At 70.0% G+C, this 55,758-nt stretch carries 53 protein-coding genes and 1 pseudogene (2 of these 54 cut by a window edge); 28 read left to right on the forward strand and 26 right to left on the reverse strand.

The genetic code is table 11. The annotated features are described in order from the left end of the window. Positions 1-244: the beginning of a lysine--tRNA ligase gene (locus HJG44_RS04675; RefSeq protein WP_171217124.1), read on the reverse strand. It extends 1,451 nt beyond the left edge of the window; the window shows 244 of its 1,695 coding nt (coding positions 1-244); its start codon is at positions 242-244; its stop codon lies beyond the left edge, outside the window. Positions 245-402: 158 nt separating this feature from the next. On the opposite strand from HJG44_RS04675, the gene HJG44_RS04680 reads away from it, so the two are divergent. Further along, positions 403-2,271: a glycosyltransferase gene (locus tag HJG44_RS04680; RefSeq protein ID WP_346767084.1), complete on the forward strand. Its 1,869-nt coding sequence runs from the start codon at positions 403-405 to the stop codon at positions 2,269-2,271. 15 nt (positions 2,272-2,286) lie between these two features. On the opposite strand, the gene wrbA is transcribed toward HJG44_RS04680, so the two are convergent. Next, a complete protein-coding gene (wrbA, locus tag HJG44_RS04685) occupies positions 2,287-2,886 on the reverse strand; it encodes an NAD(P)H:quinone oxidoreductase (RefSeq protein WP_171217125.1) in 600 nt (199 codons plus the stop codon). Between the two features lie 87 nt (positions 2,887-2,973). Further along, a complete protein-coding gene (locus HJG44_RS04690) occupies positions 2,974-3,930 on the reverse strand; it encodes a LysR family transcriptional regulator (protein ID WP_171217126.1) in 957 nt (318 codons plus the stop codon). A gap of 136 nt (positions 3,931-4,066) precedes the next feature. On the opposite strand from HJG44_RS04690, the gene HJG44_RS04695 reads away from it, so the two are divergent. The 4 genes from HJG44_RS04695 to HJG44_RS04710 all read left to right on the forward strand — a co-directional run bounded on the left by HJG44_RS04695 (position 4,067) and on the right by HJG44_RS04710 (position 8,532). Further along, positions 4,067-5,044, forward strand: a complete 978-nt coding sequence (locus tag HJG44_RS04695; RefSeq protein WP_171217127.1) for a Bug family tripartite tricarboxylate transporter substrate binding protein — start codon at positions 4,067-4,069, stop codon at positions 5,042-5,044. Between the two features lie 97 nt (positions 5,045-5,141). Beyond that, positions 5,142-5,816 carry a tripartite tricarboxylate transporter TctB family protein gene (locus tag HJG44_RS04700; RefSeq protein WP_171217128.1) on the forward strand — a complete coding sequence of 225 codons (675 nt, stop codon included), beginning with the start codon at positions 5,142-5,144 and terminating at the stop codon, positions 5,814-5,816. 39 nt (positions 5,817-5,855) lie between these two features. Next, positions 5,856-7,403: a tripartite tricarboxylate transporter permease gene (locus HJG44_RS04705; protein WP_171217129.1), complete on the forward strand. Its 1,548-nt coding sequence runs from the start codon at positions 5,856-5,858 to the stop codon at positions 7,401-7,403. A gap of 154 nt (positions 7,404-7,557) precedes the next feature. Continuing rightward, positions 7,558-8,532, forward strand: a complete 975-nt coding sequence (locus HJG44_RS04710) for a tripartite tricarboxylate transporter substrate-binding protein (RefSeq protein ID WP_246736015.1) — start codon at positions 7,558-7,560, stop codon at positions 8,530-8,532. 79 nt (positions 8,533-8,611) lie between these two features. On the opposite strand, the gene HJG44_RS04715 is transcribed toward HJG44_RS04710, so the two are convergent. From HJG44_RS04715 to HJG44_RS04735, 5 genes are all read right to left on the reverse strand, one after another. Beyond that, complete coding sequence (locus tag HJG44_RS04715; protein WP_171217130.1) at positions 8,612-9,304, reverse strand: helix-turn-helix domain-containing protein; 693 nt, start codon at positions 9,302-9,304, stop codon at positions 8,612-8,614. Between the two features lie 196 nt (positions 9,305-9,500). Next, positions 9,501-9,956: a response regulator transcription factor gene (locus HJG44_RS04720; protein WP_346767085.1), complete on the reverse strand. Its 456-nt coding sequence runs from the start codon at positions 9,954-9,956 to the stop codon at positions 9,501-9,503. Between the two features lie 53 nt (positions 9,957-10,009). Beyond that, positions 10,010-10,624, reverse strand: a complete 615-nt coding sequence (fixJ, locus tag HJG44_RS04725; protein ID WP_171217131.1) for a response regulator FixJ — start codon at positions 10,622-10,624, stop codon at positions 10,010-10,012. Then, positions 10,614-12,125, reverse strand: a complete 1,512-nt coding sequence (locus HJG44_RS04730) for a sensor histidine kinase (protein WP_171217132.1) — start codon at positions 12,123-12,125, stop codon at positions 10,614-10,616. The genes fixJ and HJG44_RS04730 overlap by 11 nt, the downstream gene beginning before the upstream one ends. Positions 12,126-12,251: 126 nt before the next feature. Continuing rightward, entirely contained in the window at positions 12,252-13,847 is a 1,596-nt protein-coding gene (locus HJG44_RS04735; protein WP_171217133.1) for a peptide chain release factor 3, read from the reverse strand. 427 nt (positions 13,848-14,274) lie between these two features. On the opposite strand from HJG44_RS04735, the gene yghU reads away from it, so the two are divergent. The 6 genes from yghU to HJG44_RS04765 all read left to right on the forward strand — a co-directional run bounded on the left by yghU (position 14,275) and on the right by HJG44_RS04765 (position 21,203). Then, positions 14,275-15,162: a glutathione-dependent disulfide-bond oxidoreductase gene (gene yghU, locus HJG44_RS04740; RefSeq protein WP_171217134.1), complete on the forward strand. Its 888-nt coding sequence runs from the start codon at positions 14,275-14,277 to the stop codon at positions 15,160-15,162. A 195-nt stretch (positions 15,163-15,357) separates the two neighbouring features. Further along, positions 15,358-16,437: a M20/M25/M40 family metallo-hydrolase gene (locus HJG44_RS04745; protein WP_171217135.1), complete on the forward strand. Its 1,080-nt coding sequence runs from the start codon at positions 15,358-15,360 to the stop codon at positions 16,435-16,437. Positions 16,438-16,525: 88 nt separating this feature from the next. Further along, the gene (locus HJG44_RS04750; RefSeq protein WP_171217136.1) at positions 16,526-16,810 is read left to right on the forward strand and encodes a hypothetical protein; all 285 of its coding nucleotides are present in this window, start codon (positions 16,526-16,528) and stop codon (positions 16,808-16,810) included. An 81-nt stretch (positions 16,811-16,891) separates the two neighbouring features. After that, positions 16,892-18,739, forward strand: coding sequence for a gamma-glutamyltransferase family protein (locus HJG44_RS04755; RefSeq protein ID WP_171217137.1), 1,848 nt, complete (start codon positions 16,892-16,894; stop codon positions 18,737-18,739). A gap of 182 nt (positions 18,740-18,921) precedes the next feature. Next, entirely contained in the window at positions 18,922-19,659 is a 738-nt protein-coding gene (locus HJG44_RS04760) for a DUF1028 domain-containing protein (protein WP_171217138.1), read from the forward strand. Between the two features lie 23 nt (positions 19,660-19,682). Continuing rightward, entirely contained in the window at positions 19,683-21,203 is a 1,521-nt protein-coding gene (locus HJG44_RS04765) for an ABC transporter substrate-binding protein (protein WP_171217139.1), read from the forward strand. A 74-nt stretch (positions 21,204-21,277) separates the two neighbouring features. Here the strand turns inward: HJG44_RS04765 and pncA are convergent, their stop codons facing one another. Then, positions 21,278-21,988, reverse strand: a complete 711-nt coding sequence (gene pncA, locus HJG44_RS04770) for a bifunctional nicotinamidase/pyrazinamidase (RefSeq protein ID WP_171217140.1) — start codon at positions 21,986-21,988, stop codon at positions 21,278-21,280. A 123-nt stretch (positions 21,989-22,111) separates the two neighbouring features. On the opposite strand from pncA, the gene HJG44_RS04775 reads away from it, so the two are divergent. From HJG44_RS04775 to pcaDC, 4 genes are read left to right on the forward strand one after another with little or no spacing between them, the layout of a single operon-like run. Continuing rightward, the gene (locus HJG44_RS04775; RefSeq protein ID WP_171217141.1) at positions 22,112-23,053 is read left to right on the forward strand and encodes an ABC transporter permease; all 942 of its coding nucleotides are present in this window, start codon (positions 22,112-22,114) and stop codon (positions 23,051-23,053) included. Beyond that, positions 23,050-23,937, forward strand: coding sequence for an ABC transporter permease (locus HJG44_RS04780; RefSeq protein WP_346767086.1), 888 nt, complete (start codon positions 23,050-23,052; stop codon positions 23,935-23,937). The genes HJG44_RS04775 and HJG44_RS04780 overlap by 4 nt, the downstream gene beginning before the upstream one ends. A 51-nt stretch (positions 23,938-23,988) precedes the next feature. Continuing rightward, entirely contained in the window at positions 23,989-25,359 is a 1,371-nt protein-coding gene (locus tag HJG44_RS04785; protein ID WP_171217142.1) for a class-II fumarase/aspartase family protein, read from the forward strand. A 14-nt stretch (positions 25,360-25,373) separates the two neighbouring features. Continuing rightward, positions 25,374-26,567, forward strand: coding sequence for a bifunctional 3-oxoadipate enol-lactonase/4-carboxymuconolactone decarboxylase PcaDC (pcaDC, locus tag HJG44_RS04790; RefSeq protein ID WP_171217143.1), 1,194 nt, complete (start codon positions 25,374-25,376; stop codon positions 26,565-26,567). Here the strand turns inward: pcaDC and HJG44_RS04795 are convergent. From HJG44_RS04795 to HJG44_RS04820, 6 genes are read right to left on the reverse strand one after another with little or no spacing between them, the layout of a single operon-like run. After that, positions 26,564-27,649: a hypothetical protein gene (locus HJG44_RS04795; RefSeq protein WP_171217144.1), complete on the reverse strand. Its 1,086-nt coding sequence runs from the start codon at positions 27,647-27,649 to the stop codon at positions 26,564-26,566. The two genes, pcaDC and HJG44_RS04795, sit on opposite strands and share 4 nt — an antisense overlap. After that, positions 27,646-28,098: a c-type cytochrome gene (locus tag HJG44_RS04800; RefSeq protein WP_174873163.1), complete on the reverse strand. Its 453-nt coding sequence runs from the start codon at positions 28,096-28,098 to the stop codon at positions 27,646-27,648. The genes HJG44_RS04795 and HJG44_RS04800 overlap by 4 nt, the downstream gene beginning before the upstream one ends. Next, complete coding sequence (locus HJG44_RS04805; protein ID WP_171217145.1) at positions 28,095-28,628, reverse strand: DUF3341 domain-containing protein; 534 nt, start codon at positions 28,626-28,628, stop codon at positions 28,095-28,097. The genes HJG44_RS04800 and HJG44_RS04805 overlap by 4 nt, the downstream gene beginning before the upstream one ends. Further along, a complete protein-coding gene (gene nrfD, locus HJG44_RS04810) occupies positions 28,628-29,944 on the reverse strand; it encodes an NrfD/PsrC family molybdoenzyme membrane anchor subunit (protein ID WP_171217146.1) in 1,317 nt (438 codons plus the stop codon). The genes HJG44_RS04805 and nrfD overlap by 1 nt, the downstream gene beginning before the upstream one ends. Continuing rightward, entirely contained in the window at positions 29,941-32,802 is a 2,862-nt protein-coding gene (locus HJG44_RS04815) for a Fe-S-cluster-containing hydrogenase (RefSeq protein WP_171217147.1), read from the reverse strand. The genes nrfD and HJG44_RS04815 overlap by 4 nt, the downstream gene beginning before the upstream one ends. Further along, complete coding sequence (locus tag HJG44_RS04820) at positions 32,790-33,440, reverse strand: cytochrome c3 family protein (RefSeq protein WP_171217148.1); 651 nt, start codon at positions 33,438-33,440, stop codon at positions 32,790-32,792. The genes HJG44_RS04815 and HJG44_RS04820 overlap by 13 nt, the downstream gene beginning before the upstream one ends. 152 nt (positions 33,441-33,592) lie before the next feature. Here HJG44_RS04820 and HJG44_RS23295 point away from each other — a divergent pair, with 152 nt between their 5' ends. From HJG44_RS23295 to HJG44_RS04840, 4 genes are all read left to right on the forward strand, one after another. Then, entirely contained in the window at positions 33,593-34,096 is a 504-nt protein-coding gene (locus HJG44_RS23295; protein ID WP_174873165.1) for a hypothetical protein, read from the forward strand. After that, positions 34,048-34,806: a 2-(1,2-epoxy-1,2-dihydrophenyl)acetyl-CoA isomerase PaaG gene (gene paaG / locus HJG44_RS04830; protein ID WP_171217325.1), complete on the forward strand. Its 759-nt coding sequence runs from the start codon at positions 34,048-34,050 to the stop codon at positions 34,804-34,806. Before HJG44_RS23295 ends, paaG begins: the two co-directional genes overlap by 49 nt. Further along, on the forward strand, positions 34,803-35,267 hold the full coding sequence (gene paaI / locus HJG44_RS04835) for a hydroxyphenylacetyl-CoA thioesterase PaaI (RefSeq protein ID WP_171217149.1): 465 nt from the start codon (positions 34,803-34,805) through the stop codon (positions 35,265-35,267). The genes paaG and paaI overlap by 4 nt, the downstream gene beginning before the upstream one ends. 85 nt (positions 35,268-35,352) lie before the next feature. Further along, the gene (locus HJG44_RS04840) at positions 35,353-35,721 is read left to right on the forward strand and encodes a hypothetical protein (RefSeq protein ID WP_171217150.1); all 369 of its coding nucleotides are present in this window, start codon (positions 35,353-35,355) and stop codon (positions 35,719-35,721) included. A 34-nt stretch (positions 35,722-35,755) separates the two neighbouring features. On the opposite strand, the gene paaK is transcribed toward HJG44_RS04840, so the two are convergent. The 9 genes from paaK to HJG44_RS04885 all read right to left on the reverse strand — a co-directional run bounded on the left by paaK (position 35,756) and on the right by HJG44_RS04885 (position 43,105). Beyond that, positions 35,756-37,081 (reverse strand): phenylacetate--CoA ligase PaaK, encoded by a 1,326-nt coding sequence (paaK, locus tag HJG44_RS04845; protein WP_171217151.1) that lies wholly within the window; start codon positions 37,079-37,081, stop codon positions 35,756-35,758. Positions 37,082-37,239: 158 nt separating this feature from the next. Next, complete coding sequence (paaE, locus tag HJG44_RS04850) at positions 37,240-38,316, reverse strand: 1,2-phenylacetyl-CoA epoxidase subunit PaaE (protein ID WP_171217152.1); 1,077 nt, start codon at positions 38,314-38,316, stop codon at positions 37,240-37,242. Positions 38,317-38,458: 142 nt separating this feature from the next. Next, the gene (paaD, locus tag HJG44_RS04855) at positions 38,459-38,932 is read right to left on the reverse strand and encodes a 1,2-phenylacetyl-CoA epoxidase subunit PaaD (protein WP_171217326.1); all 474 of its coding nucleotides are present in this window, start codon (positions 38,930-38,932) and stop codon (positions 38,459-38,461) included. Between the two features lie 188 nt (positions 38,933-39,120). Then, positions 39,121-39,885, reverse strand: a complete 765-nt coding sequence (paaC, locus tag HJG44_RS04860) for a 1,2-phenylacetyl-CoA epoxidase subunit PaaC (protein ID WP_346767087.1) — start codon at positions 39,883-39,885, stop codon at positions 39,121-39,123. 125 nt (positions 39,886-40,010) lie between these two features. Continuing rightward, entirely contained in the window at positions 40,011-40,298 is a 288-nt protein-coding gene (gene paaB, locus HJG44_RS04865) for a 1,2-phenylacetyl-CoA epoxidase subunit PaaB (protein WP_171217153.1), read from the reverse strand. A gap of 57 nt (positions 40,299-40,355) precedes the next feature. Further along, positions 40,356-40,679, reverse strand: a complete 324-nt coding sequence (locus HJG44_RS04870) for a hypothetical protein (protein ID WP_210260902.1) — start codon at positions 40,677-40,679, stop codon at positions 40,356-40,358. A gap of 54 nt (positions 40,680-40,733) precedes the next feature. After that, on the reverse strand, positions 40,734-41,735 hold the full coding sequence (gene paaA, locus HJG44_RS04875) for a 1,2-phenylacetyl-CoA epoxidase subunit PaaA (RefSeq protein WP_171217155.1): 1,002 nt from the start codon (positions 41,733-41,735) through the stop codon (positions 40,734-40,736). A gap of 53 nt (positions 41,736-41,788) precedes the next feature. Beyond that, complete coding sequence (paaX, locus tag HJG44_RS04880; RefSeq protein WP_171217156.1) at positions 41,789-42,688, reverse strand: phenylacetic acid degradation operon negative regulatory protein PaaX; 900 nt, start codon at positions 42,686-42,688, stop codon at positions 41,789-41,791. A 96-nt stretch (positions 42,689-42,784) separates the two neighbouring features. Beyond that, positions 42,785-43,105, reverse strand: coding sequence for a hypothetical protein (locus HJG44_RS04885; protein WP_171217157.1), 321 nt, complete (start codon positions 43,103-43,105; stop codon positions 42,785-42,787). 262 nt (positions 43,106-43,367) lie between these two features. Here HJG44_RS04885 and HJG44_RS04890 point away from each other — a divergent pair, with 262 nt between their 5' ends. The 4 genes and pseudogenes from HJG44_RS04890 (at position 43,368) to HJG44_RS04905 (ending at position 47,515) form a co-directional block, all read left to right on the forward strand. Next, positions 43,368-44,405, forward strand: a complete 1,038-nt coding sequence (locus tag HJG44_RS04890) for a branched-chain amino acid ABC transporter permease (protein ID WP_171217158.1) — start codon at positions 43,368-43,370, stop codon at positions 44,403-44,405. Continuing rightward, on the forward strand, positions 44,402-46,180 hold the full coding sequence (locus HJG44_RS04895) for a branched-chain amino acid ABC transporter ATP-binding protein/permease (RefSeq protein ID WP_171217159.1): 1,779 nt from the start codon (positions 44,402-44,404) through the stop codon (positions 46,178-46,180). Before HJG44_RS04890 ends, HJG44_RS04895 begins: the two co-directional genes overlap by 4 nt. Then, a pseudogene (locus HJG44_RS04900) lies at positions 46,177-46,671 on the forward strand (ABC transporter ATP-binding protein); the annotation flags it as partial. The gene HJG44_RS04895 and the pseudogene HJG44_RS04900, both read left to right, overlap by 4 nt. Positions 46,672-47,011: 340 nt before the next feature. Further along, positions 47,012-47,515 carry a GNAT family N-acetyltransferase gene (locus tag HJG44_RS04905; RefSeq protein WP_171217161.1) on the forward strand — a complete coding sequence of 168 codons (504 nt, stop codon included), beginning with the start codon at positions 47,012-47,014 and terminating at the stop codon, positions 47,513-47,515. 10 nt (positions 47,516-47,525) lie between these two features. Here the strand turns inward: HJG44_RS04905 and HJG44_RS23950 are convergent, their stop codons facing one another. After that, complete coding sequence (locus HJG44_RS23950) at positions 47,526-47,657, reverse strand: hypothetical protein (RefSeq protein WP_281411466.1); 132 nt, start codon at positions 47,655-47,657, stop codon at positions 47,526-47,528. Between the two features lie 127 nt (positions 47,658-47,784). Between HJG44_RS23950 and HJG44_RS04910 the strand changes: the two genes are divergently transcribed. Continuing rightward, entirely contained in the window at positions 47,785-48,006 is a 222-nt protein-coding gene (locus tag HJG44_RS04910) for a hypothetical protein (protein ID WP_171217162.1), read from the forward strand. 20 nt (positions 48,007-48,026) lie between these two features. On the opposite strand, the gene HJG44_RS04915 is transcribed toward HJG44_RS04910, so the two are convergent. Continuing rightward, positions 48,027-48,476: an NUDIX hydrolase gene (locus HJG44_RS04915; protein WP_171217163.1), complete on the reverse strand. Its 450-nt coding sequence runs from the start codon at positions 48,474-48,476 to the stop codon at positions 48,027-48,029. 222 nt (positions 48,477-48,698) lie between these two features. Between HJG44_RS04915 and HJG44_RS04920 the strand changes: the two genes are divergently transcribed. The 4 genes from HJG44_RS04920 to HJG44_RS04935 all read left to right on the forward strand — a co-directional run. Then, positions 48,699-49,064 (forward strand): hypothetical protein, encoded by a 366-nt coding sequence (locus tag HJG44_RS04920; protein WP_171217164.1) that lies wholly within the window; start codon positions 48,699-48,701, stop codon positions 49,062-49,064. Between the two features lie 2 nt (positions 49,065-49,066). Next, entirely contained in the window at positions 49,067-49,339 is a 273-nt protein-coding gene (locus HJG44_RS04925; protein WP_171217165.1) for a DUF5985 family protein, read from the forward strand. Between the two features lies 1 nt (position 49,340). Continuing rightward, positions 49,341-49,598 (forward strand): DUF5985 family protein, encoded by a 258-nt coding sequence (locus HJG44_RS04930; RefSeq protein ID WP_171217166.1) that lies wholly within the window; start codon positions 49,341-49,343, stop codon positions 49,596-49,598. A gap of 272 nt (positions 49,599-49,870) precedes the next feature. Continuing rightward, positions 49,871-55,758 carry the 5' portion of a hybrid sensor histidine kinase/response regulator gene (locus HJG44_RS04935; protein ID WP_430395033.1) on the forward strand. Its footprint extends 361 nt past the window's final position, so only the first 5,888 of its 6,249 coding nucleotides appear in the window; its start codon is at positions 49,871-49,873; its stop codon lies off the right edge, out of view.

Here is a 55,758-nt window from a genome sequence, read left to right on the forward strand (position 1 = left end):
AGGCCACGAGCCGGGTCGGAACCCTGTCCGCCGTGAGCACCCGGAAGGCGTTCCGCACCATCGTGGTCCGGGCGACCTCGCCGAAGGTGCCGATATGCGGCAGGCCGGAGGGGCCGTAGCCCGTCTCGAACAGCACCTCCTTCTTCCCGCTCGCCTCCAGGCGGGCGAGGAGCTTTCTCGCCTCCTCGAAGGGCCAGGCGGCCGCGCCCTGCGCGGCGGAGAGGATGTCGGGGTCCGGGGTCATGCTGTGTCGGTCTGAGGCTACGGGCGTCAGATGTCCGCAAACGGCCTGGAGTGCAACCTTGCCGCAACAGGTCAAGATTCGTCGAAGTCGACGCGAGAACACCTCTTCCCATCCACCGGACGCTCTACTCTATTCGGCAGACATACCCCGGAGGTTGCGTGTTCATCCAGGGTGGGGCCGCGGATCGATTGCAGCCGGAGACTGTCGATCGACAGCTCCCCGCCGAGATCGCGTTCCTGGCGCGCCACGGCGTTCCGGCCGGGCGCCTGGCCGAGGCCGCCGCCCTCGGGGCGGCCTGGGACGTGCCGGCGGATGCCGCGCTGATCCGTTCCGGCCTTCTCGCCGAATGCGAATTCTACCGCGCCCTGGCCGCCGAGACGGGACTGCCCTTCGCGGGCGGTCCGCTCCCGGTCCATCCCCGGGCGCGCCTGCCGGAAGCCGTTCTCGCCGGCCTCGTGCCGCTCGCGACGGGGGACGATGCCCGCCCGGGCTATGCCTATGCGCCGCACGGCCGCGACGTCGCCGAGATCCTCGCCCGCCGCGCGGGCCTCCCCGCCGGCTTCTCGATCACGACCCCGGGCGCCATCCGCGACAGCGTGATCGCGGCGCGCGGGAGCCATGTCGCGGCGCTGGCGGCGGACGGGCTCGCCGCCCGGCATCCCGAGTTCAGCTACCGCGGCGGCGCCAGCCGGCTGCAGCTCGGGCTGGCCTATCTGGCCGGGCTCGGCTCCGGGCTGCTCTCCGCCTGGGCGCCGGCCGAGAGCTGGGCCTGCGCGTCGATCGTCCTCGGCGGCGCCTTCCTGGGCAGCACCGCTCTGCGGCTCGCGGCGGCGCTCGAGCGCGTGCCGGTCGAGCCCGCGAGGCCGCCGCCGCGCATCCCCGATCGCGATCTCCCGGTCTACACCGTCCTGATCGCGCTCCATCGGGAGGCCCGGGTGGTGCCGCGCCTGCTGCGGGCCGTCGCGGCCATCGACTATCCGGCGGCCAAGCTCGACGTGAAGATCGTGATCGAGGCGGGGGATGCCGAGACCGCCCAGGCGCTCTCGTCGGCGCCGCTGCCCGGCTTCGCCGAGGTGATCGTGGCTCCCGAAGGGGAGCCGAGAACGAAGCCGCGCGCCCTGAACGTCGCCCTGCCGCTCGCCCGGGGCGAGTTCGTGACCGTCTACGATGCCGAGGACGTGCCGGAGCCCGGCCAGCTTCGCCTTGCGGTGTCCTTCTTCCGGCGCTCGCCGCCGGAGGTCGCCTGCCTGCAAGCGCGGCTCGTGATCGACAACGCGCATGACGGCTGGCTGACGCGCATGTTCGCCATCGAATATGCGGCGCTCTTCGACGTGACCAATCCCGCGCTGGCGCGGTTCGACCTGCCCGTGCCGCTCGGCGGGACGTCGAACCATTTCCGGCGCTCGGTCCTCCAGGCGCTCGGCGGATGGGATGCCTGGAACGTCACGGAGGATGCGGATCTCGGGTTCCGGCTCGCGGCCGCCGGCTACCGGGTGGCCGATCTTCCGTCGGCCACGCTGGAGGAGGCGCCGCACCATCTCGGCGCCTGGCTGCGCCAGCGCACGCGCTGGATGAAGGGTTTCCTCCAGGTCTCGGTCACGCATAGCCGGCGGCCGTGGGAGACCCTGCGCAGGCTCGGGCCGCTCCGCGCCTTCGGCGCCTGGGCGATGTCCTTCGGCACCGTGGCGTCGGCGCTCGGCTTTCCCGCCTTCATGGTCCTGGCCGCGGACGCCCTCGTGACCGGCCGCCTCCTCGCCGCCGACACGCCGCTTGCGATCGCGAGCGCCTCGGTGGGCGCCACCCTGTTCGCCGCGGGCCTGCTCGCGATCACCATTCCGCCGCTGGAAGGCGTCCGGCGGCGCGGCTGGTCGAGCCTTCTTCCGCTCGTCGCGCTGATGCCCGTGTACTACTGCCTCGTCAGCCTGGCGGCCTGGCGCGGGCTGCTCGAGTTCGTCCTCGAGCCGCAGCGCTGGAACAAGACGGAGCACGGCCTCGCCAGGACGTCCAGGGCGGGACTGCTCCCCTGACGGGGGCGCCGCGCTTCAGGCCCTCAGCTTCGCGGCCGTCTGCGCGACGAGCTTGCCCTGGAAGCGGGCGGCGTCCTTCTCGATGGCGCTCGGCTGGCGCTGCCCCTGGCCGCCCGCGATGGTGGTCGCGCCGTAGGGCGCCCCGCCGACGATCTCGTCCAGCGTCATCTGGCCCTGGAAGGAATAGGGCAGGCCGACGATGATCATCCCGAAATGCAGGAGGTTCGTGATGCCGGCGAAGAGCGTGGTCTCCTGGCCGCCATGCTGCGTGGCGGTGGAAGCCATGACGCTGCCGACCTTGCCGGTGAGCTGGCCGCTCGCCCAGACGCTGCCCGCCTGGTCCCAGAAATTCGACATCTGCGAGGCCATGCGGCCGTAGCGTGTCGGGACGCCGAGGATGATGGCGTCGTAATCGGGAAGCTCCGCCACCGTCGCGACCGGGGCTGGCTGGTCGAGCTTGAAATGGGCGCCCCGGGCGACCTCCTCGGGCACCAGCTCGGGCACCCGCTTGACGACCGCCTCGGCGCCGGCCTCCCGCACGCCCTCCGCGGCCGCATAGGCCATCTGCTCCATGTGGCCGTAGCTGGAATAGTAGAGAATCAGGACCTTCGTCATGGCGATCTCCTCTGGTCGGAGCAGAGGTAGCTTGGCCGCGGCGGCGCAGCGAGAGGCACGCGCTTGCGTCGGCGCAAGGCTTCGCTTTCAGGGCTGCGAAGTCGCCTCGGCAGCCCGGGGGAGCGTGCCGGGGGCCGGCGCGCCTTCGATCTCGTGGCGCCGGGCGGCGATCTCGCCGGCGACGAAATCCAGAAAGACGCGCACGCGCGGCGAATGGCGCAGGTCGGGGTGGGTCAGGAGCCAGAGATCGGCCGAGAAATCCGGCACCGGATCGCTCAGGCGCACCAGCTCGGGCCGGCCGTCGCCGATGAAGCAGGGGAGGTGGCCCAGGCCGAGCCCCGCCGCGACCGCTTCCGCGAGCCCCAGCACCGTGTTCACCCGGTAGGCGATGCGCTCGGGCGCAACCTGCCGCCGGACGAACTGGACGGCCTTCAGATGAGCGAGGTTCTCGCCGAGCGACACCCAGTCGTGCCCGGCCGCGAGCGTCTCCAGGTCCGGCGCCCCGCCCTCGAACACGTCCCGGCGGCCGTAGAGGGCCCAGGCGATGGCCGCCGCGCGCCGCCCGACCAGCGTATCCGGCGGGCTGTCCGTCGCCCGGATGGCGACGTCGGCGTCGCGCCTGGAGAGGTTCAGCGCCTGGTTCGCGAGGATGATGTCGAGCCGCACGCTCGGCCAGCGCCGCCGGAAGCGGGCGAGGATGGGCGTGAGGAGGTGCACCAGGAGCGAGTCGTTCGTGGTCACCCGGAGGTCGCCCGCGGCCGCGATCTCGTTGCCGGCCAGCCGCCGCGTGAAGCCCGTGATGTCCGCCTCGAGCCGTGAGGCGAGCGACACCATCTCCTCGCCGACCGGCGTCGGGGTATAGCCCGAGCGGTGGCGCTCGAAGAGCTTCGCCCCGAGCGCCGCCTCGATCTGCCCGAGCCGCCGGAACACGGTGGAATGGTTGACGCCCGTGGCAGCCGCCGCCCCGGCGAGGCCGCGCGCCTCGGCGATCGCCTTCACGAGCCGGAAGTCGTCCCAGGCCAGGTTCTTGAACGGTTCGCCCAATGTCGCACCTCGCCCGTTGCAGCCGCAGGAGTGGAGCGGCAGGCGGATGGACGCAAGCGGGTGGCTTGCACGGCCGCGGCTCTGCTAAAGGGGCGGCAACGGCCGGCGGACGCGCCGGGCAGGGAGGATCTTGGGAATGAAACGTCTCGTCTCGGCCGCCATCGGCGTCGCGGCTCTTCTCGGGCTCTCCGCCGCCGCCTCGGCCCAGGGAGCCTATCCGAACCGGCCCGTCCGGGTGGTCGTGCCCTTTGCGGCGGGCGGCACGACGGACATCTTCGCGCGCCTGATCGCGGACAAGCTGAGCCAGTCGCTCGGACAGCAATTCATCATCGACAATCGCGGCGGCGCGGGCGGCAATATCGGGGCGGACGCGGTCGCGAAGTCGCCGCCCGACGGCTACACGCTGGTCATGGGTACGGTGGGCACGCATGCCATCAATGCGAGCCTCTATTCGAAGATGCCCTACGACCCGCTGAACGACTTCGAAGGGGTCGCCTTCGCGGCGGGCGTGCCGAACCTGATGGTGGTCAATCCCAAGAACGTGAAGGCCACCAACGTGAAGGACTTCATCGCCGAGGCGAAGTCCTCGACCAAGAAGTTCAACATGGCCTCGTCCGGCAACGGCACCTCGATCCACCTGTCGGGCGAGCTGTTCAAGCAGATGACCGGGATCGAGATGCCGCATGTGCCCTATCGCGGGTCCGGGCCGGCCATCAACGACCTGGTCGGCGGGCAGGTCGACGTCATGTTCGACAACCTTCCCTCATCCATCGAGCAGGCCAAGGCGGGCAATCTCCGGGCGCTCGCCGTGACCTCCTCCCGGCGCTCCCCCGCCCTGCCCGACGTGCCGACGCTGGACGAGAGCGGCCTGCCCGGCTTCGAGGCTTCGAGCTGGTTCGCGCTCTTCGCCCCGAAGGGGACGCCGCCGGACATCCTGAACAAGCTGAACGCCGAGGTGCGCAAGGCGCTCGAAGGCGAGGACCTGAAGAGGCGCTTCGCCGAGCTCGGCGGCGAGATCCGGCCGATGAGCCCGGCCGAGCTGATGGCCTACGTGCGGGCGGAGCACGCCAAATGGGCGCAGGTGGTGAAAGCCTCCGGAGCCAAGCTGGATTGAGAGGGATTGGGGGCCGGCCGCTCTTGATCGGCCGCCGCCCTCTGTGCATCAAGCCTTGAGGCCGCACCTCGCGAAATCCGGCCCGGGAGGAAAGTGCATGCATGCTGGAACTGACCGCGTCCCCTCGAGGCGGGGGCCGGTCCGCGGCCCCCAGAGCCTCGTCTCGGGGCTCGTCCTCGTCGCGCTCGCCCTTTTCGCCATCTGGCTGACGAGCGACCTGCCGCAGGGCACGCTCCGGGCGATGGGCCCGGCCATGCTGCCGCGCTGGCTGGCCGTCGGCATAGGTCTTTGCGGCATCGCGCTCGTCGTGGTCGGGCTCACCAGGGACGGTCACCCGCTCGAGGGCTTCTCGCTGCGCGGCCCGGTCGTGGTCGGCATCGCCATCCTGTGCTTCGGGTTGACGATCCGGGGCTTCGCCTTCGGCGCGCTTCAGGTGCCGCAGCTCGGGCTGCTCGGAGCCGGCCCGCTCGCCATTTTCATCTCCGGCTTCGCCACGCACGAGGCCAGGTTCCGCGAGCTGGCCATCCTGGCTCTGGCGCTCACCTCCTTCTGCATGGTGCTGTTCGGCGACCTCCTGAACCTGCCCATTCCGATGTATCCGCAGGTCTTCGCCGACCTTTACCCGTCGGGCTGGTCGAGCGACGCGCGCCTGCGCGCAACGGCCGGGATCCTGGTCGCGCTCGCGGTGATCATCTTCGCCGCCACGCATCGACGCAGACGCGCCGCCGAGCCGATCGACGTCGTCCCCGACGAGCATGCCGGGACGATCTGATGCCCGCTTCCAGCTTCCTCTCGTGACCGGACCCGTCTGATGGGCGACCTCATCGCAAATCTCGGCCTCGGCTTCGGCACCGTTTTCGGGCTGATCCCTGTCGACATCCCCGGCCTCGGCGTCGTGCCGATCCCGCTCAACATCTTGCTCTGCTTCGTCGGATGTCTCGTGGGAACGCTCGTCGGCGTGCTGCCGGGCGTCGGGCCGGTGGCGTCGATCGCGATGCTGCTGCCGATCACCTTCAAGTTCGACCCGACCGGCGCCCTCATCATGCTGGCCGGCATCTATTACGGCGCGCAATATGGCGGCTCCACCACGGCCATCCTGGTGAACATCCCCGGCGAGGCGACCTCCGTGGTCACCACGCTCGACGGCCACCAGATGGCCCGGAGGGGCAGGGCGGGCGTCGCGCTCGGCATCGCGGCCATCGGGTCCTTCTTCGCCGGCTGCGTGGCGACGGTCTTCATCGCGGCCGTGGGTGCGCCGCTGACCAGGCTCGCGCTCATATTCGGGCCGGCCGAGTACTTCTCCCTGATGGTCATGGGTCTCGTCTTCGCGGTCGTGCTGGCGCGAGGCTCGATCCTGCGGGCCATCGCCATGATCCTCGTCGGGATCCTGTTCTCGACGGTCGGCACCGACCTCGAGACTGGCCAGGAGCGCATGACCTTCGGGATGCAGTTCCTGTCGGACGGCATCGACTTCGCCGTGCTGGCGATGGGACTGTTCGGCGTCGCCGAGATCCTGCGCAATCTCGACCACACCGAGGTCCGCGATGTCGTCAAGCAGGCGATCGGACGCCTGCTGCCGAGCATGCAGGACATGAAGGATTCCGCGAAGCCGATCCTACGCGGCACCTTCATCGGCGGCATCCTCGGCATCCTGCCCGGCAACGGCGCCGTGCTCGGACCCTTCGCCTCCTATACGATCGAGAAGAAGCTCGCGAAGGATCCGCGCCGCTTCGGCCAGGGCGCCATCGAGGGCGTCGCGGGACCGGAGAGCGCCAACAATGCGGGCGCGCAGACCTCCTTCATCCCGCTTCTGACCCTCGGCATCCCGCCGAATGCCGTGATGGCCCTCATGGTCGGCGCCATGACCATCCACGGCATCGTGCCGGGCCCGCAGGTCATGACCAAGAACCCGAGCCTGTTCTGGGGCATGATCGCCTCGATGTGGGTCGGCAACCTGATGCTGCTGATCATCAACCTGCCGATGATCGGGCTCTGGGTCCGCCTCCTGAAGGTGCCCTACCGGCTGATGTTCCCGGCCATCCTGATGTTCTGCTCGATCGGCATCTACTCGATCAACTCGCTGCCGACGGACGTCTTCTTCATCGGCCTCTTCGGACTGATCGGCTACGCTCTGATCAAGTTCGGCTTCGAGCCGGCCCCGCTCCTGCTCGGCTTCGTGCTCGGCAAGCTGATGGAGGAGAACCTGCGGCGGGCGCTCATCATCTCGCGCGGCGACATGATGACCTTCATCGAGCGCCCGGTCTCGGCCGTGCTGCTGGTGATCGCCATCGTCATGCTGGCGCTCGCGCTCCTGCCCTCCATCCGGAAGAGCCGCGAGGAGGTGTTCGTCGACGACTGAGGCCGGCCCGCCGGCGGCGTAGCCGGGCAAAGTCCCGGCCGCGTTCACCACGCCCCCTTGACCATCCGCCGAAAGACGGAGGTCAGGACGGCTTTCCTGGGCTTGCGGGCGCGGCGTCTCCGGACGACATGGCGGGCGTGCAAGGGAGGATCCTTTGAAGAAGCTCATCAGCATCGCGGCCGCGGCGCTCGGCCTTGTGGCCGGCGCGGCCTCCGCGCAAACCTATCCGCAGCGGCCCATCACCATGATCGTGCCGTTCGCGGCCGGCGGACCGACGGACGTCATCGCCCGCATCGTCGGCGACCACATGTCCCGAACGCTCGGCCAGCAGGTCGTGATCGAGAACGTCGCCGGAGCCGGCGGCACGACGGGCATCACCCGCGCGGCCGGCGCCGCGCCCGACGGCTACACGATCATGATGGGCCATATGGGCACGCACGGCGCGGCGCCCGCGCTCTATCCCAACCTGAAATACGACCCGGCCAACAGCTTCGACACGATCGGGATGGCGGCGGGCACGCCGATCGTGATCGTCGCGAAGAAGGACTATCCGGCCGGCGACCTGAAGGCTTTCCTGGCCCATCTCAAGGCGAACGACACCAAGACCAACATGGCCCATGCGGGCGTGGGCTCGGTCTCCCACTCGACCGGCGTGCTCTTCACCTCCGTCGTGGGCATCAAGCCGACCATGGTCGCCTATCGCGGCACCGGCCCGGCGCTCAACGACCTGATGTCGGGCCAGGTCGACTTCATGACCGACCAGATCGTCAACGTCGCGCCGCAGATCACGGGCGGCACGATCAGGGCATATGCCATCGCGACGCCGCAGCGCTCGCCGGCCCTGCCCGACGTTCCGACCACCAAGGAGGCGGGGCTCGAGGGCTACGAGGTGTCGGCCTGGAACGCGGTGTTCGGCCCCAAGGGCCTGCCCGCCGACGTGCGCGCGAAGCTGGTGGATGCGCTGAACAAGGCGCTCTCGGACGAGAACACCCGCAAACGCCTGCTCGATCTCGGCGGCGTCATCCCGGAGGGCGCGGAGCGCGGGCCCGAGGCGCTGCAGAAGCTCGTCGAGAGCGAGGTCGCGCGCTGGACGCCGGTCCTCAAGGCGGCGGGCGCGGTCGCGAACTGACGGCGATCGCCGGCTGGATCCAAGAGGCGGCGGCGGGGACGTCCCGCCGCCGTCGTCGTTTCAGGGTGAGGCGAAAGCCTCAATCCTCGACGATGCGGCTCATGGCGGGCCTGTTCAGCACGACCCGGCGGGCGCCCGAAAGCGCGAGCGCGCGGTCCTGCTGGAGCTGCGACACCGAGCGGGAGACGGTCTCGAGCGTGAGGCCGAGATAGTCCGCGATGTCGCGGCGCGACATCGGCAGCTCGATCGACCCGGTGCCGCCGAGGCGCGCGTCCATCTCGATGATGAAGGCCGCCACGCGCTCCAGCGCCGTGCGCCGGCCGAGGAGCAGCATGTGCTCCTCCGCATGCTGCAGGTTCCTCGCCGTCATGGTCCAGAGCTGGCAGGCGACCTCCACGTTGCGGGTCGCGATGCGCTCGAGCTGGCGGCGCTTGAACATGAGCACCCTGGTGTCGGCGATCGCCTCCGCGGTCAGGCGATGCGTCTGGCCGGGCTCGAAGCCGAACAGGTCGCCCGGAAGGTGGAATCCGTGGATCTGTCGGCGGCCGTCGGCCAGGATCCTGCAGGTGCGCACCGCGCCCGACACGATCTTGTAGACGTATTCCGTCTCCTCACCCTCGCCATAGACCTCCTCCTCGCGGGCATAGGAGAAGGGCGAGCCGATCAGCTCCGGGCAGCCGGCGAACAGCGCGATCTCGGGCAGTCCGGACGGGGGCAGCGCCGCCCCTCCGGCGGGCCGTGCGGTGTTCAGGGTGTTGGTGTCGAGCCTCATCGGCGGGTCCTCGTCTCAGGCATCGAGAGAGGTACCGGTGGGCCACCGCACGCGATATTCGGGGCGAGCGCTTAAGGGCGGCCCCTTACGGGCAACCCCTTAGCCGCATGTTCCGGCGCCGGATGCTTAGACCCGCAGCGCGGCAGGCCCCTTGATCCATCGCAAGCCCGCATCGCCGGTCGCCACGTCCTCCGCGTCAGGCGGAGAGTTCCGGACGGCGGAAGCGGCCGGCCCGTGCGGCCTCGACCGCGCTCAGGAGGACGTCCTGGGACAGCGGCTTCTCGATGAGGTCCAGCCCGGCCTTGTCCGCCCGCCTGCGGATGGCGGGGTCGGGATGGCCGGTGACGAGGATCACGGGCGCCAGGACGTTGCGCTCGCGCAGGCGCCGGAACAGGTCCATCCCGTCCATGGCGGGCAGCTTGAAGTCGATGATCAGGCAGGTCGGTTCCGGCCGCGGCAGCGACGACAGCAGTTCCTCGCCGTCCCGGAAGGTGAAGACGTCGTAGCCTTCGCTCTCCAGCAGAAAGCGAAGCGAATTGAGAGCGCCCGGGTCGTCGTCGACGACGAAGACGGGCTTGCGGTCTTGGCTGGCCATGGCCTCGGGCCGGCGCGAGCCGGCGAAATCGAGCAGGATGGCATGCAGGCTAGCCACCTGCAGCGCGGCTCGCCTTGATGTCGATCAAGCCTTCGCCGGCCTCGCGCTCGTCAGGCCGCGCCCGCCCGCACGGCCAGCCGGACCAGCTCCGAGATGCTGGCGGCCTGCATCTTGCTCATGACGTTCGCCCGGTAGATCTCCACGGTGCGCGGACTGATCTCGAGATGGCGGGCGATGACCTTGTTCGGCTCGCCCGCGACCAGACGGTCGAAGACCTGGCGCTCGCGCTGGGTCAGGCGCGCAAGCCGTTCCGTGAAGTCCTGGATCGCCGGGTCGGCCGCCTCCGTCCGGCTCTGCTCGACGGCGGAGCGGATGGCGCCGAGCAGCACCTCGTCGTCGAAGGGCTTCTCGATGAAGTCGGCGGCCCCGAGCTTCATCGCCTCCACGGCCAGCGGCACGTCCCCGTGGGCCGTCATGACGATCACCGGCAGCGTGCGCCCGGTAGCGCGGATGCGCTTCAGGAGTTCGATCCCGTCCATGCCCGGCATGCGGATATCGGTGAGGACGCAGCCGTCGGCGATCTTGGGAAGCGCGTCCAGAAGCGGCTGCGCGCCGTGATAGAGCCGCACCGAATAGCCGGACGAATCGAGCAGGAACTCCAGCGACTCGCGCATGGCGTCGTCGTCGTCCACCACATGGACGAGCGGGTTCGTCTCACTCTGCATCGATCGGCTCTCCGACAGCCGTGGCCGGCAAGATCAGGCGGAAGGTCGCCCCGCCCTGCGGGTTGCGCTCGACCCAGAGCCGCCCGCCATGGGCCTCCACGATCGTCCGGCTGATCGACAGCCCGACGCCCATGCCCGTCGCCTTGGTGGTCACGAAGGGCTGGAACAGCCGGTCCGCGACCTCCTCCGAGATGCCGGGACCGGTATCGGCCACGCTGATCTCCACCATTCCGTCCGGCTTGAGCCGGCTCGCGATGCCGAGCTCGCGCCGCTCCGTGCTCTGCATGGCATCCGCCGCATTGCGCAACAGGTTCACCAGCACCTGCTGGATCTGGACGCGGTCGGCCAGCACGGTCGCAGCCCGCGGGTCGAGGTCGAGCCGGGTGACGATGCCCTGCTGACCCGCCCCCACGAGGGCCAGGGCGCTCGCCTCGTCGATGAGGCGGGAGACGGTCTCCACCCGCTTCTCGGTCTCGCCGCGCGACACGAAATCCCGCAGCCGCCTGATGATCTGCCCGGCCCGCACCGCCTGTTCGGAGGCCTTGTCCAGGGCCTCCTTCACCTTGGGGAGAGCGGCGGCCTCGCCCTGGTCGAGCAGCCGCCGGCATCCCTTCATGTAGTTGCTGACCGCGGCGAGCGGCTGGTTGAGCTCATGCGCGAGCGTGGAGGCCATCTCGCCCATGGCGGTGAGGCGCGAGACGTGGACCAGCTCCGCCTGGAGCTCCTGGAGACGCGCCTGCGTCTGCTGCCGCTCCGTCAGGTCCGTGATGAAGCCCGTGAAGAAGACGCGCTCGCCGCTGCGCATCTCGCCGACCGCGAGCTCCATCGGGAAGGTCGATCCGTCGCGCCGCATGCCCGTGACCACGCGGCCCACGCCGATGATGCGGCGCTCCCCGGTGTCGCGGTAGCGGCGGAGATAGGCGTCGTGCCGGCTCTGGTCCGGCTCCGGCATCAGCATCGACACGTTGCGCCCGAGCACCTCCTGGGCGCTGTAGCCGAAGAGCCGCTCCGCGGCGGTGCTGAAGGATTGCATCAGCCCGTCCGCGTCGATCACGATCATGGCGTCGGGCACGGTGTCCAGGATCGAGCGCAGATGCGCCTCGCGTTCGAGCAGCGCCTGCGTAATCTCGGAGGTCCGGCGCTGCATCGAGCGGAGCCGCTCGCCGCCGAGCGCGATGGAGATGCCCAGCAGCGCGAAAAGCAGCGCGTCGACCTGGTTGGCCAGGATCACCTGCTCCCGCATGTGGATCGCTGAGCCGACGGCGACCCCGAGCAGCGTCGCGATGAGGCACGGAACGATGCCGCCTCCTGCGGCGCCGACGAGGAGCGCCGGCACGAAGAACAGGAATACCGCCCGGTCGCCGAGCAGCGGATCGAGCATCAGCCGCGCCGCCGCGCCGAGCCCGATGAGGATCGCCGCGTAGAGATAGGGCCTCGCATCGAAGCCGCCATCGGCCCGCTCGGCCGGAGCGGGGCCTGGGGGTCTGATCCAGTCGCTCATCGGTTCGACGCGTGGTCCGGGCGCAGGCTCGCCGCCTCTCTCCGTAGTGCCCGACGCTCTATAGCAGGGCGAGCGCCGCCCGACAGGCTGCTCACGTCGCGGCGCGCGGGGAGATCTGCGGCCGGCCTACGCCGCCCTGTCGCGCGCCTGGTAGGTCTTCACGTCCGTGAAGGTCACGTCCGGCCATTTCTCCTGCTCGTAGGAGAGCTGGTAGGCGGAGGGGGCGAGGAAGACGGGGGCGCCGTCGAGGTCCTTCGCCATGGACGAGAGGTGCGCGTCCGAGAAGCGCTCCACCTCGCCCTTCTTGTCCGACATGATCCAGCGCGCGAGGGTGAAGCGGCTCTGCTCGTAGTCGATCGGAATGCCGTATTCGGCCTTCAGGCGCTCCTTCAGCACGTCGAGCTGCAGCGCGCCGACGACGCCGACGATGGCGGGCGAGCCGTCCTGCGGCAGGAAGAGCTGCACGACGCCTTCCTCGGCCATCTGCTGCAAAGCCTCGCGCAGCTTCTTCGCCTTCATCGGGTCGGACAGCTTGATGCGCCGCATGATCTCGGGCGCGAAGGACGGGACGCCGTTGAAGGCGAGGTCCTCCCCCTCCGTCAGCGTGTCGCCGATGCGCAAGGTGCCGTGGTTCGGGATACCGACGACGTCCCCCGCCCAGGCCTCGTCCGCAATGGCGCGGTCCTGGGCGAAGAAAAATTGCGGCGCGGAGAGCGAGATCGGCTTGCCGGTGCGGACGAGCTTCGCCTTCATGCCGCGCTCCAGCCGGCCCGAGCAGACCCGCATGAAGGCGATGCGGTCGCGGTGGTTCGGGTCCATGTTCGCCTGGATCTTGAACACGAAGCCGGTCATGCCGCGCTCGTCGGGGGTGACGAGGCGCTTGTCCGCCTCCTGGCCGCGGGGGGACGGCGCGATCTCGGCGAGGGAGTCGATGAGGTCGCGGACGCCGAAATTCTTCAGCGCCGAGCCGAAGAAGACGGGCGTGAGGTGCCCCTCGCGGAAGGGGCCGAGTTCGAAGCGCTTCAGCCCTTCCTGGGCGAGCATCACCTCCTCGAGCCAGGCTTCGCGCTCGTGCTCCGGCAGAAGGCCGACGCATTTCGGGTCGTCCGGGCCGGAGACGGGAATCGCGTCCTCGTCGGCATCCAGACGCCGAACCAGGTTGCGGGCGAGGTCGAACGTACCTGCGAAGCTCTGGCCGCGGCCGATGGGCCAGGTGACGGGCGCGGTGTCGAGCGCCAGCGTCTTCTCGATCTCGTCGAGGAGGTCGAAGGGGTCGCGGCTCTCGCGGTCCATCTTGTTGATGAAGGTGACGATGGGGATGTCGCGCAGCCGGCACACCTCGAACAGCTTGCGCGTGCGCGCCTCGATGCCGCGGGCGGCGTCGATCACCATCACGGCCGAGTCCACGGCCGTGAGCGTGCGGTAGGTGTCCTCGGAGAAGTCCTCGTGGCCGGGCGTGTCGAGCAGGTTGAAGACGCGGTCGGCATATTCGAAGGTCATGACCGAGGTCACGACCGAGATGCCGCGCTCCTTCTCGATGCCCATCCAGTCGGAGCGGGTCGAGACCCGGTTGCGCTTCGCCTTCACCTCGCCGGCGAGCTGGATGGCGCCTCCGAACAGGAGGAGCTTCTCGGTGAGCGTCGTCTTGCCGGCGTCCGGGTGCGAGATGATCGCGAAGGTGCGGCGGCGCTCGGCCGGGAGCGCCGGGGAAGTCTGGGTCATGGTTGGGCGTAGCGGAATCGGTTCGGCGGGACAGCGGCGATCTGTCCACAGGCGATGGTGCCGGGACTCTTTGTGCAGTGCAGCTCTGCACCCATATTGGGGTCCCTGCAACGTACTGAAAGGAGGTGATCGAGTGTCTCATTGTCATATGGTGCGGTCACCGATCGCCGTGACCCTGACCTCCGCCTCCTTCGAGGCGCGGGGCTGAAGGGTTCACCGGCCGCGCTGAGAAGCGCCGCCGCCACGTGTTGATCTGACCGTGCAAGACAATGGAAGGGCCGCCCGCAGGGGCGGCCCTTCGCTTTGGGGAGGCCGGCATGTCCGCGCATCATGGCTCGCCGCCGCGCCGGCGTCGCGCATTGCGTCGCCGCTTCCGCTAGGCTTGAGCGTAGCGCGCGCCCTGCGCGGAAGCTGGAGCCATGCGAGAATGAGCAGCTCGTCCGAATACACGCCGCCGAAGGTCTGGGCCTGGAACAAGGCCAGTGGCGGCCGCTTCGCCAACATCAACCGGCCGGTCGCCGGCCCCACGCACGAGAAGGAGCTCCCGGTCGGCAAGCATCCGCTCCAGCTCTACTCGCTCGGCACCCCGAACGGCGTGAAGGTCACGATCATGCTGGAGGAGCTGCTGGCCCTCGGCCATAAGGAGGCGGAATACGACGCCTGGCTCATCCGGATCAGCGAAGGCGAGCAGTTCTCGACCGGCTTCGTCGCCGTGAACCCGAACTCCAAGATTCCGGCTCTCGTCGACCGGAGCGGCGCGACGCCGATCCGGGTCTTCGAATCCGGCTCGATCCTCCTGTACCTGGCCGAGAAATTCGGTGCCTTCCTGCCCACCGAGCAGCCGGCGCGGGCCGAAACCCTGTCCTGGCTCTTCTGGCAGATGGGCAGCGCACCGTTCCTCGGCGGCGGCTTCGGCCATTTCTACGCCTATGCGCCGGTGAAGATCGAATACGCGATCGACCGCTACGCCATGGAGGTGAAGCGTCAGATGGACGTGCTCGACCGCCGGCTGGCCGAGACGAAGTTCGTCGCCGGCGACGACTACACCATCGCCGATATGGCGATCTGGCCCTGGTACGGCGGCTTGGCCAAGGGCTGGCAATATGGGGCGGCGGAGTTCCTCCAGGTGCAGGATTACAGGAACGTCCAGCGCTGGGCCGACGAGATCCACGCCCGGCCCGCCGTGAAGCGCGGCCGCATGGTGAACCGCATCACGGGCGATCCGTCCGAGCAGCTGCACGAGCGCCACGACGCCGCGGATTTCGACACCAAGACGCAGGAAAAGATCGCCGGCTCCGCCGCGGCGGCAGGCTGAGCGGGGCGCTCGCCGCCGCGGCGTTCCGAAGGCATTTGCGGATGTCCGAACGCGGCGGGCCTGCGAAGGCAGGCGCCGCCGGGGGCGAGCCTGTGGCTCATGCCGGTCCGGTGATCCGTCCGCATCTGAACCGGAGCTTGGACGGGGAGCCGGCGTTTCCTTCCGCTGCCATTCGGAGCGGAGAGCCAGGCCGGAATGCGACCCGAATCCCTCGGGTTTCTGAAGGCGCTCGTCCGGGCGCCATCTCCCAGCGGCTACGAGCAGCCTGTCGCGCAGGTCTATCGCGACTACACGAAGAGGTTCGTCGACGATGTCCGTACGGACATCCATGGCAACACGGTCGCCATCATCAATCCGGATGCCGGCATCCGAGTCATGCTGTCGGCCCATATGGACGAGATCGGCTTCGTCATCCATCACATCGGGGAAGACGGCCTGCTCCATTTCAGCCCGATCGGCGGCCATGACGACGTGGTCGCGGTCGGACAGCGCGTATGGGTGCATGGGCGCGAGCGGATCGGCGGGGTTGTCGGCAGCCGCCCGTTCCAGCTCCTGCACCCCGGCGAGCGGGCAAATCGTCCCCAGATGAACCGGTTCTGGATCGACATCGGCGCGTCCTCGCGCCAGGAGGCCGAGGGCGTGGTCCGGCTCGGCGACCCGGTCACTTTCGAGCAGGAGTTCCGTCCCCTGATGGGCGACCGCGCGGCTGCCCGTGCCTTCGACAACAAGGCGGGGTTGTTCGTGGTCGCCGAGGCGCTCCGGTCGCTGGCCGAGAGCGGCGGCCTTCATCCCGAGGTCGGCGTGTACGGGCTCGGCACGGTGCAGGAGGAGATCGGCTCCCGCGGGGCCAGGACCGCCACCTACGAGATCGGGCCGCTTACGGGTTTGGCCATCGACATGGACCACGCGACCGACATCCCGAACCTCGATCCGCGCGAGCACGGACAGATCGCGCTCGGCAGCGGGCCCATCATCTCGCGCGGCCCGAATATCAACCACGCGCTCTTCGACCTCCTCGTGCGGGCGGCCGAGGAGGAGGGCATCTCCTACCAGGTCCGTGTCTTCTCGCAGGCCACGCCGACCGATGCCGGAGCCATGCAGGTGACCCGCGGCGGCATGGTGACCGGCCTGCTCGGCATACCGCTGCGCTACATGCATACGCCCTCGGAGACGCTCTCGCTCACGGACCTGCAGGAGGGCGCCCGTCTCGCGGCCGCCTATTGCCGCCGCGTCACGCCGGATACGGATTTCACGCCTTCGCTCGGTAAAGGGTAGCCTGGGCGGGCGGAGGCGACCGGGACCTCGGGGGAACGGTAGCGCTTCCGCCGCTTTCTAGCCCCGGACGGATCGACGAGGACAGGACGTGAAACACGCTTTCGGGGCCGTAGCCCTTCTCGCCGCGCTCGCCGGCGCCTCCAGCGCCGGGGCCCAGCCCTACGGCTACGATCCGGGCTACGGCCCGCGGGTGATCGAGCAGCCCGGCTGGCGCAGCCGGGCGCCGTGGCAGCCGCCCTGGCAGTACGACACCGGCGGCGACAACGACAATCGGCCCGAATTGCGGCCCTGGCAGCAGAGCGGCGGCCAGCAGACCGGCGGCCCGGCCCGCAACCTGCTGCCGAAGGACAACCTGCACATCGCGCCGCGCTGAGGCGGTCCGGCCGGATCGATTAGCGCTGCCGGGGCGCATGCGGTAAGTCCCCGGCTCTCTCCCGGCGGACGTTCCGACAGCATGAGCCTCGTCAACCAGAGCCCCTTCACCACCCGCCCGGAGATCGACGGCACCTTCGGGGTCGTCGCGTCGACCCACTGGATCGCGACGGCGGTCGGGATGGGCATCCTGGAGAAGGGGGGGAATGCCTTCGACGCCGCCGTTGCAACCGCGTTCACGCTCCAGGTCGTCGAGCCGCACCTGAACGGCCCGGGCGGGGATGCGCCGATCATCGTCCATGACGTGCGGAAGGGCCGGCCGGAGGTGATCTGCGGCCAGGGGCCCGCGCCCGCCGGCGCCACGATCGCGCATTACCGCTCGCTCGGCCTCGACCTCGTGCCCGGCACGGGGCTGCTCGCGGCCTGCATCCCCGGTCCGTTCGACGCCTTCATGCTGATGCTGCGCGACTACGGCACGATGCGCCTGCGCGAGGTGCTCGAAGCCGCGATCTCCTATGCCCGCCACGGCTATCCGCTGGTCGAGCGGATCCCGGCCACGATCGCGACCGTCGAGGAGCTCTTCCGCGAGCACTGGCCGACCTCGGCCGAGCTCTACCTGCCCGGGGGGCAGGTGCCCGCGGCGGGCTCGCTCTTCGCCAATCCCAGGCTCGCCTCGACCTATGAGCGCATCCTGCAGGAGGCGGAAAGCGGGGGAGGGAGCCGGGAGGCGGAGATCGAGCGGGCGAGACGGAGCTGGTCGCAGGGCTTCGTCGCGGAGGCGATCGACCGGTTCTGCCGCATGCAGGAGGTGATGGACACCTCGGGCCGCCGCCATCGCGGCGTGCTGACGGGGGCGGACATGGCCGCCTGGGAGGCGAGCGTCGAGGCGCCGATCTCCTATGATTACGGCCGCTACACCGTGCTGAAATGCGGGCCCTGGACCCAGGGTCTGGCCACGCTGCAGCAGCTCGCGCTCCTCTCCGGCTTCGCGCTCGACGGGCTCGATCCGACCGGGCCGGACTTCATCCATCTCCAGGTCGAGGCGGCGAAGCTCGCCTTCGCCGACCGCGACACCTTCTACGGCGATCCGGCCTTCGTCGACGTGCCGGTCGAGCAGCTCCTGGGCGAGACCTATAACGGCGAGCGCCGCCGCCTGATCGGGGACCGGGCCTCCCTCGAGCTTCGGCCGGGGACCATCCCCGGCTACGGCAAGGCGATCGGCGCACGCGAGGGAGGCGAGCGGGTCGCGGTCGGCGCGACGGGCGCGGGCGAGCCGACGGTCGGCCGCATCCAGCGCGCCGCGGCGCCCGCGGAAGATGCGCGCCGGCTGGAGAAGGCTGGCGCCGTGCGCGGCGACACCGTCCATTTCGACATCGTCGACCGGTGGGGAAACATGGTCTCCGGCACGCCTTCCGGCGGCTGGCTGCAATCCTCGCCCGTGATCCCCGAGCTCGGCTTCCCGCTCGGCACCCGCGCCCAGATGTTCTGGCTGGACGAGGAGCATCCTGCGGCGCTCATGCCCGGCAAGCGCCCCCGCTCGACCCTCTCGCCCACGATGGCCCTGCGCGACGGCGAGCCGTATCTCGCCTGGGGCTCGCCGGGCGGCGACCAGCAGGATCAGTGGATCCCGCAATTCTTCCTTCGGCATGTGCATGCCGGCATGAACCTGCAGGAGGCGATCGATGCGCCCGCCTGGCACACGGAGCATTTTCCGTCGTCCTTCTGGCCCAGGACGTCCCGGCCCGGCGTGGTCGTCGTGGAGGGGCGCGTGCCGAAGGCCACGATCGAGGAATTGCAGCGGCGCGGGCATATCGTCGAGATCGGCGAGGATTGGTCCGAGGGCCGGCTCACGGCGGCCTCGCGGGACGGCGTCCGGCGGAAGGCCGCCGCCAACCCGCGCGGCATGCAGGGCTACGCGGCGGGGCGGTGATGGCGTCGTGGCGCTCGACAAAGGCGTGGGTGCGTGCTTCGAGACGGCCAGCTTCGCCGGCCTCCTCGGCATGACGCAGGTCGGAGCAGGGCCAGCACTCACCGTCGTCGTCCTGAGGAGCCGCCGTGGCCGCGTCTCGAAGGACGCACAGCGCGTCCGTCAACTTCGGAAGCGCTCTACCCATGACCTGGTCCATCGTCGCACGCGACCCTGAACGGGGGCAGATCGGGATCGCGGTCGCGACCTGCGCCTTCGCGGTCGGGTCGCGGGTGCCCTTCGTCGAGACGGGCGTGGGCGCGGTCGCGACCCAGGCCATGGCGAACCCGCTCTACGGCCCGCGCGGTCTCGCTCTGCTCAAGGCTGGCGCCGCGCCCGAGGAGGCCATCCGCGAGCTCACGACTGCCGACGAGGGCAGGGCGGACCGCCAGCTCCACCTGATGGCCGCGGACGGCCGCAACGCCGCCTATACGGGCGCCGCCTGCGTGCCGTGGTGTGGACACGAGGTTCGCGAGGGCTTCTCCGTCGCCGGCAACATGCTCGCCGGCCCGGAGGTCGTGGCCGAGACGATCTCCGCCTTCGAGCGATCGGCCGGCCGTCCGCTCTTCGAGCGCCTTCTCCTCGCCCTCCTGGCCGGCGAGGCTGCCGGGGGCGACAGGCGGGGCAGGCAATCGGCCGCCATGCTGATCCACGACGCCGAGGAATACGCGCTCGTCGACATCCGGGTCGACGACCATCCGGACCCGCTCGCCGAGCTCGCCCGGCTCCTCGAGGTCTGGAAGGGGCGCCCGCGCGTCTACCGCGAGGCGCTGCCCTCGCGGGCACGGCCGTCCGGCATCGTCGGGCGGGACGCGATCGAACAATTCATCGCCGAGCGGCTCGCGGCGGAAGATCGCGCTGGACCCGGCCCGGCCGTTGCATAAGCTCGCGCCGTCCGGGGGTTCAGATGTCGCTCAGGTTCGCTGCCATTCGCTCGGCTCTTCTGTGCGCCGCGCTCGCGCTGCCGACGCTCGCCGCAGCCCAGACGCATCTGCGCATCGGCCTCGCCGAAGACCCGGACGTTCTCGATCCGAGCTTCGGGCGCACCTATGTGGGCCGCATCGTCTTTGCTTCGATCTGCGACAAGCTCTTCGACACCGACGACAAGCTCAACATCGTGCCCCAGCTCGCGCTCTCGCACGAGACCTCGGCGGACGGGAAGATGGTCACGATCAAGCTGCGGCCCGGCGTGAAATTCCACGACGGCGAGCCGATGGACGCCGAGGCGGTGAAGTTCTCGCTCGAGCGGCATCTGACCATGCAGGGCTCCTTCCGGCGCCCCGAGATCTCGGCCATCGACAAGGTCGAGGCCGTCGATCCGACGACCGTCAGGCTGCTCCTCAAGAACGCCTATTCGCCGCTGCTCGCGCAGCTCACCGACCGGGCGGGCATGATGGTGTCGCCGAAAGCCGCCAAGGAGGCGGGCGACAGATTCGGCCAGAAGCCGGTCTGCGCAGGACCGTACCGGTTCGTGGAGCGCGTCCAGCAGGACCGGATCGTGGTCGAGCGCTTCGCCGATTACTGGGACAAGGACCGGGTCAGGATCGATCGCATCACCTACCTACCCATTCCGGATTCCACCGTCAGGCTCGCGAACCTGAAATCCGGCCAGCTCGACCTGATCGAGCGGGCGCTCGCGACGGACATCAAGGAGATCCAGTCGGATCGGCGGCTGAAGCTCGCGACGGGCATCGACCTCGGCTACATGGGGATGACGATCAACGTCGCGAACGGCGAGGCGGCGAAGAACCCGCTCGGCCAGGATCCGCGCATCCGTCAGGCGCTGAGCCTCGCGATCGACCGCGAGGCGATCAACCAGGTCGTGTTCAACGGGGCGGCCCGGCCGGGCAATCAGTGGGTCAATCCCGAGAACCCCTGGTACCAGAAGAAATTTCCCGTCCCGACGCGCGACATCGCGACAGCCAAGAAGCTCATCGCGGAGGCGGGCGTGAAGACGCCGGTCGCGGTGGACTACATGGTGCCGAACAATCCCGAGACGCGGCAGGTCGCCGAAGTGATCCAGGCCATGGCGGCCGAGGCCGGGTTCGACATGAAGATCCGCGTCACCGAATTCGCGACCTCGCTGAACGAGGCCGAAGCGGGACGCTACCAGGCCTATATGCTGAACTGGTCGGGGCGGCCGGATCCGGACGGCAACCTCTACGTCTTCCACAAGACCGGCGCGCCGCAGAACTACGGCAAGTATTCCAGCCCCGAGGTCGATGCCTGGCTCGACGAGGCGCGGGCGAGAAGCGGAAAGGACGAGCGCATGGCGATCTACGAGAAGGTCGCGGGCAAGCTCCTGACCGAGGGCTCGATCCTCTACCTCTATCACCGGGCGGTCATCATCGCGCACAGCGCCAGGCTCGAGGGCTTCAAGGCGCATCCCGACGGGCTCGTGCGCGTCGTCGGGCTGACGATGAAGTGAAGGTGGGCCCGACTTCGCTGCCGATGGCCGCCGCTCCGGGGCTTGCCGGTGGGGAGCCCCGGAAGGAAAGCCGTCTACACGATCTCGTCGCTGACCGTCCGTTCCACCCCGGCCGCCGCCATCTCCTTCCAGGCCGCGGCAAGGGAGCCGTCGAGGTCGATGCCGCGGCAGGCATCCTCGATGACGAAGACGTCGAACCCCGCCTTCCGGGCGTCCATGGCCGACCAGGCCACGCAGAAATCGGTCGCGAGACCGGCCACGAAGATGCGCTCGATCCCGCGCTCCTTGAGGTAGCCGGCGAGCCCGGTCCTGGTCTTCCCGTCCGCTTCGACGAAGGCCGAGTAGCTGTCGATGCCGGGATCGTGGCCCTTGCGGATCACGAGCTGGGCATGCGGGATCCTCAGGGCGGGCGAAAGCTCGGCGCCGGGCGTGCCCTGCACGCAATGGTCCGGCCAGAGGACCTGCTGCCCGTACGGCATCTGCACCGTCTCGAAGGGCTTTTTGCCCGGGTGCGCGGACGCGAAGGAGGCGTGGTCCGGCGTGTGCCAGTCCTGCGTGACGACGACGTTCCGGAATTTCGGTGCGAGCGCGTTGATCACCGGGATCACGGCGTCGCCATCCTTCACGGCGAGGGAGCCGCCGGGCAGGAAGCAGTTCTGCACGTCCACCACCAGGAGGACGTCGCGCCGACCGGGTTTCACATGAGCCATGGCCTGCCTCGGACTGGCGAGCGGGAGCGCGGCGGCCCCGAGCATGGCGAGAACCCCGCGGCGACGATGCTCCATGACCGCATCCCCCGTTCGGCGAGACCCTGCTCCCGCCCGCACCGCGAGGCAAGCAGAGAGCGTGCCGGGCTTGCCCTCCCCACGAGGGGGAGGGGAAACGCCCCCCATCCGGCGGCCTGACCCATGCTCGCGCTTCTCGGCCAAAGGCTCGTCCAGCTCGTCCCGACGCTGTTCTTCGTCTCCGTGATCATCTTCGGGCTGCAGCAGCTCCTGCCCGGCGATCCGGCGCTCGCCATGGCGGGCGAGGACAAGGACCCGGAGGTGATCGCGCAGATCCGGGCGCGCTATCACCTGGACCAGCCGATCCCGGTCCAGTACCTCTTCTGGATCAAGGGCGTGCTCTCGGGCGATCTCGGCCAGTCGATCCGGCTGAACGTCCCGGTGCTCGACCTCATCGCGCAGAAGCTCCCCGTGACGCTCCAGCTCGCCACCATGGCGATGCTGATCGCGCTCGCGATCGGCGTCACGGCCGGCGTCGTCTCGGCGGTCGCCAAGGGGACCTGGGTCGATTACCTCGTCAGCGTGGTGTCGCTCGTCGGCATCTCGACGCCGAACTTCTGGCTCGGGATCATGCTGATCTTCGTCTTCGCGGTCTCGCTCGGATGGCTGCCCGCCTCCGGCTACGTGAGCCCGTTCGAGGATCCATGGCAGAGCCTCGCCACCACGATCATGCCGGCCTTCGTGCTCGGCAACGCGATCGCCGGGATCCTGATGCGCCATACGCGCGGGGCGATGCTGCAGGCGCTCTCGAGCGACTATGTCCGCACCGCCCGGGCGAAGGGCCTGCCGGGACGCGTGGTCGTGCTGCGCCATGCCATGCGGAACGCGCTCACGCCGATCATCACGCTCGGGGCGCTCGAATTCGGCACGCTGCTGTCCGGCGCGGTGCTCACGGAGCAGATCTTCACCATCCCGGGCTTCGGGAAGCTGATCGTGGACGCCGTGTTCAACCGCGACTACGCCGTGGTGCAGGGCGTCGTGCTGGTCACGGCGACGAGCTACATCGCCCTGAACCTTCTCGCCGATATCGGCTACGTGCTCGCCAATCCGAGGCTCCGCACGTGAGCGGGGCGGGCGGAGACCTCCTCGCGACGGGGACACGAAGCGCTCCCCGCACCCCGGGCGGGCAGGCCTGGGCGCGGCTGAGGACCCGGCACTCGGCCATGGCTGGGCTCGCCGTGATCCTCCTCGTGGCGGCGGCCGCCGTGCTCGCCCCCTATGTCGCGCCCTACGACCCCACGGCGCAGAGCTGGTCCGCGGTGCGCAAGCCGCCCACGGGCGCGCATCCGTTCGGCACGGACGAGGTCGGCCGCGACATCCTCGCCCGCATCATCTACGGCGCCCGCGCCTCCATGGCGGCGGGGCTCGTCTCGGTCGCGATCGCGATCGGCATCGGCGTGCCGCTCGGCCTTCTCGCCGGCTATCTCGGCGGCTTCGTGGACGGCCTGATCAGCCGCCTGACCGACGCCATGCTGGCCTGCCCCTTCCTGATCCTCGCCATCGCGCTCGCGGCCTTCCTCGGCCCGAGCCTCACGAACGCGATGATCGCGATCGGCATCACGGCGACGCCGATCTTCATCCGCCTCACCCGAGGTCAGGTGCTCACCGTGAAGGCGGAGCTCTACATCGAGGCGGCGCGCGCGGTCGGCATCCGCAACTGGCGCATCGCGGTCGAGCACGTCCTGCCCAACGTCCTGCCGCAGCTTCTCGTCCAGGCGAGCCTGACGGTCGCGACCGCCATCATCGCGGAGGCGAGCCTCTCGTTTCTCGGCCTCGGCCAGCAGCCGCCCGCGCCGTCGTGGGGCGCGATGCTGAACACGGCCCAGCGCTTCCTCACCAACGCGCCCTGGATGGCGATCTTCCCCGGCCTCGCGATCTTCGTGACGGTGCTCTCCTTCAATCTGCTCGGCGACGGGCTGCGGGACGCGCTGGATCCGCGCGCGAAGTAGAGCCAAGGTTTTGTCGACCGGCCTGTGGCGGGCTGCTAAGGGCGGCTCTCGATGACCTTCTCGGCGCTCGATTCCGAACTGGTCGGCCCGCTCTTCGCGACGGCCGGGATGCGGGAGGTCTTCTCCGACCGGGCGAGGCTGGCCGCCATGCTGCGCGTCGAGGCGGCGCTGGCGCGGGCCGAGGCCCGGCTGGGCCTCGTGCCCGAGGCGCTGGCGCCCGCGATCGAGGCGATCGGCCCCGAGAGCTTCGACCTCGCCGAGCTCGGGGAGGCGACGGCGCTGGCAGGCGTTCCGACGATCCCCTTCGTCGGCGCGGTCAGGCGGCGCCTGCCGAAGGAGCTGGAGCCCGCCTTCCACAAGGGCGCGACCACGCAGGACATTCTGGACACCGCGCTCGTGCTCCAGCTCGCCCGGGCCTTCGATCTCGTCGCGGCCGAACTCGACGCCGTCCTGGCGGCCCTCGCCCGGCTTGCCGCGGAGCACAGGGAGACGCCCTGTGTGGGGCGCAGCTACCGCCAGCAGGCGCAGCCGACGAGCTTCGGCTTCAAGGTCGCGGTCTGGGCGGCCGGGATCGCGGAGGTTGCAGCCGAACTTCCCGATGTGCGGCGTCGCGTGCTGCGCGTCTCGCTTTCGGGCCCGGTCGGGACCCTGTCGGCCCTGAAGGAGAACGGGCCGGACGTGTCCGATGCGGTTGCGGCCGAGCTCGGTCTCGCCTCCGCGCCGATCGCCTGGCACACGCGGCGGGCCGGGATCGCCGGCACGGCCGCCTGGCTCGCCATCCTGATCGGCGCGCTCGCCAAGATGGCGACGGACATCGTCGACCTCGCCTCGACGGAGGTCGGCGAGGCTGCCGAGCCGCACCTTCCCGGCCGCGGCGGTTCCTCCGCCATGCCGCACAAGCGCAACCCGGTCTCGGCGACCGTGATCCTGTCCGCGCATGGTGCCGCGCCCGGCTTCGCGGCCATGCTCTTCGCCGCCATGGCGTCCGAGCACGAGCGTCCGGCGGGAGCCTGGCATGCCGAATGGCACCTTCTGCCGAGCCTCTTCGGCATGGCGTCGGGCGCGCTCGCCGAAGCCCGGCGTCTTGCGGACGGCATCGTGCCCGATCCCGGGCGCATGTTGAGCAATCTCGATGCGACGCGGGGGCTCCTCTTCGCGGATGCCGTCGCGGCGAAGCTCTCGGCCAAGCTCGGCGGCGGGGCGGCGCACGATAAGCTCGAACGAGCCGCCGCGCAGGTGCGCGAAACGGGCCGGAGCCTGCGCGAGATCCTCGCGGAGGATGCGGAGGCGATGGCCGTGCTCGGCCCGGAGAGGCTGGACGCCGCCTTCGATCCGATGCCTTCGGTCAGGGCGGCTGCGCCATGGGTCGATCGGGCGCTTGCCGAGATATCGAAGACGAGAGAAGCGCTGCAGCGCGCCTAGGGAGTCCTACATTCATGCCGAAGATCCGTGCGAACGGCGTCGAGCTCTTCTACGAGCTGTCGGGCCCGGACGGTGCGCCCGTCATCGCCTTCTCCAACTCGCTCGGGACGAGGCTGGAGATGTGGGATGCGCAGGAAAGGGCGCTCTCGGGCGAGTTCCGCTGCCTGCGCTACGACACCCGCGGCCACGGCCGCTCGGAGACGACCCCTCCCGGCTTCTCGGTCGACGACCTTGCGGAAGACCTGAACGGCCTCCTCGACGGGCTCGGCATCGCACGCGCCCACGTCGTCGGGCTGTCGCTCGGCGGCATGACGGGCCAGGCGCTCGCCGTGCTCCATCCCGAGAAGGTCGACCGTCTGGTGCTGGTCGCGACAGCCGCCTATCTGCCGCCCGAGACGCTGTGGCAGGAGCGCGCGGAGATCGTGCGCGCCAAGGGCATGGCGGCCCTCGCCGACAACGTGATCCAGCGCTGGTTCACGCCGCCCGAGCAGGCGAGCCAGGGCGCGCTCGCGACCCGGCGCATTCTCCTGGAGAGCATCGACCCGCAGGGTTATGCGAATTGCTGCCTCGCCATCGGCCGGATGGACCTCAGGCCGCGCATCGGCTCGATCCGGGCCCCGACTCTCGTCGTCTCCGGCGCGCAGGACCCGGCGACCCCCGTCGCCATGGGGGAGGAGATCGCCTCTCTCGTTCCGGGCGCGGAATTCGCCGTCGTCCCGGACGCCGCGCATCTGATCGCGGTGGAGCGCGCCGAGGCGCTGACGGCCCATATCGCGCGCTTTCTGCGCGGCGGCATGGCCGGGGAGCGGGAGCCGATGCCCGTGCCCGGCGACCGGCAGGGCGATTTCGAGGCGGGGCTCGAGAACCGCAAGACCGTGCTCGGCGCCGAGCATGTCGAGCGCTCGCTGAGGAATGCCGGCGCCTTCGCGGGCCCGTGGCAGGATTTCATCACCCGCTACGCCTGGGGCGAGATCTGGGGCGACGACACGCTGCCCTGGAAGACGCGCTCGATGATCGTGCTCTCGCTCACCCTCGCGCTCGGCAAGGAGGAGGAGTTCAAGCTCCACCTCCGCCCCGCCCTCCGGAACGGGGTCACGGTCGAGGAGCTGCGCGCCCTGCTCAAGCAATGCGCGGTCTATGCCGGCGTCCCGGCCGCGAACGGCGCCTTCCGCTGGGCGCGCGAGGTGCTCGGGGAGGAACTGGGCTAGCCGGAGGCGGGCGCCTCCTCTCCGTGGCGTTCGCTGTGGAAGGTCGGACGCCGGCGGTGGGCGGCCGCGAACCAGAGCCCCCAGAGGATCGCGAGGCCGGGCGGGACGAGAAGGTCCCAGAGGGTGAGCGCCGGTTCCAGGGCGGCGGGGCGCAGGAGCCACAGCATCTTGAGCCCGTAGGCCACGAGGCTGAGGGCGCTCCCGGCCAGCATTCTCCAGCGCCCGACGCCGGCCGGGATCAGGAGCACGAGGGCGAGGCCGAGGGCCGCGGCCGCCGCCCCGAGCGGCAGGAGCCAGGAGCCCGCGCGGCGGAGATACCATGCGGCTTCGCCCGGGAGGTTGGCCAGCCAGACCACCAGGAACTGCGCGAACCACGTCCAGATCGCCAGCAGCATGAGCGTGACCAGCGCGCGCTCCAGGCTGACCATCCGGTGGCTCGCGGGGCTTTCGCCGCGCAGGAGAGACAGGAAGATGCCGCCGGCCAGCGCCGCGAGGAGCTGCGTCAGCACGAACGCGAAGGGGAAGAGCCCGGATTGCCAGCGCGGCTCGCGCGCCATGATCCAGTCCCCCGCCGCGGCCATGGCTGTCAGCGCCAGAAGCGCAAGACCGATGGCGCTCGCGCGCCAGGGGTGGCGCGTGCCCGTGATCCAATAGGCGAGCGCGGACCAGACCGTGAGATAGAGAGCCGCGCGGAGGACGATCATGTCGGGCAGCAGCACGGCCCGGCGGAGCTCGCCCAGTCCCGCGGTATCCGGGTCGGCGAGCCAGGGATAGAGCTCCGGAAGCCGGGCCGAGAGCGGCAGGGCGAAGAGCGCGAGGAGCGGGACGGTCCTCGCGGCAGCCTCCGCTTCCGAACGGACCGGGTCGAGCCAGTGCTCGCCGAGGATGTGGCCGAGCATCAGCACGCCGAGGCTGCCGACCGCGAGGCCGCTGCCGGTCACGAAGGCGAGGAACCAGGCCTCCAGGGCCAGCCCGGACGGGAGCAGGAAGCCCAAGGCCGAGGCCGCCGCCCCGCAGGCGACGATGATCGCGACCCGCGCCCAGGAGACCGGGCCCGCCCGCCCCTGATCGGTCCCGCTCACGGTTCTGTCCCCATGCGCGAGACATGCTCGGCGATCGACCAGGAATCCGCATTCCCGACCTGCTCGGCCATCGGCCGCATCCGGCCGTGTCCATGGCGGATGACGTCCACGATCCGGGCCGGCGCGCGCGCCGCCTCATCGAGGCTCGCGAAGGGCGGCGGAGCCGGGAAGCCGCGCTGCACGACCGACCCGTCGCCGCCTCCGCTCGCGCCATGGCAGGGTGCGCAGAATGCGCCATAGGCGACGCGCCCGCGCGCCAGCAGGGCGGGCGACGCCGCCGGCCTGTCCGTCGACGCGCCGGGGAAGGGACGCGGCACGGAGCCTTCCGGCAGGGTGCCGGACGGCCGCATCGCGGCGCGGGTCGCGGCCGTGCCCGGCCGCTCCTCCGTGCCGCTGTCGCAAGCGGCGGCAAGCAGGGCGAGGAGACCGGACGCGAGCACCGCCCTCACGCGGAAACCTCCTGCACGCGCCGCGGCGCGAGAGCGGCCAGGAAGCGCGCCGTCGCGGCGGCGTCGAAGAGCGGATCGTCGGCCCGGACGACGAGGAAGAACCGGTCCTGCGAGGCGCGCTCGAAGCCTTCGGCGGCGAAGACCGGGTGGTGGAGCCGCGGCAGGCGCAGGATCAGGAGGGTGCCGATCAGCGTCGCGCCGCCCGCCCAGAGGATGGCCACGATGATGGTCGCCGGGAGGAAGGCCGGCCAGGCATGGAGCGGCCGCCCGCCGACATTCAGCGGGTAGTCGACCGCGTTCATCCAGTACTGCGAACCGTATTGCAGCGCGGCCCCGAACGCTCCCGCTAGAAGCGCGATCCAGGGCAGGATGCGCGGGTGGAAGCCGAGGGAGCGGGCGAGGTCGCGCATCGGGAACGGGGCGTAGACGTCGAGCCGGCCATAGCCGGCAGCCCGCGTCGCCTCGACGGCGCGGCTCAGCGCCTCGTGGTCGGCGAACTCGGCCATGAGGCCGTGGAGCGGCGCCGCCATCAGGCCTGCTCCATATGCTCGTCGTGGCGCGCCTCGAACATGGAGACGACCGGCAGGAAGCGCGCGAAGAGGAGGAGCAGCGCGGCGAAGAGCCCGATCGTGCCGGCCAGGAGGCCGGTCTCCACGAGGGTGGGCGTGTAGCTCCGCCACATCGAGGGCAGGTAATCCTTCTGCAGGCCACCGATCAGCAGCGAGAAGCGGTCGCACCACACCCCGGCATTCACGCCGATCCCGGCGAGGACGGGAACGAGCAGGCCGGTCCGGAGCGACCGCTTCCAGAGGAGCTGGGGCACCAGCACGGCGAGGAGGGCCGCGGCGGCGGCGTAGCCCGCATAGGGGCCGGTCCAGCGGTTGAGCATGGCCTCGCGCCGGACCGGCTCCGCCAGGAAGGCGGCCAGGATCTCGTCGAGGAACAGGTAGCCGGCCACGAGGCCGCTCGCGAGGACGAGCTTGCCGAGAAGGTCCATGTCCTCCTCGTCGATGACGAAGCCGAGCTCGAGCGAGCGGCGGAGGATTGCGGCGACGAGGAGAACCGTGGCGAGCCCCTGCGTGAGGCCGGAGGCCACGAACTGCAGCGGCAGCCGCGTGTCGTGCCAGCCCGGCACGAGCGTCGAGGCGAACTCGAAGGCGACGGTGGACTGCATCACCAGGATCAGCGGTAGGACCAGGATCGCGGCCGTGCGGTAGGCCACCTGATGATAGGCCCATTGCCGGAGCGAGAAGCGCCAGCCGAGCGCCAGGATGCCGTAGACGCGCGCGGCACGGAGCGAGCGCGCACGGTCGCGGAGCGTCGCGAGGTCGGGGATCAGGCCCACATACCAGAGCAGCGACGTGATGACCGCGTGGGTGGAGATCGCCCAGAAATCCCAGGTGAGCGTCGAGCGGAATTGCGGCCAGACCTGGAAGGTCGCGGGGTAGGGGAAGGTCCAGTAGAACAGCCACGGCCGCCCGAGATGGATGATGGGGAACATCGCCGCGCAGAGGACCGCCATCAGGGCCGCCCCCTCCGCGAAGCGGTTCACGGCCGTGCGCAGGTCGTGCCGGCGCAAGACGAGGATCGCGGCGAAGAGCGAGGCGCCGTTCGCGACGCCGATCCACCAGGCATAGTTGATGAGGTCGAAGCCCCAGACGAAGGGGATGTTGACGCCCCAGACGCCCACCCCGCGCAGCCAGGAGGCACCGAGCGTCACGGCGAGCGTCAGGATCAGCAGCCCGGAGAGCCCGAGCGACAGGCGCCAGAGCGGCCCGAAGCGCGGCGAGAGCGGCGCATCCGCGATCCGCCTGGCGGCAGGGGCGGTCCCGGCTTCCCCGCTCACGGCCCGTCACCGCCCGGAACGACGCGAGCCAGATAGGTGGTGCGCGGCCGCGTGTTGAGTTCGCCGAGGAGCGCGTAGTTGCGGCCGCTCCCCCGCGCCCGGGACACCGCGCTCTCCGCGTCGGCGAGGTCGCCGAACACGATCGCGCGGGTGGGGCACACGCTGGCGCAGGCGGTCGTGATCTCGCCGTCGCGGATCGGTCGGTCCTCCATGCGGGCCGCGATCCGGGCCGCCGCGATGCGCTGGACGCAGAAGGTGCACTTCTCCATCACGCCGCGGCTGCGCACGGTGACCTGCGGGTTGTGGGCCTCCTCGGGCGTCGCATAGGGCCCGCTTCGGGGATTGCTGAAGTTGAACCGGCGCACCTTGTAGGGGCAGTTGTTCGAGCAGGTCCGGGTGCCGATGCAGCGATTGTAGACCATGTCGTTCAACCCCTCCGACGAATGGACGGTGGCGTTGACCGGGCACACGACCTCGCACGGCGCGTTCTCGCAATGCATGCACGGGACCGGCTGGAACGCGGTCGCGGGGGCGGACGGGTCCCCTACCTCGTACCCGTCGACGCGCAGCCAGTGCATCTCCCGGCCCCGGGCGGCCTCCTCGGGTCCGACCACGGGGATGTTGTTCTCCGATTGGCAGGCGATCACGCAGGCGTTGCAGCCGATGCAGGCGTCGAGGTCGATCGCCATGCCCCAGGCATGCCGGCCGGGGGGCCAGGCCGGATAGAGGGAAGCCTCCGGCGGCCGGTCCTGCAGATCGGCGTCGCGGTCGTCGACCGTGCGCACGATCTGCCGTCCCTCCATCGAGGCGTGATGCTGGGTCGTGGTGAGTTCGTCCCGCCCCGCTGCCTTCGACAGGGTCCCGGCCGAGATCCAGGGATCCTGTGATCCGCGGATCCGGAAGGCATCGAAGCCGATGCCGGTGCCGACGCGCCCGGCCGCCCGCCGGCCATAGCCGAGCGGCAGGGTCAGGGCGCCTTCGGCATGGCCGCGCAGCGGCCAGACCGGGCATCGCAGCACCCGCCCGGCAAGGCCGACCTCGATATGGTCGCCTCTCTCCAGGCCCAGCTTCTTCGCCGTGTCGGGCCCGATCAGGGCGGCGTTGCCCCAGACCTGCTTGGTGAGCGGCTTCGGCAGTTCCTGCAGCCAGCCGCTATTGGCGTAGCGCCCGTCATGCAGGCACGGATCGGGCGCGAAGACGATATCGACCTCGCCCGGGGCCGGCGCCTTGTCCTGCCGGTCCCAATCCGGCGAGAGCGTCACCTTCACCGGCTCCGCCGCGCTTCCCTCGACCACCCCCGCCGCGAGGGCGGCCTCGAAGCGCTGCGGGGAATCGTCGCCCCAGGCGCTCCGCCATGTTGCGGCCAGCCGCTCGCGCTCGCCGAACCCGTCGCCGAGAAACGCGCCGAGCACCTCCTCGGCCGACAGGCGGAAGCCGTCCCGCCGCACGGCCGGTTGCCGGAAGGAGATCGTGCCGTCGAAGGCGCGGGAATCTCCAAAGCTCTCGAGCGGATGCGCGGCAGGAAGATGCCATCGGCACAGGGCCGCCGTCTCGTCCCGGGCGAGGCCGAGGTGGAGCGTCTCGGGCACGCGCCGAAGGAGCGCGACGAATTCGAGGTCGGCCGGGGCGTCGTAGGCCGGGTTGCCGCCCAGGATGGCGAGCCGGGAGACCCGCCCGGCCGCGATCGCCTCCGCGAGCGCGGCGATCGAGCCGAGGTCGCGGGAGAGAACCGGCGCGATCGCCCGGACGGTGCGTCCGAAGGCCCCGAGCCGCAGATTGATCGCATGCGCGAGCGCATGGATTTCGGGGGGCTGCTCCGGCCCGACCGTCACCAGCCCTGCCGGGCCGGCCTGCCGCAGCGCCTCGGCCATCGCGACGGCGGCCGGGTGGGCGTCCGGCGAACCCTGCCCGTCCAGTCCGGAGAAGACCGCCCCGAGGAAAGGCGCGATCCCGCTCGGGCGGAGCGCGATCCGCCGGTCCGCGCGCGCGCCTGCGAGGCTCGGGGCGGTCTCGACGCAGAACAGGCGGGGCAGGGGACGCTCGGCCGCGCGCCGGCGCGCCGACCAGTCCATGGCATGGCGCAGGTGGCCCGGCCCCGTTCCGAAGAGGTCGCCGCCGACCGCCAGCACGACATCGGCATGGGCGAGGTCGCAGACGATGTCGGCCGCCCGCCCGAAAGCCCGTTCGGCGCCCCGTGCCGCCTGATCTCCGACCAGCGGCGCATGAGCGTAGAGAGCGATCTCCGGAGAGGCGAGCCTGAGGCTGGCGAGCAATCGGCGGAGCGTCGGCGAGGCGCTCGGCTCCACCAGGAGGGCCGTGCCGCGGCCGGACGCGGCGAGGAGCGCCTCGCGCCAGCGCGCCAGTTCGGCCTGCGCCTGTGCCGGATTGCGCGGCTCGCCCTTCTCGACCGGTCCGTGGGAGCGGTCCGGATCGTAGAGCGCCAGGATCTCCGCCTGTGCGAAGACATCCGCGGCGCCGAGGCTCGCGGGGTGGAGCGGATTGCCGTCGATCCTGATCGCCCGCCCGTCGACGGCGGTTGCCAGCACCCCGCGCCCGTATCCGTCGAGCTCGAGGGTCGTCGCGAACACGACGGGCTCGCCGGGAGCCAGACCGGGCGTGCGGCGCGGCTGCGAGAGCAGCGGCGCATGCCCGGATCCGTCCCGGCTGTCGTCGCAGCCCGCCATCCCGAGCGCGGCCAGAGAGGCGGCGACGAGCTGCAGCAGCGTGCGCCGGTCCACCGGTCCCGCTTGGGCTATGTCGGGGAAAACCTGCGCAACGAGGCGACGCCCCTCGGCCGCGTCGGCCAGTTCCTCGAGGTCGCGTTGCCCGCGGGGAGGGCCGTCGATCAGCGGTGGCATGTCGAGCAATCCGTCAGCCGGCTGCGCGCCTCGCGGTAGAAGGCCTTGACCTCCTCCGGCGCCGAGCTGTCGTGCGGGGTCCAGCCCATCGAGAAGACGGCGTCCTGGGGGCGGATCCGCCCCGCCGGGTCGCGGTGGCAATCGAGGCACCATCCCATGGAGAGCGTCTGCGTCTTCACGGTCTCGCGCATGGTGTCGACACGCCCGTGGCAGCTCTCGCAGGCGACGCCGGCCGAGACGTGGATGCCGTGGTGGAAATATGCGTAGGCGGGGAGCCGGTGCACGGAGAGCCAGGGTATCGGGATATCGAGCGCGGCGCTGGTCCGGACGGGCTCGAGAAGGCTCGCGCCCTGCCAGATCTCGGAATGGCAGGTGAGGCAGGCGGCGGCGCTCGGCATCCCGGCCGCGGCGGCGCGCTCGACGGTCGAGTGGCAGTAGCGACAGTCGATGCCGAGCGTTCCGGCATGGAGGCTGTGCTGAAACGGGATCGGCTGCTTCGCGGGCTTGCCCAGGTTCCAGGCCGGGTCCGACCTCGCCCAGAAGAACAGGAGCGCCCCGATCGCCAGGCCGCCGGCCAGGACGAGGATGATCGCGGCCCTGAAGCGCACGGTGGCCCGAGGGGTGAAGAGTTGAGCCATGCGCTCCTGTAGGCGGGATCGGCCGGGAGCCTAGCCGCCGCGCCATCCTATGGGCAACGCCCCGAGCCGACCGAGACGGACGGAGCGGAGGCGCGGCCGGGCGGGCTTCCGGCAGGGGCGAAACCCGGAACGGGGGTCCGGGTTGCACAGCCATGACCCGGGACGGACAGCGAGACCTGGACCGGGCCTTCGACGTGCTCCAGCGGCATGTTCCCGGCTGGCTCGGACGCGTCGTCGGCCGCGTGCGCCACCCGAGCTCCCGCTGGTGGCGCATCCCGCTCGGGCTCGCCTTCATCGTATCGAGCCTGTTCTGGTTCCTGCCCGTCGTCGGGATCGAGTTCCTGCCGCTCGGACTGCTGCTGATCGCGCAGGATGTCCCGTTCCTGCGCGGGCCGGTCGGACGCTCCGCGCTCTGGCTGGAGCTCAAGGCGGCCCGGCTCCTTCGCTGGTGGCGGGGGCGCACGCGCTCGAGCGCCTGCCAGAACGGGCTTTCGAGCCGTGCCGCTCCGGGACCGGACTTGTTGCGCCCCGTGATCGCAGATAGGCGGACGGCAGAAGATCGAGGCGCAAGCGGGAGGGTCGGGTGGACGGGCCTGTTCTGGTCGACATGCGGGAGGGCTGGCGCAAGATCACGCTCAACCGGCCCGAGAAACTGAATTCCTTCACGGTCGAGCTCCACCGCCAGCTCGCGGCGGCCCTGGACGAGGCGGCGGCCGACGAGACCTGCCGCGCCGTGCTGCTGACGGGGGCCGGCCGCGGCTTCTGCGCCGGGCAGGATCTCGAAGAGATCGGCAGCGAGCCTTCTGCCGTGGGCGATCTCCTCCGGGAGCATTACAACCCGCTCATCCGCCGCATCCGTGCCCTGCCGAAGCCGGTCGTCTGCGCCGTCAACGGCGTCGCGGCGGGGGCAGGCGCGAATCTCGCCTTCGCCTGCGACATCGTCCTGGCCGCGCGGCGGGCGAAGTTCATCCAGGCCTTCGCGAAGATCGCGCTCGTCCCCGATTCCGGCGGGACCTGGTTCCTGCCGCGGCTCGTCGGCGAGGCCCGGGCGCGGGCGCTCGCCCTGACGGGTGAGGCGGTCTCGGCCGAGCAGGCGGAGAGCTGGGGCATGATCTGGCGCGCGGTCGACGACGAGGAACTGGCGAGCGAGGCGGAAAAGCTTCTTGCCCATCTCGCGACGCAGCCGACCGCGGCGCTCGGGCTGATCAAGCGGGCGCTCCTCGCCTCGGCGAGCAACACGCTCGACGCCCAGCTCGACCTCGAGGCGGAACTGCAGGAGGCCGCCGCCGGAATGCCGGACTATGCCGAGGGCATCGCCGCCTTCGCGGAGAAGCGGCCGGCGCGGTTCACGGGGCAGGGCGCATGACGGAGGAGCTCGACGAGGGGCCGGAGCTCGAGGCGGAAGGCCCGGATCCCGACGCCATCGCGCGCGCATCCGCCGACGCGATGTGGGCGAACGACCCCGCCAGCGCCGGGCTGGGCATGCAGCTCCTCGATATCGGCCCGGGCTACGCGCTGATGGCCATGGAGGTCACGGCCGCGATGACGAACGGCCATGACACGGCGCATGGCGGCTTCATCTTCACGCTGGCGGATTCGGCCTTCGCCTTCGCCTGCAACAGTCACGGCGACCGTGCCGTCGCGCAGCATTGCGCCATCACGTTCATCCGCCCGGGGCGGCGCGGCGACCGGCTCGTCGCCTCCGCGCACGAGGTGTCGCGCACCGGACGCTCGGGCATCTACGACGTCCAGGTCTCGGTCGGAGGCGAGGTGATCGCGGAGTTCCGCGGCCATTCGCGGACGATCGGCGGGCGCTGGGTGGAGTAGCGGCCGGCCGTTCGCCGCACCCTTCGTGAAGGAACCATCTCCGCCCGGAGCGTTGTCGGGGCGTAACCTTCCACGGAGGCGTGACATGAGAGGACTTGTTTTCGCGACGGCCGCGCTCTCGCTCGCGGCGCTCGCGCCCGCTTCGGCCCAGACGATGGGCGACCCGATGATGCCGCCGGCCGGCGCGCAATCCTGCGTGATGAACGGCCAGTTCGTTCCCTGTCCTCCCGGCGGCGGGGTGCGCCCTGACGCGATGGCGCCAAATCCCTTCATGGTCCCGGGCATGGCGGCCGGAGCGGCCGTGGGCGCGGTCGGCGGCGCGGTCGCCGGCGTGGGTGCCGGGATGGCGGCCGGTGCCGAGGCCATGGAAGAACCGCACATGAACCGCCGGATGACCGCGCGGGAGCGCCGCGAGCATCAGCGGATGATGCGCCGTCAACAGCAGAACATGTGAGCGTCTGCCGGGAGGCCCAGCCTCCCGGCCTTCTTCAGCGCGGGCGCCTGTCGATCACGCGCTTCGCCTTGCCCATCGAGCGCTCGAGCGTGCCCGGTGGCCGGATGGACACGCGCGCCGTGATGCCGATCGTCCCCTTGATCTGGGAGGCGAGCTTCTCGGCATGGTAATCGAGCGACGCCGAGTCCCAGGAATTGTGCCGGGCCTCCGCGACGATGGTCATCTCGTCCATGCGGCCTTCGCGCGTCAGCTCGATCTGGAAATGACCGGCGCACCAGTCGCAGGCGAGCAGGGCCTCCTCGATCTGGGTGGGGAAGACGTTCACGCCGCGCAGGATGATCATGTCGTCCGAACGGCCGGTCACCTTCTCCATGCGCCGCATGGACGGGCGGGCCGTGCCGGGGAGGAGCCGCGTCAGATCGCGCGTCCGGTAGCGCACGATCGGGAAGGCCTCCTTGGTGAGGGAGGTGAAGACGAGCTCGCCGAACTCCCCGTCCGGGAGGACCGCCCCCGTCTGCGGATCGATGATCTCGGGATAGAAATGGTCCTCCCAGATGTGCAGACCGTCCTTCGTCTCGACGCTCTCCTGGCTGACCCCGGGCCCGATCACCTCCGACAGGCCGTAGATGTCGACCGCATCCATCCGGAAGGCGTCCTCGATCTCGGCCCGCATGGCGTTCGTCCAGGGCTCGGCGCCGAAGATGCCGACCTTCAGCGAGCTGTCCCGCGGATCGACGTTCTGGCGCCGGAATTCGTCCAGGATCGCCAGCATGTAGCTCGGCGTGACCGTGATGATGTCCGGCCGGAAGTCGCAGATGAGCTGGACCTGCCGCTCCGTCATCCCGCCCGAGATCGGCACGACCGTGAGCCCGAGCTTCTCCGCGCCCTGGTGGATGCCGAGCCCGCCGGTGAAGAGGCCGTAGCCATAGGCGTTGTGGATCAGCTCGCCGGGCCTGGCACCTGCGAGGCGGAGCGAGCGCGCCATCACCTCGGCCCAGACGTCGAGGTCGTTGCGCGTGTAGCCCACGACGATGGGCTTGCCCGTGGTGCCCGAGGAGGCGTGCAGGCGCAGCAGCCGCTCCCGCGGGACGGCGAAGAGGCCGAACGGGTAATTGTCGCGCAGGTCCGTCTTCACCAGAAACGGGAACTTGGCGAGATCCGAAAGGTCCTTCAGGTCGGACGGATGCACGCCGGCCTGGTCGAAGCTCGTCCGGTAATGCGGCACGTTCTCGTAGGCGCGGGACAGGGTCGCGCGCAGCCTGTCGCGCTGCAGCGCCGCGAGCTCGTCGCGGCTCATGCGCTCGGCCGGATCGAGCTCCGGCTCGCTCACCAGATTCAGGGCCGGCTTTCCCAGCGCCATGTTTTCCCTCCCTTTCTGTCACTCCGGGGCTCGCCGCAGGCGAGAACCCGGAACCCACGTTCAAGCTCGCGTCCAGCCGTCTCCACCCGGTCGTGGGTCCCGGGTCGGCGGAGCAGCATTGCATGCTGCACCGCGCCCGGGATGACAGCGGCGCGAGATCACATCTGATCGTAATCGATCACGACCCGGTCCGTCTTCGGGTGCGACTGGCAGGTCAGGACGAAGCCCGCCTGCGTCTCCCAGGGCTCGAGCGAGTAGTTGAGATCCATCGCGACCTCGCCCTCGACGACCTTCGCCCGGCAGGTGGAGCACATCCCGCCCTTGCAGGCATAGGGCAGGTCCATCCCGGCCCGCAAAGCCGCCTCGAGCACCGTCTCGCCGTCCCGGACCGGCACGTCGCGTCGCTTGCCGTCGACGATCAGCGAGGCCGTTCGGGACGGGGCGTCCGGCGCCGGGGCCGGCGGCTTCGGGTGCGCCCGGCCGCCGAACTCGGACACGAAGCGCTCGACATGGATGCGGTCGGGCGGCAGGCCGAGCTCGCGGCAGGCCTCCTCGACCGCCTCGCTCATGCCGAGCGGGCCGCAGATGAAGACGTGGTCGACCGCAGCAGCCGGGACGAGATGGGTCAGGAGAAGCTTCGTCTTCTCGGCATCGAGACGGCCGTTGAGGACCGGGATGTCCTGCTCCTCCTGGCTGAGCACGTGAAAGACCGAGAAGCGGCCGAGATAGCGGTCCTTCAGCTCCTCGAGCGCCGTCCGGAACAGCATGTCGGTCATCGACCGGTTGCCGTAGAACAGGAAGAAGCGGCTCTCCGGCTCGCGCGCCAGAATTCCCCGGACGATCGACAGGATCGGCGTGATGCCGGACCCGGCCGCGAAACCCGCATAGGTGCGGCCCTCCGCCGCCGGCGCGATCTGCCCGAACCGGCCGGTCGGGGTCATCACGTCGATCGCGTGGCCGGGCCGGAGCGCCTCGTTGGCGAAGCTCGAGAAGACGCCGTTCTCGACGCGCTTCACGCCGATCCGGAGTTCGCCCTCCTCGGGACCCGAGCAGATCGAATAGGAGCGCCGGACCTCCTCCCCATCGAGCGTCGTGCGGAGCGTCAGGTACTGGCCGGGCTCCCAGGCGTAGTCCGGCTCGAGCTCGGGCGGGATGTCGAAGGCGATCGACACGGCCTCCGGCGTCTCGCGGCGGACCTCCCGGATCGTCAGGCGGTGGAAGCGGGGCGGGGTCATGCTCTTTGTCCCGCATGACGGTTGAGCGCGGGGAACCCTCTCCCCGCCGGGGAGAGGGCAGGGTGAGGGGGAGCCGCCACGCCGTCCGGAGAGGGCGCGACCCCCTCACCCCGACGGGGAGAGGGAGCGCGTCGAGGAGCGGCTAATGGCATTTGAAATAGTCGAAAGGTTCGCGGCAGGACCGGCAGCGCCACAGGGCCTTGCAGGAGGTCGAGCCGAACTCGGCGAGGCGCTCGGTGTCTTCCGAGCCGCAGCGCGGGCAGGCGACCACCTCCCGGCCGAAGAGCGCGCGCCGGCCGGAGGCCGGGGAGGGCGGCGCGATGCCGTAATCCCGGAGCTTGCGGCGGCCTTCCTCGCTCATCCAGTCCGTCGTCCAGGCGGGATGCAGCACCGTCCGGATCGTCGCGTCCGAGATCCCGGCGCGCGCGAGCGCGAGTTCGATCTCGAGGGCCATCATGTTCATGGCCGGGCAGCCGGAATAGGTCGGCGTGATCGTGACTTCGACCCGCCCGTCCACCGCCTCGACGCCGCGCAGCACACCGAGATCTGCGATGGTGAGGACGGGAATTTCCGGGTCGCAGACTTCGGAGACGGCCGCGAGGGCACGCTGTTTCAGGGTATCAGGACCGGGCGTGGCGGCTCCGCTTTCCCCTCCCCCTTTTGGGGAGGGGAAAGGGGTGGGGGTGGTCGGAGGTGACGCGACGCTGTCCCGACCCCCACCCGACCCTCCGCTCCGCTCGGGCCACCCTCCCCGCAAGGGGGAGGGAAGATGCCCGACGTCGCGCCCGCCTGCTCCGGCCCCGCTCACCACGTCGCTCCCGGATAGGCGCGCTGGAGGAACTGCATCTCGGCGAGCAGGTGCCCGAGATGCTCGGAATGCCGGCCGCTGCGGCCGCCGGACTGCATCCAGCCGGCGGCCGGCTGCACGAGCGTCGCCTCCGCCAGGACGTCGGACACGGTCTTCGCCCATGCGTCGCGGAGGCTCTCCGGGTCCACCGCGATCCCTGCCGCGATCAGCTCGCGATCGGAGGCGTCGGCCTCGAACATCTCGCCCGTATAGGGCCAGAGATAGTCGACGGCCTCCTGCGCCCGGCGATGGCTCTCCTCGGTCCCGTCCCCGAGCCGGATCACCCATTCGGCGGAGTGGCGCAGGTGATAGGCGCTCTCCTTCTCCGACTTCGCCGCGATGGCGGCGAGCCGCTCGTCGGCCGAACGCATCATCGCCTGCCAGAACGGGTCCGCGAAAGCCGAATAGAAGAAGACGCGCAGGATCGTGCGGGCGAAATCGCCGTTCGGCAGCTCGACGAGAAGCAGGTTCCGGTAGGCCGGCGCGTCGCGCAGATAGGCGAGCTTGTCCTCGTCGGAGCCGTCGGCCCGGAGCTCGGCCGCGTATTGGTAGAGGGAGCGCGCCTGGCCGATGAGGTCGAGGCCGATATTGGCGAGCGCCATCTCCTCCTCGAGCATCGGCGCGTGCCCGCACCACTCGGACAGGCGGTGGCCCAGGATGAGCGCGTCGTCGGCGCGCCGCAGCGCGTAGAGGGCGAGGGGGGAGTTGGTCGGCGTAGTCACCGTCGCTGCATCCGCTTTGTCATCCCCGGCCGGAGCGAAGCGGACGGGAAAGGGATCCACTTGCACCATCGAGATCCCCTTCCCGACTGCTGCGCAGCCGCCGGGGATGACGACGCTTCGCGTCGTCACATATGACCGACTTCCTCCGGCACCTCGTAGAAGGTGGGATGGCGGTAGACCTTCGATTCCGCCGGCTCGAACATCATGCCCTTGTCGGCCGGGTCCGAGGCCGTGATCGCGGCTGACGGCACGACCCAGATCGACAGGCCCTCGCCGCGCCGCGTGTAGAGGTCGCGCGCCGCCTGGAGCGCCATGGTGGCGTCCGGCGCGTGCAGCGAGCCGACATGCTTGTGCGCGAGGCCGTTGCGGGAGCGTATGAACACCTCCCAGAGCGGCGTCTTGGGTGTGGGCATCTGTCTACTCCTCGTCAGAGCCGAGCTTGCCCGGCCGTCCCGACGGATCGCTTGTCGTCAGTCCTCGTCGCCCGGCTCGTCGGGCATCCCGGCGGCGTCCAGCCGGCGCAGAACGTCGAGGATTTCGTTATGACGGGCCAACAGGCGGTTTTGCTGCAGTATCGCATCGGACCGGATCTCGGCGATCGCGGTCCTGATCTCGGCGAACCGAGCCTCCACCTGCTGAAAGCGCGCGTCCATGTGCTGGTCGAGCCGAACGACCAGCTGCTGAGTTCTATCATGGCGCTCCAGCACGGCTTCGAGCTCGCGACGGACGCCCTGGAGCTGTCGCAGGACGAGGTTGCTCGTCGGGGTCGGCGCAGGCCTCGATTCGACGCTCACGACCACTCCTCAGGGACGGCCGAAAAACACGCGGTTAGGGTAGGGCCATCGAACCTACGCCGCCACCTTCATCTCCGTGCGCGCCCGACGCTTCTCGGCATAGGCCGCGGCGGCATCCCGAACCCAGGCGCCGTCCTCGTGCGCCTTGCGGCGGGCGGCCAGGCGCTCGCGGTTGCACGGCCCGTTGCCGGCCAGGACCTGCCTGAACTCGTCCCAGTCGATCTCGCCGAACTCCCAGTGGCCGGTCTCCTCGTTGAAGCGGAGATCCGGGTCCGGGAAGGTCAGGCCGAGATAATGGCCCTGCGGTACGGTCGCATCGACGAATTTCTGGCGCAGCTCGTCGTTCGAGAAGCGCTTGATCTTCCACTTCGTCGACTGGTCCGAGTGCTGGCTCTGGCTGTCGGGCGGACCGAACATCATCAGGCACGGCCACCACCAGCGGTTCAGCGCGTCCTGCGCCATCGCCTTCTGCTCGGGCGTGCCGCGGCACAGCGTCAGCATGATCTCGTAGCCCTGGCGCTGGTGGAAGCTCTCCTCCTTGCAGACGCGGATCATCGCGCGCGCATAGGGTCCGTAGGAGCAGCGGCAGAGCGGGATCTGGTTCATGATCGCCGCGCCGTCCACCAGCCAGCCGATCGCCCCGATATCCGCCCAGGTCAGCGTCGGATAGTTGAAGATCGACGAATACTTGGCACGGCCCTCGAGCAGGGCGTCGACCATCTCTTCGCGGCTCGTCCCGAGGGTCTCGGCGGCGGCATAGAGATAGAGGCCGTGGCCGCACTCGTCCTGCACCTTGGCCAGCAGGGCGGCCTTGCGGCGCAAGCTCGGCGCCCGGGTGATCCAGTTGCCCTCCGGCAGCATGCCGACGATCTCCGAATGGGCGTGCTGCGAGATCTGCCGCGTCAGCGTCTTGCGGTAGGCGGCGGGCATCCAGTCGTTCGGTTCGATGCGCTCCTCGGCATCGATCCGCGCCTGGAAGCGTGCCGCCGCCCCGGCGTCCTCGACGAAGGGCGTCTCGCGTTCCGCCGCACCGGCATTCAGCGCCTGCGTGTACATGCGGTCTCCCCAGACTTGTCTGAAGCTGGATATGTTACAGAATGGCGATCGGTTCAAGACGTCTCGTAACGTTTTTCTGCGACCTGTCTGAACCGCCGGAAGAGCGAGGGGCATGGCGCTGGGAGCTTCCCGGTCTCGCAAAGCCCGTTCTCGTCGAGCCACGCCTCCGACGGGCCGAGCACGGCGCGGTAGATCGTGCCGCAGAGCCGCCGGGCATCCGCGCCCGGCCAGTCCGGCGGGAGCAGCGCAGCCGGCAGGATCGGGTCGCGCAGGATCACGCGACGATAGGCGTGGATGAGAAGGATCCGGGCCGCGAAGCTGTCGGCCTCCGAAAGCGCCAGTCCGCCTCTCAGGGAATCGGCGAGCGGGCCGAACAGGGCCTGGAAGCGGGCGTAGCCGTCCGCCGTGCGGGCGAGCGGCCAGGCGGAGGCCGCGAGCCGGGCGGCCGTCTCGCGGTCCGTCGAGGCGGCGAGCCGCAGCACGGCATCGGCAGCGCCGGTGGGCAGCGCCGCTCCCTGCGGCGCGATCCACAGGCCCGGCGAGGGCGAGCCGAAGCCTGCCTCCTGCAGGGCCGTTCGGGCCGCCTCGCGCTCGCCGTTCTGGGGCAGGATCGCGAGGTCGAAGGCACCGGACCAGGGCAGGGCGGGCGGGTTGTAGATGTGCTCGGTGGCGGCCGCGAATGTGTCCCGGCCCTTCTCGGCGAGACGGTAGAAGCTGTTCCGGCCGACGCGGTTCCGCACGAGCCAGCCGTCGGCGGCGAGCCGCGACATCGCGGTCCTGACCGCACCCTCGCCGACCCCGAGCGTCTCGAAGAACCGGGCCAGCGTGCCGAGCCAGACCGACCCGCCGCGCGGCACGATCGCGTCGCCATAGACCGTGACGACGATCGACCAGATCCGGGACGGCTCGCACCGCAGCTGGTCGAGAATCGGCGAAAGAGGGCTGGCCGTCACACGGCTGGACCGAGAGGAGCGGGAGCGTTCCGCGGAAGCGACGCGCAGCTCCTACACCGGCCGAGGGCCGGCCGTGAACCCCGGCGCGCTCCCCCGTCAGTCCCCGATCGTCAGGATCAGCGGTCCGCCGCGCTGAGCCTTGACGTCGCGCGCCTTGCGGCGGGACTCGATCTCGGCCGGAACGTCCAGCACGCTGATGGTGCGCCGGTAGCCCGGGTTCAGCGTGCCCGCGAGAGAGGAGAAGCCGGACGTGGCCTGCGTCACGACGCGCGCGATGGAGGTGTGGTCGCCATTGGCCGACAGGGTCTGGCTCACGGTGGCGGCGACAATGGCGAAGGAGACCGCCACGCGGCCGATCGCCAGCACGGCGAGAACCAGCATGGCTCCGAGAAGGCTGCGCTTGAGGAACTTGTACATGCCGAGGCCCCGCTTTCGTGCCGCAGAGGAGGCTTAGCGGGCCGCGAATGTCTCAGGAAGCTACAACCTGGCCGCGAGGCCCGTTAACCCTGCGGTAACCCTAACGTCGTGGATCGGCTGGCTTGACGCGCCTCGCATCGAGCGGGCAAGAGGCGCGGGCGCCAGAAGCGGGGCCGTTCACCGGAGCCGCGCGGCGCCAACGAGCCGCGGCGCCCTGCGACCGCTCCCGCCCCCTCAAGGAAACGCTCCGCCGAGGCCCCATTTGGACCTCTCCATCGGTCTGATCCTGATCCAGGACGGCGTCACGAACGCGGCGATCTATGCGCTTCTCGCGCTCGCCCTCGTCCTCGTCTTCACCGTGACCCGCGTCATCTTCGTGCCCGTGGGCGAGTTCGTGTCCTTCGGGGCGCTGACGCTCGCGGCCTTCGAGGCCGGGAAGGTTCCCGGGACCGTGTCGCTGCTCGTCGTGCTCGGCATCGCGGGCGCGATCGGCCGCCTCTGGACGGAGCGGGCGAATCTCTCGGCCCGGATGCTCGGCGGGATCGCGCTGGAGACGGTCGTCGTGCCGGCGCTGATCGCGGCGCTCGTCACCTGGCTCGCGCCGCACAAGCCGCCGCAGATCGTGCAGGTCCTGCTCGCGCTGCTCGTCGTCGCCCCGATGGGGGTCTATCTCTACGAATCGGTGTTCCGGCCGATCGCCGAGGCGAGCGTCCTCGTGCTGCTGATCGTGGCGGTCGCTCTCCACCTCGCGCTGGTCGGTCTGGCGCTCATCTTCTTCGGGGCGGAGGGCTCGCGCACCACGGCCCTGTCGGAGGCGAGCTTCACCCTCGGCCAGCTCTTCATCACGGGCCAGTCGCTGGCCGTTCTCGGCGTGACGCTGGTCCTGATCCTCGCCCTCTACGTCTTCTTCGACCGCACTCTGATCGGGAAGGCGCTCAGGGCGACCGCCGTGAACCGGGTGGGCGCGCGGCTCGTCGGCATCTCGCCCGCCTTCTCCGGCCGCATCGCTTTCGCGCTGGCCGGCATCATCGGGGCGCTCGGCGGCATTCTCGTCTCGCCGCTCACCACGATCTACTACGACACGGGCTTCATCATCGGCCTGAAGGGCTTCGTGGCCGCGATCATCGGAGGGCTGGTGAGCTACCCGCTGGCGGCCGGCGCCGCGATCCTGGTGGGGGTCATCGAATCCTTCGCGTCGTTCTGGGCGAGCGAGCTGAAGGAGGTGATCGTCTTCATGATCATCGTCCCGATCCTGCTCGTGCGCTCCTACGGCACGCAGGTCCTGGAGGACGAGGAATGAACTCGCCCGCCAGGATCGCCGGCCTTGCCGTCCTCGTCGCGGCGATCGCGCTCCCCTTCCTGCCGGGCGTGCCGCCCTACTGGATCACCATCGCGAGCTATATCGCGATGTCCGCCATCGTGGCGCTCGGCATCGTGGTCCTGACCGGCGTGGCGGGCGTCGTCTCCTTCGGCCAGGCGATGTTCGTCGGATTCGGCGCCTATACGACCGCGATCCTGACGACCCGCTACGGCTGGAACGCGCTGGCGACCCTGCCCGTCGCGATCCTGATCGCGGGGGCGCTGGCATGGGGGATCGGGGCGATCACGCTCCGGCTCAAGGGCCACTACCTGCCGGTCGCGACGATCGCCTGGAACATCAGCTTCTTCTACCTGGCCGGCTCGCTCGATTTCTTCAGGCGCTTCGACGGAATCTCGGGAATCCCGCCTATCTCCCTGGCAGGTTTCGACTTGTCGGATGGGTCGAGATTCTACTTCCTGGCGCTTGGGCTCCTGGTCGCCGCCTACGTCCTGACCCGCAACCTGCTGGATTCACGGGTCGGACGCTCCATCCGGGCGCTGCGCGGCGGGGCGCTCGCGGCGGAATCCTTCGGGGTCGATACGGGCCGCGCCCGCATCCTGGCCTTCGTCTACGCGGGCGTGCTGGCGGCGGTGTCGGGCTGGCTCTACGCGCATTTCCAGCGGGCCATCAACCCGACGCCCTTCAACATCACGGTCTCGATCGACTACCTGCTGATGGCGGTGGCCGGCGGCGTCGGCCATCTCGGCGGCGCCATCCTCGGCGCCGGCCTGGTCACGGTCGTGCGCGACAAGCTGCAGGACATCCTGCCGGCCCTGATCGGGACTCAGGGGAACTTCGAGACGATCGTCTTCGGCGTCGTGCTGATCCTCATCCTGCAATTCGCCCCCGAGGGGCTGTGGCCGCATGTGCGTCGGCTGTTCGGCGAGACGCGGCGCAGGCCCCCGACGGTCCTCGAGGCGGGATCGGCCGGCACGCACCGGGCGATGCCGCCGAAGGGAGAGGACGTCCTTCGCGTCTCGAAGCTGCGCAAGACCTTCGGCGGGCTCGTCGCGGTGAACGACGTCTCCTTCTCGGTCGGGGCGGGCGAGATCGTCGGGCTCATCGGCCCGAACGGCGCGGGCAAGTCCACGAGCTTCAACCTGATCACGGGCGTGCTCGCGGCAAGCGCCGGCGAGGTCAGGGTGAGAGGCGAGGACATCACCGGCTGGCCGGCGCGCCGCATCGCCCGGCTCGGCGTCGCCCGCACCTTCCAGCACGTCAAGCTCGTGCACGGCATGAGCGTGATCGACAACGTGGCGCTCGGCCGCCACCTCCTGGGCCGCGCCAGCGCGGTCCGGGGTGCGCTCCGGCTCGACCGGGAGGAGGAGGCGGCGATCTTCGCCGAGGCCCACCGCCAGCTCGCCCGGGTGGGGCTCGCCGAGCACGCGGACGCGATCGCGAGCGAGCTCGCGCTCGGCCAGCAGCGGCTCGTGGAGATCGCCCGCGCCCTGTGCCTCGACCCCGTGCTCCTCCTGCTCGACGAGCCGGCGGCGGGCCTGCGCCACAACGAGAAGGTCGCGCTCGCCGATCTCCTGCGCAAGGTGCGCGACAGCGGGGTCTCCATCCTGCTCGTCGAGCACGACATGGATTTCGTCATGGGGCTGACGGACCGGCTCGTCGTGATGAATTTCGGCGCGGAGCTCGCCCAGGGCCGCCCGGCCGAGATCCAGAGGAACCCGGCGGTGCTCGAAGCCTATCTCGGGAGCGCGGCATGAGCGTGCCGCTCCTCTCCGTCGAGAGACTCTGCGTCGCCTATGGCCGCGTGGAAGCGGTGCGGGACGTCTCGCTCGCGGTGCCGCAGGGCTCCATCGTCGCGATTCTCGGCCCGAACGGGGCAGGCAAGACCTCGCTTCTCGGCGCCATCATGGGCGTGCTGCGCTCGCGCGGCCGGGCGGCCTTCGACGGGCAGCCGCTGGAGGGCCGCCGCGTCGAGCAGCGGGTCGCGGACGGCATGAGCCTCGTGCCCGAGAAGCGCGAGCTCTTCGTCACGATGAGCGTGGAGGACAATCTCAGGCTCGGCGGTTTCCGCCGCCGGGGCTCGGCCGAGTTCGGACGGACGCTCGAGGAGATGTGGCGGCTCTTCCCCCGCTTGCAGGAGCGCCGGGCCCAACTCGCCGGCACCCTCTCGGGCGGCGAGCGGCAGATGCTCGCCATGGCGCGGGCGCTGATGAGCCGCCCGCGGCTTCTCATGCTCGACGAGCCGAGCCTCGGCCTCGCACCCCTGATCGTGAAGGACATCTTCCGCACCGTCGCGGAGCTGCGGCGGACCGGGGTTTCGATCCTGCTCGTCGAGCAGAACGCCCGCGCGGCGCTGGAACTCGCCGATTACGGCTATGTCCTGGAGAACGGCTGCGTCGTCCTGGAGGGACCCGCCTCCGAGCTCCGGCAGGACGAGCGCGTGATCGCGGCCTATCTCGGCATCAAGGCGGTGGCGAGCTGAATAGCCCCCGCGCCATCGTCCCGGGCGCCCTCGAGTGGCTGGCGGGCGGCGGTTCAGGTAACGGGTGGCCGGCACAAGCCCGGCCGCGACACCACACCCAACTTCCATGACCGACCTCGCCGTTCAGATCAGGCACGAGCTTCCCGGCGATGCCGATGCCATCCTCCACCTGCACGAGCGCGCCTTCGGGCCGGGCCGTTTCGCCCGCACCGCCTTCCGGCTCCGGGAGGGTGTGCCGGTGCGGCTCGACCTCTCCTTCGCGGCTCTGGTCGGCACGCTGCTCGTCGGCTCCGTCCGCATGTCGCCGATCCTCGCGGGGCGGGAGCAGGCCCTGGCGCTCGGCCCGCTCGCGGTCGAGCCGGCCTTCGAGGGGAGGGGGATCGGGGCGGCGCTGATGGAACGCGCGCTCCAGGCCGCCAGGGAGGCCGGACACGGCCTCGTGCTCCTGGTTGGAGATCAGCCCTACTATGCGCGTTTCGGCTTCGAGCCGGTGCCGAAGGGCAGGCTCGAAATGCCCGGGCCCGTCGACCCGGCGCGTCTCCTGGCCGCCGAACTCGTCCCCGGAGCGCTCGACCGGGCCTCCGGCCGCGTTCTCGCCATGCGGGCGTGAGCGGTCTCCCCTACCCGTGCGACAGGAGGTAGGCCACGATCGCGATCGGACCGAGGACGCCGAGCACGAAGGGGATGATGAGCCGGGTCACGTCGGGTCCGATCGGCGTCTTGAAGGTGCCTTGCCATAGAGCCCGACCCACCGTGTAGATGCAAGCCGCCTGCCTGGGTGGCGGCGGAGATCGATAGGTCCGCTGCGCTCAGGCGGGAAGTCGCGCGCGACCGAACCTCCCCGCCGCTCGGCCGTTCTCCCCTGCAAGGAGGATGCACATGCCCGGACCGAAGACCCACGAACATCAGATCCGCCAGTTCGAGGCGGGGCTCGAATCGCAGGACTGGCGGGAGGGTGCCCCGATGCCGCCGCCCCAGCGCGACTCGGGCTCGATCGACCATCCGGTGGCGCAGGAGAGCAGCCACAACAAGCACAACCACCCGGGACAGGAGGGCCACAAGCCCCAGAAGCACACGCCCGCACAGGAGAAGCAGATCTGAGATCTGCCCGGCGGGGTTTCTCAGGCGGCCTTCGACTCCGCTCCGCCCCGTGAGGCGACGGTCTCCTGCAAGCGGCCGATGAGGGCGGCGAGCCCGGGCTCCTGGACCGCCGCTGCGGCCTCTGCCGGTTCGAACCAGCGCGTCTCCCGCTGCTCGTATTCGGGCCAGCGCCGGCGCTGCCCGCTGACCTTGAGCGGGAAGACGTCCACCTGGCATTCGACCAGAGCCCCGTCCTTCAGCTTCTTTTCGTAACGGTAGGAGCCGATGGCGCGGTGCTGGATCTTTCCCTTCAGCCCCGCCTCCTCGAACGCCTCGCGCTCGGCCGTGCGGTGCGGTGCCTTGCCCTTCATCGGCCAGCCCTTCGGGATGACCCAGCGCCTCGTCTCGCGGGAGGTTGCGAGCAGGATTTCGAGGCCGCTCTCGGCGAACCGGAAGGGGAGGGCTCCGTATTGCGTGCGCGGCTTGGGCAAGGCTCTCTCGGTTGGGACGGCCCGGCATCACGAGTCCCACCGGGCGGACGGTCTCGCGAATCTCAATCATAACGCGAACCGGCCGAGAAGGATGCGGTCAACTCGGTACGATAACGACAGGCCGTCGGGGGTTGTCCGCCGTCACGTACCCCGGAAGAAGTTGCGGCATCCGCTTCTTTCCTCTAGCCCGCGGCGGGACGAGCAGATGGGTGCCGGGAGGGCGTGATCGAGAACGAGCTTCTCGAATTTGTCCGATTCTCGATCAGGTCGGTCTGGAATGTCGAACTCCTGCTCCATCTGCGGCGAACAGCAGGGCGGACCTGGGAGGCGGAGGAGCTCGTGCGCGAGCTCCGCGCAAGCGCCTCCGTCGTGAAGGACGGGCTGGAGGCGCTGCAGAAGGCCGGGCTCGTCGCCGCCGACGGCAACGGCGGCTGGCGCTACGCGCCGGCATCGGCCACCTTCGACCGCCTTACCGAGGAACTGGAAGCGCTCTATCGCGAGCGGCCGACCGCCGTCACGCAGGCACTCTTCGCCCGCACCGACAAGCTGCGGTCCTTCGCCGACGCATTCAGGCTCAGGAAGGACTGACGATGTCGGGCGCGAAGGCCGCGATCTACATTCTCTGCCTCCTGGCGAGCGCGGGCTGCGCGGCGCTCCTCGTCCGCAGCTATCGCCAGACCGGCACGCGCCTGCTCCTGTGGGCTGCGGGCTGCTTCATCCTGCTAGCCCTCAACAACCTGCTGGTCGTGCTCGACCTCCTCGTCATCCACAGCGTGGACCTGCTCGCGTATCGGCGGCTCACCTCGATCGCGGCCGTTTGCGTGCTGATCTTCGGCTTCATCTGGGAAACGGACGAGAGCTGACATGCTGGATTTCAGCTTCGGGGCCGTGGCGATGGGCCATCTGGTGGCCTGCGTCTTCTTCCTGAAGTTCTGGTCGCGCACGCGGGACGAGCTCTTCGCGGTCTTCGCGGCGGCGTTCGCGCTGTTCGCGCTGGAGCAGGTGCTTATCGCCTGGGCCGGCCTGCCGAAGGAGGAGCAGACGTGGTTCTATCTGCTGCGCCTCCTCGCCTTCCTCCTCATCATCGCGGCGGTCCTGCGCAAGAACCGGCGCTGGAGCTGACGTTCCGCCCGCGGCATCGAGGGCCCTCATCCGGCTCGTGCCCAGGTTGCGGAAGCCGGGTATAGATCGAGCGCCGGCCCCCGAGGCGACCGGCCCGGAGAGGGAACATGGATCAGCCGTCCGAACGCGCCGCCAACGGCGCGCTCCTGTCTGATGTCGCAGCGACGAGCCCTGTTCCCGGCGACGGGCAGGGCGCGGTATTGGCGAAGGGCGACGGCGGCCATCTCGACGGCAACGCGCATGCGATCGAGCTGCTCGAGGCGCTGCAGGCCATGCGGCTCGGCGATTTCTCCGTGCGCCTGCCCACGCATCATACCGGTCTCGCCGGTAAGATCGCGGATGCCTTCAACGATATCGTCGCCGCCAACGAGCGGATGGCCAAGGAGCTCGAGCATGTCGGCCAGGTCGTCGGCCGCGACGGCAAGACACGGACCCGCGTCCGGTTCGGCACCGCGAACGGCGCCTGGGCCGACATGGAGGAATCGGTCAACACCCTGATCGACGACCTGCTCTGGCCGACGACCGCCGTCACCCGCACCATCACGGCGGTGGCCAAGGGCGACCTTCTTCAGACGGTGCCGCTCGACGTCGACGGCCGCCCGCTCAAGGGCGAGTTCCTCCGCTCGGCCACGATCGTCAACACGATGATCAAGCAGCTCTCCGTCTTCACCTCCGAGGTGACGCGCGTCGCCCGCGAGGTGGGCACGGACGGCAAGCTGGGCGGCCAGGCCCAGGTCTCGGAGGTCACCGGGGTCTGGAAGGATCTCACCGAGTCCGTGAACTCGATGGCGTCCAACCTGACCGCGCAGGTCCGCAACATCGCGGACGTCACCATCGCGGTCGCGAACGGCGACCTGTCGAAGAAGATCACCGTCGATGTGCGCGGCGAGATCCTGCAGCTCAAGGAGGCCATCAACACGATGGTCGACCAGCTCCGCTCCTTCGCGTCGGAGGTGACGCGCGTCGCGCGCGAGGTGGGCACGGAGGGCAAGCTCGGCGGCCAGGCGATCGTGCCCGGCGTCGCCGGGACCTGGAAGGACCTCACCGATTCCGTGAACGCGATGTGCGGCAACCTGACCGCGCAGGTCCGCAACATCGCCCAGGTGACGACCGCGGTCGCGCGCGGCGACCTCTCGCGCAAGATCACCGTGGACGTCTCGGGCGAGATCCTGGAGCTGAAGGAGACCATCAACACGATGGTCGACCAGCTGAACTCCTTCGCGTCGGAGGTGACGCGCGTCGCGCGCGAGGTTGGAACCGAGGGCAAGCTCGGCGGCCAGGCGCAAGTTCCCGGTGTTGCGGGAACCTGGAAGGACCTGACCGACAACGTCAACTCGATGGCCTCGAACCTGACCGCGCAGGTCCGCAACATCGCCGAGGTGACCACGGCCGTCGCGAACGGCAACCTGTCCAAGAAGATCACCGTCAGCGTCTCGGGCGAGATCCTGGAGCTGAAGGAGACCATCAACACGATGGTCGACCAGCTCAACGCCTTCGCGGGCGAGGTGACGCGCGTCGCGCGCGAGGTCGGCACCGAGGGGCGGCTCGGCGGCCAGGCCAACGTGCTCGGGGTCGGCGGCACCTGGAAGGACCTCACCGATTCGGTGAATTCCATGGCCGGGAACCTGACCGCGCAGGTCCGCAACATCGCCGAGGTCTCGACCGCGATCGCCAACGGCGATCTCTCCAAGAAGATCACCGTCAACGTCTCCGGCGAGATCCTGGAGCTGAAGGAGACCATCAACACGATGGTCGATCAGCTCAACGCCTTTGCGGGCGAGGTGACGCGCGTCGCGCGCGAGGTCGGCACCGAGGGCAAGCTCGGCGGCCAGGCGCAGCTCAAGGGCGTGGCCGGGACCTGGAAGGACCTCACCGATTCGGTGAACTCCATGGCCTCGAACCTGACCGGCCAGGTGCGCAACATCGCCGAGGTCGCGACCGCGGTGGCCAATGGCGACCTGTCGAAGAAGATCACCGTGGACGTGCGCGGCGAGATCCTGGAGCTGAAGGAGACCATCAACACGATGGTCGACCAGCTCCGGTCCTTCGCGGGCGAGGTGACGCGCGTCGCCCGCGAGGTCGGCACGGAAGGCCGTCTCGGCGGGCAGGCGCAGGTGCCGGGCGTCGCGGGGACCTGGAAGGACCTGACGGACTCGGTCAACTCGATGGCCGGCAACCTGACGGCGCAGGTCCGCAACATCGCCGAGGTCGCGACGGCGATCGCGAACGGCGACCTGTCGCGGAAGATCACCGTGGACGTGCGCGGCGAGATCCTTCAGCTGAAGGAGACGCTGAACACGATGGTGGACCAGCTCAACCGCTTCGCCTCGGAGGTGACGCGCGTCGCGCGCGAGGTCGGCACGGAAGGCAAGCTCGGCGGCCAGGCGCAGGTGCCGGGTGTCGCGGGCACCTGGAAGGACCTGACCGAGAACGTCAATTCGATGGCGTCCAACCTGACGGGCCAGGTGCGCAACATCGCCGAGGTGACGACCGCGGTGGCGCGCGGGGACCTGTCGCGCAAGATCACCGTCGACGTGAAGGGCGAGATCCTGGAGCTGAAGAACACCATCAACACGATGGTGGACCAGCTCAACGCCTTCGCGGGCGAGGTCACGCGCGTCGCGCGCGAGGTCGGCACGGAGGGCAAGCTCGGCGGCCAGGCGCAGGTGCCGGGTGTCGCGGGCACCTGGAAGGACCTCACGGACAACGTCAACTCGATGGCCGGCAACCTGACCGACCAGGTCCGCAACATCGCCGAGGTCGCGACCGCCATCGCGGGCGGCGACCTGTCGCGCAAGATCACGGTCGACGTGCGCGGCGAGATCCTGCTCCTCAAGGAGACGCTGAACACGATGGTGGATCAGCTCCGCTCCTTCGCAGGCGAGGTGACGCGGGTCGCGCGCGAGGTCGGTACCGATGGGCGCCTCGGCGGCCAGGCCGTGGTGCCGGGCGTCGCCGGCACCTGGAAGGATCTCACGGACAACGTGAACCTGCTCGCCGCGAACCTGACGACGCAGGTGCGCAACATCGCCGAGGTCACGACCGCGGTCGCGCGCGGCGATCTCTCGCGCAAGATCACCGTGGAGGTGAAGGGCGAGGTGCTGGAGCTGAAGAACACCATCAACACTATGGTGGACCAACTGAACTCCTTCGCGTCCGAGGTGACGCGCGTCGCCAAGGAGGTGGGCACGGAGGGCAAGCTCGGCGGCCAGGCGCAGGTGCCGGGGGTCGCGGGCACCTGGAAGGATCTGACCGATACCGTGAACGTCATGGCCGCGAACCTGACCGAGCAGGTGCGCGGCATCGTGAAGGTCGTCACCGCCGTCGCGAACGGGGATCTCAAGCAGAACCTGACGGTCGCGTCCAAGGGCGAGGTCGCGGCGCTCGCCGAGACCATCAACAACATGACGGACACGCTCGCGACCTTCGCAGACCAGGTGACGACGGTCGCGCGCGAGGTGGGCGTCGAGGGCCGCCTCGGCGGTCAGGCCGTCGTGCCGGGTGCCTCCGGCACCTGGAGGGACCTCACCGACAACGTGAACCTCCTGGCGGCGAACCTGACCACCCAGGTGCGCGCCATCGCCGAGGTCGCCACCGCCGTGACCAAGGGCGACCTGACGCGCTCGATCCAGGTCGAGGCGCGCGGCGAGGTGGCCGAGCTCAAGGACAACATCAACACGATGATCGGCAATCTCCGTCTCACGACGGAGCAGAACACGGAGCAGGACTGGCTCAAGACCAACCTCGCCCGGTTCACCAACATGCTGCAGGGGCAGCGCGATCTTGCCACCGTCGGCCGAATGCTGCTCTCGGAGCTTGCGCCGCTGGTCGAGGCGCAGCATGGCGTCATCTACCAGGTCGATACCGGCGAAGGTGCCCCCACCGGGCTCAAGCTGCTCTCGGCCTATGCGGATGACGGGCTGACGGGCCATCCCGAGCGGCTCGCCATGGGCGAGGGCCTCATCGGCCAGTGCGCGCGCGATGCCCGCCGCATGCTCATCACGGAGATGCCGCCGAACGTGGTGCCGATCGGGTCCGGCCTGTTCAAGGCCGTGCCGCGCGACGCGATCGTGCTGCCCGTGCTCTTCGAGGGGCAGGTCAAGGCCGTCATCGAGCTCGCCTCGCTCGGGCATTTCACCGACCTGCAGATGTCCTTCCTGGAGCAGCTCACGACTTCCATCGGCATCGTGCTGAACTCGATCGAGGCCACGATGCAGACGGAAGGGCTGCTGACGCAGTCGCAGCAGCTCGCGGCCGAGCTCCAGGCGCAGCAGCGCGAACTGCAGCAGACGAACGAGCAGCTGGAGCAGAAGGCGCAGCAGCTCGCCGAGCGCAACGTGGAGGTGGAGGCGAAGAACCAGGAGATCGAGCAGGCCCGCCGCGCGCTCGAGGAGCAGGCTGCGGAGCTCGCCCTCACGTCCAAGTACAAGTCGGAGTTCCTGGCCAATATGAGCCACGAGCTGCGCACGCCGTTGAACTCGATCCTCATCCTCGGCCAGCAGCTCAGCGACAACCCGGACGGGAACCTCACGCCGAAGCAGGTGGAGTTCGCGCGCACGATCCACGGCGCGGGCACCGACCTGCTCAATCTCATCACCGACATCCTCGACCTGTCGAAGATCGAGTCGGGAACGGTATCGGTCGAGGCGGAGGAGATCTATTTCTCCAACCTGCTCGAGGTGATGGCGCGTCCCTTCCGGCACGAGGCGGAGAGCCGCCATCTCTCCTTCGAGGTCAGGACGGCGCCGAACCTGGAGCGCAGCATCTTCACGGACGCCAAGCGCCTTCAGCAGATCCTCAAGAACCTCCTGTCCAACGCCTTCAAGTTCACGGCGGAAGGAGGCGTCACGCTCAGCGTCTCGCCGGCCGCGAGCGGCTGGAGCCCGGACCATCCGGTGCTCAAGCACGCGCCGTCCGTCGTCGCCTTCGAGGTGTCCGATACCGGTATCGGCATCCCGCCCGAGAAGCAGAAGATCATCTTCGAGGCCTTCCAGCAGGCGGATGCCGGAACCAGCCGGAAATATGGCGGTACGGGTCTCGGCCTCGCCATCAGCCGCGAGCTCGCCGGGCTGCTCGGCGGCGAGATCCAGCTCCGGAGCACGCCCGGTCTCGGCTCGACCTTCACGCTTTATCTGCCGCTCGCCTATGTCGGCTCGCCCTCGATGCCGCGGCCGGCTCAGACCCGCTCGGCTCCGGCCGGGGTTGATCCGGCCGAGCCGCGCCCGGCCGCGGCCACCTCCGCGCCCTGGGCCGTGGCGGCGCTCGCGAAGGCCGCGGGCGCGAAGCTCGCCGATTCCCCGTCCGGACTGGACGAGATTCCGGACGACCGGACCAGGATCGAGCCCGGGGACAACGTGCTCCTCATCGTCGAGGACGACCCGCACTACGCCCGCGTCATGATCGACCTCGCCCATGACAACGGGCTCAAGGTGCTCGTCGCCCGCCGCGGCGCCGATGCGCTGGCGCTCGCGCGCGAGTTCCGGCCGACCGCCGTTTCCCTCGACGTCTTCCTGCCCGACATGATGGGCTGGACGGTGCTCAGCCAGCTCAAGCAGGACCCGACCACCCGGCACATCCCGGTCCAGATCGTCACCATCGACGAGGATCGGCAGCACGGGCTCGCCCGCGGCGCCTTCTCGTTCATGTCGAAGCCGACGACCGCGGAAGGGCTGGAAAGTGCGCTCGCCCGCATCAAGAACTTCGCGCAGCCGCGCCGCCGCCGCCTTCTCGTGGTGGAGGACAATGCGGCCGAGCGGCTGAGCGTCACCGAGCTCCTCGGGCACGGCGACATCGACATCCGGACGGCGGAGACCGGCGAGGAGGCGCTTCAGGCGCTCCGCGAGGAGCCGGCGGACTGCGTCGTGCTGGACCTCAAGCTGCCGGACATGTCCGGCTTCGAGGTGCTGGAGCGGATCCGGGACGATGCGACGCTTGCCGACGTCCCGGTCGTGGTGTTCACCGGCCGCGAGCTCTCGCCGGAGGAGGACGCCCAGCTCCACATGCTCGCGAGCAGCGTCGTCGTGAAGGGCGTCGAGTCCCCCGAGCGCCTGCTCGACGAGACCGCGCTGTTCCTCCATCGCGTCGTCTCGGACCTCCCGGTCGAGAAGCAGCGCATGATCGAGCGCCTGCATTCGTCGGACGAGGATCTCGTCGGCCGCAC

This window comes from Enterovirga aerilata (assembly GCF_013044135.1).
Lineage (GTDB): Bacteria > Pseudomonadota > Alphaproteobacteria > Rhizobiales > Beijerinckiaceae > Enterovirga > Enterovirga aerilata.

Excerpts from the sequence above, each read along its gene's own strand:
- HJG44_RS04700 (WP_171217128.1), top strand. The coding sequence starts at position 5,142 with ATGCATGCTGGAACTGACCGCGTCCCCTCGAGGCGGGGGCCGGTCCGC.
- wrbA (WP_171217125.1), bottom strand. The coding sequence starts at position 2,886 with ATGACGAAGGTCCTGATTCTCTACTATTCCAGCTACGGCCACATGGAG.
- HJG44_RS04885 (WP_171217157.1), bottom strand. The coding sequence starts at position 43,105 with ATGTACAAGTTCCTCAAGCGCAGCCTTCTCGGAGCCATGCTGGTTCTC.
- HJG44_RS04735 (WP_171217133.1), bottom strand. The coding sequence starts at position 13,847 with ATGACCCAGACTTCCCCGGCGCTCCCGGCCGAGCGCCGCCGCACCTTC.
- paaB (WP_171217153.1), bottom strand. The coding sequence starts at position 40,298 with ATGCCCACACCCAAGACGCCGCTCTGGGAGGTGTTCATACGCTCCCGC.
- HJG44_RS04760 (WP_171217138.1), top strand. The coding sequence starts at position 18,922 with ATGACCTGGTCCATCGTCGCACGCGACCCTGAACGGGGGCAGATCGGG.
- HJG44_RS04925 (WP_171217165.1), top strand. The coding sequence starts at position 49,067 with ATGTCGGGCGCGAAGGCCGCGATCTACATTCTCTGCCTCCTGGCGAGC.
- paaK (WP_171217151.1), bottom strand. The coding sequence starts at position 37,081 with ATGGCGCTGGGAAAGCCGGCCCTGAATCTGGTGAGCGAGCCGGAGCTC.
- HJG44_RS04805 (WP_171217145.1), bottom strand. The coding sequence starts at position 28,628 with ATGGCGGCGCCGCTCCACGGCCTCATGGCCGAGTTCGCCGACCACGAG.
- HJG44_RS04775 (WP_171217141.1), top strand. The coding sequence starts at position 22,112 with ATGCTCGCGCTTCTCGGCCAAAGGCTCGTCCAGCTCGTCCCGACGCTG.
- paaA (WP_171217155.1), bottom strand. The coding sequence starts at position 41,735 with ATGTACACGCAGGCGCTGAATGCCGGTGCGGCGGAACGCGAGACGCCC.
- fixJ (WP_171217131.1), bottom strand. The coding sequence starts at position 10,624 with ATGCAGAGTGAGACGAACCCGCTCGTCCATGTGGTGGACGACGACGAC.
- pncA (WP_171217140.1), bottom strand. The coding sequence starts at position 21,988 with ATGGAGCATCGTCGCCGCGGGGTTCTCGCCATGCTCGGGGCCGCCGCG.
- HJG44_RS04785 (WP_171217142.1), top strand. The coding sequence starts at position 23,989 with ATGACCTTCTCGGCGCTCGATTCCGAACTGGTCGGCCCGCTCTTCGCG.
- HJG44_RS04820 (WP_171217148.1), bottom strand. The coding sequence starts at position 33,440 with ATGGCTCAACTCTTCACCCCTCGGGCCACCGTGCGCTTCAGGGCCGCG.
- HJG44_RS04905 (WP_171217161.1), top strand. The coding sequence starts at position 47,012 with ATGACCGACCTCGCCGTTCAGATCAGGCACGAGCTTCCCGGCGATGCC.
- HJG44_RS04705 (WP_171217129.1), top strand. The coding sequence starts at position 5,856 with ATGGGCGACCTCATCGCAAATCTCGGCCTCGGCTTCGGCACCGTTTTC.
- pcaDC (WP_171217143.1), top strand. The coding sequence starts at position 25,374 with ATGCCGAAGATCCGTGCGAACGGCGTCGAGCTCTTCTACGAGCTGTCG.
- HJG44_RS04765 (WP_171217139.1), top strand. The coding sequence starts at position 19,683 with ATGTCGCTCAGGTTCGCTGCCATTCGCTCGGCTCTTCTGTGCGCCGCG.
- HJG44_RS04730 (WP_171217132.1), bottom strand. The coding sequence starts at position 12,125 with ATGAGCGACTGGATCAGACCCCCAGGCCCCGCTCCGGCCGAGCGGGCC.
- paaE (WP_171217152.1), bottom strand. The coding sequence starts at position 38,316 with ATGACCCCGCCCCGCTTCCACCGCCTGACGATCCGGGAGGTCCGCCGC.
- HJG44_RS04755 (WP_171217137.1), top strand. The coding sequence starts at position 16,892 with ATGAGCCTCGTCAACCAGAGCCCCTTCACCACCCGCCCGGAGATCGAC.
- HJG44_RS04715 (WP_171217130.1), bottom strand. The coding sequence starts at position 9,304 with ATGAGGCTCGACACCAACACCCTGAACACCGCACGGCCCGCCGGAGGG.
- HJG44_RS04745 (WP_171217135.1), top strand. The coding sequence starts at position 15,358 with ATGCGACCCGAATCCCTCGGGTTTCTGAAGGCGCTCGTCCGGGCGCCA.
- HJG44_RS04815 (WP_171217147.1), bottom strand. The coding sequence starts at position 32,802 with ATGCCACCGCTGATCGACGGCCCTCCCCGCGGGCAACGCGACCTCGAG.
- paaG (WP_171217325.1), top strand. The coding sequence starts at position 34,048 with ATGCGGGAGGGCTGGCGCAAGATCACGCTCAACCGGCCCGAGAAACTG.
- HJG44_RS23295 (WP_174873165.1), top strand. The coding sequence starts at position 33,593 with ATGACCCGGGACGGACAGCGAGACCTGGACCGGGCCTTCGACGTGCTC.
- yghU (WP_171217134.1), top strand. The coding sequence starts at position 14,275 with ATGAGCAGCTCGTCCGAATACACGCCGCCGAAGGTCTGGGCCTGGAAC.
- HJG44_RS04930 (WP_171217166.1), top strand. The coding sequence starts at position 49,341 with ATGCTGGATTTCAGCTTCGGGGCCGTGGCGATGGGCCATCTGGTGGCC.
- HJG44_RS04895 (WP_171217159.1), top strand. The coding sequence starts at position 44,402 with ATGAACTCGCCCGCCAGGATCGCCGGCCTTGCCGTCCTCGTCGCGGCG.
- HJG44_RS04840 (WP_171217150.1), top strand. The coding sequence starts at position 35,353 with ATGAGAGGACTTGTTTTCGCGACGGCCGCGCTCTCGCTCGCGGCGCTC.
- HJG44_RS04695 (WP_171217127.1), top strand. The coding sequence starts at position 4,067 with ATGAAACGTCTCGTCTCGGCCGCCATCGGCGTCGCGGCTCTTCTCGGG.
- paaI (WP_171217149.1), top strand. The coding sequence starts at position 34,803 with ATGACGGAGGAGCTCGACGAGGGGCCGGAGCTCGAGGCGGAAGGCCCG.
- HJG44_RS04910 (WP_171217162.1), top strand. The coding sequence starts at position 47,785 with ATGCCCGGACCGAAGACCCACGAACATCAGATCCGCCAGTTCGAGGCG.